The organism is Nonomuraea endophytica (assembly GCF_014203235.1).
Classification (GTDB): Bacteria; Actinomycetota; Actinomycetes; order Streptosporangiales; family Streptosporangiaceae; genus Nonomuraea; species Nonomuraea endophytica.
Genome location: NZ_JACHIN010000010.1, coordinates 330721 through 387589, shown reverse-complemented (window position 1 = coordinate 387589; position 56869 = coordinate 330721). Strand labels below are relative to the sequence as shown.

The following is a 56869-nucleotide window of genomic DNA, read 5'->3' as shown; positions in this document are numbered from 1 at the left end:
CAGGTGCATGAACGCGGCCAGTTCGCGATCCCCCTTGGTGCCGCCGATCCTGGCCGGGTTCGATTCCTCCTGCCGCCGCCAGTGCTCGAAGTCCTCCAGGTCCTGCTCCTGTGTCTCCGTCCAGGCGCGGCCGCGGCGCCATAGGAAGTCCAGCAGCAGGCCGATGTCTGTCGCATAGTTCCGCCTGGTCTCTGTCGTGAAGGATCGGAACCCCTTGTCTCGCGCATACGCGGCGAGGCGTGGATCCACCCGATAGTCGGGCGATAAGAAGATCAGATCACCGGCCCGGACACGCACCTCCCGTTCCCTCGCCGACAGGTCCTCCCACCCCTCCGAATCGACCGCCGAACACCGCTCCGCACGGCCTCTCGGGCACCCAGGCCTTGCGCCGGCCCGTCACATCAGCTCCTCTACTGAACAGGAACAACACGCCTATTCAATAGGGAAGTAGGGGCTGCCCGCCCAGCCGCCCGCCAGGGATGCTCAGCGCGGGCAGGGGTCAGCAAAGGGAGCGATCTCCGTTGCGGCCGGGCAGCAGCCCGCTCGGCCTCCCCGGACGGCCGACGTAGCCGCTGACGACAGCCTCCACAGAGGTGCGATACTTCAGCTTCTGCCAGCCCCGCGCGGAGCCTTCGTAGCGGGAGTCGGTCGCCTTGATCTCCAAGCCTTCCACCCCGGCCACATGCATCGTCGCGTACCAGGACCGAGCTTCGGCCTCATCGAGCGTCTGCATTCCCAGGGCCAGGACACCGGCCGCCAGAACGGGCGCGAACAGTTCCTGCAACAGCGCGCGCAGCGGCAAACCGGTCACGTCCCTGCCACGGTGACGCAGCACGTCGTAGACCACGTAGTGCGATCGGGGATGGGCCGCCACGACCGGAGTTCGGTGCGCGGAAGAGACGCAAGGTGTTCCCGCCGAGGGATTCGATGATGCCGGAGCAGCACGGCCCGGGAGGCCGATGCCGTCCATGACGTCCTCGCAGCAGGGAGGAGTGACCTCGGCGATGCGCCGCCTCGATCATCCGCAGGGTCTGACGCGGTGCCCCTCCGGCCCGTAGGCGGCATCGACGGGCACCGGCAGCACCTGCAGCCGATACCGAGGCCGCGGAGTCGCGGGAGCGCGCGCGGAAGTAGTCCGCCCTAATGGCCCGGCCGCCGGGCGGTCACCGACTTGTGCGTGCCGGCCACGACCGCTGAGGCGTGCAACGTACGTGCGGCGGTGTCATGGCTACGAACTGAACCCTGTACCGGGGCGGAAGGCCGACACAGCGGACGAATGCCGGGCTTGTACGGCTTCAGATCCGACGTCTGCCGGTCGCACTGCGGGAGGGCGGGCGCGGAGGCTGGGACAGGAGATCGATCCCGCTCGGCACCGTGGCCGGCGGAAGGCGGCGAGGAGACCCGGTTGAACCCAATGCATACGGCCTGGCGGGGACGACATCCCTGGATCGTGTTCGCGGCCAGGCGGTTCGCCAGGCTGGTGGTCTTGCTGTCGATCCTGGTCACGGCGTCCTTCGGACTCATGCATCTGGTCCCGGGCGATCCGGTGCGGGCCGCGCTGGGGCCGGAGGCCACGGCCGCGCAGGTCGCGCAGCGGACCAGCGAGCTGGGCCTGGACCGGCCGTTGCCCGACCAGTTTCTCGACTATCTCAGCGGTCTGCCCGCCGGGGATCTGGGGACGTCGCTGGTGAGCGGCCAGCGGGTGGGCGACATCGTGGTGGCGGGGCTGCCGAACACGCTGACCTTGGCGGGTCTGGCGTTCCTGGTGGTGGTCGCGGTCGCCGTCCCCGTGGGGCTGCTCGCCGCGATCCACACCCGTGGCGACCGGCATCGCCGAGGGGCGCTCGCCTTCACCTCCGGCACCGGGCTGCTCGCCGTGGTCCCCGAGTTCGTCCTCGCCGCGGGACTGGTCGCGACGTTCGCGGTGGGTTTGCGGCTGGTGCCGGTGGCGGGGGCCGGCGGGCCCGATTCGTACGTCCTGCCGGTGCTCTCCTTGGCCGCCGCGCCGGCCGCGATGCTGGCCCGCATCGTCCGGGCCGAAGCGCTCCGGGAACTGGGTCAGGACTACGTCCGTACGGCGCGGGCCAAACGGTTGCCCGCCCGGTTGCTGTACGTCAGGCACGTGCTGCCGAACGCCCTGACATCGGCGTTGACGATCTGCGGGATGCTCATCCCCGGCCTGGTGATGGGAACGGTCCTGGTCGAGAAGGTCTTCGCGTGGCCGGGGCTGGGGTCGGCGATCACCGAGTCGGTGCTGCAGAAGGACTATCCCGTCGCCCAGGCCATGGTGCTGTTGCTGGGCGCGCTGGTTCTGACCTCGAACCTGGTCGTCGATCTCGTACTGGCGCGGCTGGATCCCCGGCCGGCCCTGACGGAGGCATGATCCATGGCGATAGCGATCTGGCAGGCCGTACGGGAGTGGCGGCCTATGCGCGGCTCGGTCGGGGAACCGCGCGGCCGGGGCCAGGGCGGGATCCGGTGGCGCAGGGGCGTGGTCAAGACTCCGACCGGGGCGGCGGGCCTGGTGATGGTGACGGCGCTGCTGGTGCTGTCGGTGGCCGGGCCTGTGTTCTGGAGCGGGGCCGCTCGGGCGATGAACACCGAGGCCATCATGCTCGGCTCGTCCTCGGCTCATCCGCTGGGCACCGACGCGCTCGGCCGTGACATCCTGGCCCGGCTGCTGGTCGCGACCAGGCTGTCGGCACTCACCGCGGTGGGGTCGGTCGCCGTCGGGGCGCTCGCCGGGATCGCACTCGGCTCGCTCCCGGCGATGCTCGGCCGCAGGGCGGCCCGCGCGACGGCCGCGCTCATCGAGTTGCTGCTGGCGTTTCCCCCGCTGTTGCTGATGATCTTTCTGGGTTTGGTGACCGGCGGAGGCACGGGCGGTGCGGTGATCGCGTTCGCGGGGGCGATGGCGCCCTCCTTCGCCCGGCTCACCCAGACGCTCACCCTGTCGGTGACGCGCTCGGACTACGTGGCCTCGGCGCGGATGCTCGGTGTCAGCCGCCCGCGGCTGGTGGTCCGCCACGTCCTGCCCAACATCGCTGAGCCGCTGCTCGTGAACCTCTCCATCGCGGTCGGGATGGCCTTCATGGCCATCTCCGGGCTGAGCTTCCTGGGGATGGGGGTACGGTCCCCGGACTACGACTGGGGCCAGCTCCTCAACGAAGGGCTGACCCGGATCTACGACACGCCGGCGGCGGCCCTCGGCCCCGGCGTCGCGATCGTGTTCGCGGGGGTGGCGTTCCAATTGCTGGGCGAGGGCGCCATCGGCGCTCAGGCGGACCGGCGGCCCGCCCGGCCGGACGATCCCGCGCCCATCCTCGCGTCGAAGCCGTCGGTGGCCGGCGGCGACCGGGGTTCGGCGACCGTGCGCGCGGAGAACCTCCAGGTGTCGTTCCCCGCCGCGGAGGGGGTGCTGACACCGGTCCGGGGCGTGAATCTCACCGTGGCCCCGGGCGAGATCCTCGGCATCGTCGGCGAGTCGGGCTGCGGCAAGACGCTGACCGGGCTGGCGCTGACCGGGCTGGTCCCGGAGCCGGGCGTGGTGCGCGCCACCCGGCTGGAGGTACTCGGTCAGGACCCGCGCGGGCTGAGCCCGCGGCAGGCCCGGGCGCTGCTCGGGCGGCACACGGCGATGGTGTTCCAGAATCCGGGCACGGCCATGAACCCGGTGCTGCGGGTCGGATCTCAGCTCGCCGAGACCGCCGTGGTCCATCACGGGATGTCGCGCCGCGCGGCCGGGGCCCGGGCGGTCGACCGGCTGCGCGCGGCGGCGGTGCCCGCTCCGGAGCGCCGCGCCCGGCAGTTCCCGCATCAGCTCTCCGGCGGGACGCAGCAGCGTGCCGTCATCGCCATGGGACTGATGGGCGAGGCCAGGCTGCTCATCGCCGACGAGCCGACGACCGCGCTGGACGTTACCGTCCAGCGCCAGGTCCTCGCGCTGCTCCGGGACGTCAACTCCACGACGGGAGCGTCGATCGTGCTGGTCAGCCATGACATCGCGGTGGTGGCGGAAACCTGTCACCGGGTGGTCGTCATGTACGCGGGCCTGGTGGTCGAGGACCTGCCCGTCGACGTGCTGCGCTCGGGCCCCGCGCATCCCTACACCCGGGCGCTGCTCGCCTGTGCCCTCGACATGACCGGCGTGCGCGATCGGCGGCTGCCGACCATCCCCGGCCGGCCGCCCGGCCCCGGCGAGCGCTTCCCGGGCTGCCCGTTCGTCTCCCGCTGCGGCCATGCCGGCGAACGTTGCGCCACGGAGCCGCCCGCCATGGAGGAGCTCGGCCGAGGGCACCGGGTCGCGTGCTGGCATCCACGGACAGGAGCCCCATGAGAAGCCTCACGTTGCGTGAGATCACCGTCCGGCTCGATGCCGGGCGCCGTGCCTTCACGGCCCTTGACCGGGTCAGCTTGCACGTGGCGCGGGGTTCGGTCGTCGGCCTGGTGGGGGAGTCCGGCTCCGGTAAGTCCACCCTGGGCAGGGCCGTGGTCGGGCTGGCACCGCTCACCTCCGGCCGTGTGCTGCTGGACGGGCAGGATGTCACGCCCGGCCGCCGTCGCCGGCGGAGCGGGCCCGGGCTGGGGATTCAGATGGTGCTGCAGGATTCCTACAGCGCGCTCGATCCGCAGCTGACGATCGGCCGCACCCTCGACGAGGCGCGGCAGGCCGCCCTCCTGCGCCCCGCGACCCTGGCCGCCCAGTCGGCCGGTGAACTGCTTGAGCTGGTCGGCCTGGATCACGCGCTCGCCGCCGTCCGGCCCGGGACCCTGTCCGGCGGGCAACGTCAGCGAGTGGCGTTGGCCCGGGCGCTGGCCTCCCGGCCCGAGGTGCTCATCCTGGACGAGGTCACCTCGGCGCTGGACGCCTCGGTGCAGTCCGCGATCATCAACCTGCTCCGGGACCTGCGCGGGACGCTCGGCCTGACGATGCTGGTCATCGGCCACAACCTGGCCGCGGTCCGTCACTTGGCGGACAGTGTCGCGGTCATGTACGCGGGCCAGATCGTGGAAACGGCGCCCACCGAGCGGCTGATCGGCGATCCGCGGCATCCCTACACCAAGGCGCTGCTCGGCGCGGTGCCCCGGCTGAACGGATCGGTATCCCCGGGGGCGCCCGATCCGGATGGCGCGAATTCCCCGGGCAAGCTCCCGGGCGAGCCGCCCGACCCGCACGTGCCACTCCCCGGCTGCCGCTTTCACCCACAGTGCCCCGTCGGCCCGCTCGCCGTGCCGGACCGGACCATCTGCACGACCCACGACCCACGGACGGACGCCCGGCTGCGTCCCCACCAGACCGCCTGTCATTTCGCGGCATAACACGAATCCTGAGGTGAGACTCCGATCATGTCCGCCACCGAACTCAGCAACCTCGCCGATCGGCACTGGGCCTTCGTCCTGGACCGCGATCCGCTCGTACGGCTCCGCAGAGGACTCCCCGTCGAGCGGCTCCCGGACCTGGGACCCGGCGAGGCCGGCGCACGAGCCGGGCACGCCCGCGACCTGCTCGCCCACCTGGACGCGCTCTCGGCAGAGGGCGCCGATCCCGACACCGCCGGATTCCTGCGCGCGGAGGCGGAACGGGAGATCGCCGCAGAACGGCACTACTGGCTGGTCCACCCGGTGACTCCCTACCGATGCGAGTTCGCCCTCTACGAGGAGATGGTGTTCCGCCGGCATCCGTTCGGGACCGCCGGGGACGTCGAGCGCTATCTCACGTTGCTGTCCTCCTACGCCCGTCTGGTCTCGTCGGCCGCAGTCAAGGTGGCCGGACAGACGGCGCGCGGAATCCGCGTCGCCCGCCCAGCGCTCGCGGGGACCGTGGGCATGCTGACGGCCCTGCGTGACGGCGGTCCGGCGGCGTTGCGGCCGGGTCCTGGGCGGTCGGCGGCCTTGGGCGCCGCCGACCGGGGCAGGCTCGACGACGGAGCCGAGCGCCTGCTCCGTGATGAGCTGCTGCCCGCCTTCGACCGGCTGCTGGCCTTCTTCGACGCGGACTATCACCAGGCCGCTCCCCGGGAGGTCGGGTGGGTGCGATATGCGGGCGGCGAGGAGGCCTACCGGGAGTTCGTGCGGATCGAGACGACTCTCGACACCACGCCAGAGGCGCTGTACGACCAGGGCCTGGCCGAGATCGAGAAGCTGACGGAGCGCATGAACGACCTCCAGGCCGGGATGGACCTGCCGGGCGGGAACGGTGACCACCTCGCGCGGCTGCGCCGGGACAGGCGCCTGTACGCGAGGTCGGCGGCCGACTTGGAGGACCGCTTCCGCGCCTGCGTCCAGCGGCTGGACCCGGCGCTGGAGCCCAGCATGACCTACGGCTACTACGAAGAGCCGACCGCGGAGCGCCCCCGGGGCGTTTATCACTACAACGGGTCCCAGCTCGCCGACCGGCCGATCGTCAACGCCGCCGCGCTGATCTATCACGAGCTGATGCCGGGCCACCACCTGCAGGTCACCCGCCAGGCCGCCGAGACCGCGCTTCCCGAGGTACGCCGAGAGGCGCAGCTCACGGCCTATGTCGAGGGATGGGCGGAGTACGCCTCGGACCTGTGCTGGGAAATGGGGATGTACACCGATCCCTGGGACGCCTACGGATCGCTCTACCAGCAGCGGATGACGGCCCAGCGCCTCGTGCTCGACACCGCGCTGAACCTCGGCCGGTGGGGCCTGGAACGGGGCCGGGACCTCCTGCGCGCCGGCACCATCCTGTCGGAGGGGCAGATCGCCTCCGAGACGCTTCGCTACGCCACCGACATCCCCGCTCAGGCGCTGGCCTATCGGACCGGTCACCTGGCCATCGCCGAGATGCGACGGCACGCCGAAACCAGCCTTGGCTCCGGGTTCGACGTCAGCGACTTCCACGAGGTGGTGCTCGGGGCCGGCGCACTCCCCCTGACCGTGCTTCGCGCCCGCGTCGAGCGCTGGATCACGGCCTCGCGTCCAGCCTGAGTGTCGCGCCGGCACCCGTCCAGATCCCGACATTGGTCGGCTCAAAAGTCAGGACATCAGCACATATCGTGGCCCGGTCGGTCGAGAGTGTGGAGGACGCATGCGGAGTTTTGACGTCGGGATCGTAGGAGCCGGTGTGCACGGCGCGAGCGCGGCCTTCCACCTCGCGCGGCGCGGCGCACAGGTCGTGGTGTTCGAACGGTCGGTCCCGGCCGGCGGCCCTACCGGCCGCTCCAGCGCGGTCTGCAGAGCCAACTACACCAACCTCTTCCTGGCGGAGGTGGCCAGGGACAGCCTGGCCATGCTCGCCGACTTCACCGAGCTGACCGGCCGCTCATCGGGGCTGTGCCGTACCGGCCTGATGTACCTGCACCCGCCGGGCGACGAGATCCAGGTCAAGGCGGCCGGCCCGCGGCTGCGCGAGATCGGCGTGGACGTGGACGTCCTTGAGGGCGAGGCGCTGAGCGCCGCGCTTCCCGGCTTCGAGCTCGACGAGGTCGCGGTGGCGGTCTGGGAGCCCGGCGGCGGCTACGCCGACCCGGCGAGCACCACGGAGGGCCTGCTGGCCGCCGCCGTACGACAGGGCGCCGACCTTCGGCTGAACACCGCCGTCACAACCGTCCGGGACCGCGCCGCCGGCGTGCTGGTCGTTTCGGCGGACGGCGCGCGGACCGAGGTCGGCCGGCTGCTGGTGGCGGCGGGTCCGTGGACGCGCCCGCTCGCCCGACAGGTCGGTGTGGACCTCCCGCTGGCGGTCGAACGGCACGCCGTGGCGTCCTTCCGCCGGGCAGGAGCGCCACCGTTCCCCTTCGGCTTCGCCGACCTGCCGGGCGGCTATTACTTCAAGCCGGACGGCGCCGAGCAGTTCCAGATCGCCTCGCTGGCGTCCGCCGCGAACGCCGATCCCGACGACTTCGCCGAGGACGTCTTCGGCCACGAGGTGTCCGGCCTGGCGGCGGACCTGATCCGGCGAGTGCCCGCCCTGGCCGACGCGGAGCCGCGCGGCGGGTGGGCGAGCCTCTACGACGTCAGCCCGGACTGGCAACCGGTCATCGGGCAGATCAGTGAGCACGTGTACGTCGACGCCGGCACCAGCGGCCACGGCTTCAAGCTCGCCCCGGCCCTCGGCGCACACGTGGCCGCCCTGCTGGCCGATGATCCGGTGGACGACAGGCTGGACCAGTTCCGCCCGGGCCGGTTCGAGCGCGGCCGGCGCCTCGACTCCGGCTACGGCGAGACCAGGATCATGGGCTGAGCACCGCCGCGCCGTCCGCGCTCAGGGCGCCTCGTCGGGATGCAGCCCCGCCAGCCGGGCCAGTTTGAGACCCAGATGCAGGGCCAGCCGGTCACCGCCGTCGTTGAAGCGCAGGCCGGTGATGGACTCGATCTTCTCCAGCCGGCCGTACAGGCTGGCGCGGTGGATCTTCAGCTCGCCGGTGGTCCGCTTCGGGCTGCAGGCCAGATCCAGAAAGGCCTCCGCCGTGGTCACCAGCGTCCCGTTGCGGTCGCTCTCGAACAGGCGGGTCACCGCCGGGTCGAGCACCGCGGAGGCGGCGGCCCGGTCGAGCGGCAGCCGCGTGAGGGTCCGGTAGACACCCAGGTCCGCCCAGCGCACCACCGGGCCGCCGGTGCCCACGACGTCGGCGACCTTGGCTGCCAATCTGGCCTCCTCGTAGGAGGCGAGTGCCTCGGTGAGCTCACGCGGCCCCCCTACTCCGACGAAGACCCGGTCGACGTCGGCCTCCCGTACCGCCGTGCGGCGCAGCAGTTCGCCGAGCTCGAGTTGCCCCGCGCCGGCCGGGATGGCGCTCCGCGAGACCAGCAGCACACCGTGGTCGGGACGGGCCAGGTGCACCGCTCGCCGCGCCGCCAGGTGACGCCTGGTCTCCAGCAGTGCCATGTCGGCCGCGACCTGGCCCCTGTCGCCGGGCACGCCGGCGCCTGCGAGCCGGATCACCAGCGCGACGACCTGCCCGGTCACCAGCAGCTCGGTCTCGACGAGCTTGGCCGCGGCCTGGCTGCGTACCACCGGCTCGGCGGAAAACAGGTCGCGGAGCAGTTCCCGCTGGTGGGCCTGGTCGATCTGGTCGATGAGCCGGTCGCGGAAGAGCACCGAGGCGGCCAGATCCGCTGTCGCCGCGCACTGGCCGACCTCCTCCTCGGTCAGCGACTCGTCGGCGTCGATCAACACCAGGAAGCCCAGTAGAAACCCGCGGCAGCGGATCGGCACGGCCAAGCGCGGCAGCATCTTCAGCTCGGGGTCGGCCGCCACCTTGATCGGGCCGGTCGCCGCGGTGATCAGCGGCTCCACGCTGCGCAACACCGCCTCGGGCGCGACCCGGTCCAGGATGGAGCTGAGCCGAGGCTCGTCGACCGGGCCATAGTGCGGGCTGTAGGCCAGCAACCGCAGCTGAGCGTCGTCGATCGCCACCGAACGGCGTAGTTTGCTGCCCAGCGCCTCGACGAGCTGCTGAAGCTGGGAATCCGTCACCCTCTCATTGGATCACACACTCCGACCTGCGATTGTCGGGCGAGAACGAGCGCCGGCCAGACGTTCGACGGTCGTTCTGGAGACCCTGCCCGACCTACCGTCCAGCTATGGCAGAGAACGTCGTGAGCACCGCTCTGGTCGCCTGCAAATGGGTGCCGTCAGCGCAACGGCTGACCGCACCCAGGTACGCCACCCCGGCCGACCAACCGCATCGCCTGGACACGGTCAACGAAGTAGGGGCGGCCTGGGCGCTCCGGCTGCGTACGGAAGGACTCGTCGGGCGGGTCGTGGCCATCTCGATGGGACCTCCCGACGCCGCGGCGGCGCTGACCGAGGCGCTCGCGCACGGAGCCGACGAGGCATTCCTGATCACCGATCCCGCACTCGACGGAGCCGACGTGCGGCGTACCGCCCGCGTTCTGGCGCAGGCCACCGCGGACCTCGGCGCGCACCTGCTGGTCTGCGGGTATGAGAGCGCGGACGGCGCGTCGGGCATCGTCCCGGCCGCGATGGCCACGGCACTCGGCTGGCCCCTGGTCACCCGGGTCAGGGACGGCCGGGCGGCGGCGGACGGCTCACTGGACCTGCGGCGCAGCGGCCCGGACGGCATTGAGTCGTGGACGGCCCGCCTGCCGGCGGTGGTGTCGCTGGTCGAAGGGGGGATCGTTCCCGGCTATCCCCCGATTCGTTCCCTGCTCCGCGCCCGCAAGGCCCGGATTCCCCAGCTCGCGGTCGGCGATCGCTCGCAGCTCGACACGCCGGCGCACGCCGCGCGGATCGTCCGCATCGAGCCGGTTCCCCGGCCACCGCGGGAGCCCCGCGTGATGACGGAAGACGACGGCGTCGGCGAGGTCGTGGCGCTGCTGGCCGGCGTGAAGTCCTGGGGTGGGAGGTCATGACCGGCGAGGCGACCGTGGTCGCAAGGGACGTCCCGGAGGCCGCGGCCCTGCTCGGCATGCTGCCCCGCGACCGGCCGGCTGACGTGGTCCTGCTCGGCCCGGCCGAGGGCGCGCAGAGCCTGCCCGCACGGCGGGTGCTGGCCCTGCCGCGGTTCGCTGACTCCGTTGACGCGCTGGCGGCGGCGCCCGCCATCGCGGCGGCCCTGCCCCGAGACGGGCTCATCGTGCTCGCCTCCACACCGTCCGCCCGCGACCTCGCGGGCTGGCTGGCGATCCGCCGGGACGTGCCGATCGTCTGCGGAGTACGGACGCTGCGCGTCGCCGGCGACGACATCGAGACCGGCCAGATGGTCAACGACGAGTCCGCGCGCCTGGTCCACCATCTTGACGGGCGCCGCCAGGCCGTGGTGCTCACCAAACCCCCGCCGCCCGGGTCCGGGTTTCATGGACAGCCCACGGTCGAGGTGGACCACCGTGCCGTACCGGACGGCCTGGCCCGGATGGTCGCGGCTGGCGGGGCCTCTTCCGGAACCGACACGCTCGCGGCTGCGCGCACCGTGGTGTGCGTCGGCCGCGGGATCGGCCGCCCGGACCACCTGGAGGTGTTCCGGCGGCTGGCCGAGCGCCTGGGCGCGAGCCTGGGCGCCACCCGGGCGGTGGTCGACGCGGGCTGGCTGCCGCTGTCCTGCCAGATCGGCCAGACCGGGGTGAGCGTCGGCCCCGATCTCTATCTCGGTTTCGGGGTCTCGGGGGCGGCGCAGCATCTGGCGGGTATGCGGGCCAGCCGCACGGTCGTCGCCGTCAACACCGACCGGCACGCCGCGCTCTGCCGGGAGGCCGACCTCGTCGTCGTCGCGGACGCGGTGAGCTTCGCCCAAGCCCTGACCCGGGCGCTGCCTGACTGATTGGAGCTCGATGCAGCACATGGTGATCGAATCATCGCACTACGTGCGGACGAGCGACGCGACCCGCATCGCGGTGACCGTCCATCGCCCGCGCGGCCGGGAACCCGTGCCCGCCGTGATCAGGGCGACCCGCTACTGGCGGCTGCCGCGTGAAGGCGAGGTCGAGCGCTTCACCGCCGCCGGGCTGGCCCTCGTGCTCGTGGACGTCCGCGGGACCGGCGCCTCGTACGGCGCCTGGACGCCTGGCTGGCCGCGACGGGAGATCGCTGATCTGGCCGAGGTGGCCGACTGGGTCGTCGCGCGGCCCTGGTGCACCGGTGCCGTCGGCGCTTGGGGCAAGTCCTACGACGCCAACACCGCGCTGCTGCTCGCCGCCGAAGGTCATCCGGCGGTCCGGGCGGTGGTGGCCAGGTTCCCCGACTACGACACCTACTCCCAGCTCACGCACCCCGGCGGGGTGGTGCTGACCGGCTTCCTCGAAGGCTGGACGGCCGCGGCGGACGCGCTGGACCGGGGCGACTACGGCCCGCTGGCTCAGCTGGCGGGAGGGGAGCCGGTGCCGGTGGACGTCCTGCGGGTGGATGCGGATCGGGACGGCACGTTGCTGGCCGGGGCGCTCGCCGAGCACGCCGGCGCCCTGCCCGCCGTGAACGCGTTCGCCGGGTGGGAGCATCGCGACGACCGCGGTCCGGAGACCACGCCCCGGGCGCGGCGGGCCGAGCTGGAGCGCTCGCCCGCGGCGATCTCCCTGTGGGCAAGCTGGTACGACGCGGCCACGGCGGCGGGAGCACTCGAACACTTCCGCGGGACGAGCCGTGCCGATCAGGTCACCATCCTGTCGTCGAACCACGGTGTCCTGCATGTCAGCCCGTACGCCGGCGGGGGGCCGCCACCGGCCGGGATACCGGACCAGGAAGCCGAAACCGTGCGCTTCCTCAGCGAACAGCTGACCGGCGACGCTCCCCCTTCCGCGCCTACGCTGCGCTTCTGGACGATCGGCGCGGAGATCCTGGAGGAGACGCCGGAGTGGCCGCCGCCCGGCACCACGGCGAAACACCTGTACCCGCAGGCCGACGGGAGCCTGGGCGAAACGCCCGGAGCCGGTACGGCGCACTATCGGGTCGATCCCGTGACGACGACCGGCCCGGGCGGCAATCGGTGGGATCAGTTGAACGGCTCCGCCGGCCACCCCGTGCTGTTCCCCGACCGCAGCGAGGCCGGCGCCAGGCTGCTGTGCCACAGCGGCGCGCCGCTGCCCGCGCCGCTCACGCTGGCCGGTGCGCCGGTCGTCCGCCTGCGGCTCGCCTCCACCCACCTGGACGGCGCCGTCTTCGCCTACCTGGAGACGGTGGCGCCGGACGGGCGAGTGCGCTGCCTCACCGAAGGATGCCTTCGGCTCACCCATCGCCGGACGCACGACGAGCCCGCGCCCGGCGCTGCGGTGCCATACCACAGCCACCTCGCCCGGGACACCGAGCCGATGACCCCGGGCCGGTTCGCGGCGATCGAGTTCGCCCTCCTGCCGCTGTCGGTCGTGATCCCGCGAGGCGAGCGGGTCAGGCTCGCCCTGGCCGGCGCCGACCGGGGGACGTTCGCCCCCGTTCCCCGCTCCGGCCGGCCCGGGTGGAGTCTCGATCTGGCCGCGTGCAGCCTTCAGCTTCCGGTCCGCGGCCCGGTTGACGCGTCACCGGCAGATGTCTGATCGGCCGGGCCGTACGGCAGGCATCTGCCCGTCGCGTGGGCCGATCTCCGCGACCGACCATGACAAGACGATCAATTCACAGCAGAGGAGAAACGCGTGCCCGTCAACGACGATGCCGCCGAGCTCGACGGCTATTCCACATTTCTTGACGAGCTGGTCACCGACGTTCACATCCAGCCGGTGTGGTCACCGGACGGGGGGAGCGTGGCCTTTCTCTGCGGGCCGGCACCGCAGCGTGAGGCGTGGCGGGTGAACCTGTCGGACGGTGCCAGGACTCCGTTGTTCGACGTCGAGGCGGTCCGCAAGGCCATCGACGAGGCCGGTGGGGCGACGCCGCCGGGTACCGGCGTCCCGTTCGAGTTCTTTGAGTTCCTCGGACCCGACACGATCGGATTCCCGCTCGGCGGGGAAGGCTTCGTCCTTGAGCTGAGCACGTCGGAGGTGGGACGGCTACCCGGGCCCGGTCTCATCGACCAGCTCCTCGAGGTGGCCAATCTGGGCGAGCCCAGGATGTATCCCCGCTCCGCCGAGATGAGCGAGCCGATCCCCACCCCGGAAATGCTCTCCCCGGACGGCCGGTTCCTGTTGTCCACCCGAGACCACGACATCGCCATCCGGCCGGTGAACCACAACCGCTCCATCATGCTGACCCACGATGGGACGCCCGAGCACGAATGGTGCTTCGACCAGTCGGACCCGCGGTCCGAGGCGACGGGGCTGGGCGGCGGGTCGCAGGCCAGCTGGTCACCGGACGGCGCCCGGATCGCGGTGCGCAAGGTCGATCACCGCGGCGTCCCGGTCGACCGGCAGGTCTGGTATCGAGGCCGGGACGTGGAGGTCGTCGAGATTCCGCATTCGCGGGCCGGAGGGGCGCTGGAACGCATCACCCTGCACGTGCTGGACGTCTATGGCGGCGCACCGGTCGAGATCGCCCTGGACACCCCCGCGGACACCCACCCGATGTTCGCCGGATGGCTTCCCGACAGCTCGGCTGTCCTGATCTTCCAGATCCACCGGGACTGCCGCCGGATCGACCTGCTCGCCGCCGACCCTGCCACCGGCGCGGTCCGTCCCTTGTTCACCGAGGTCGGTGAGACCTTCCTGCGGATGTTCCACGACGTCTACTTCGAGCGGAAGCTGGGAGTGTGGCCGGCGCCCGACAGCAGGCACCTGGTCTGGGCCTCTGAGCGGTCGGGATGGAACCACCTCTACCTCTACGACCTCGACGGCCGGCTGGTCCGTCAGCTCACCGACGGCGCGTGGCGCGTCGACAAGTTCATCCGGATTCATGAGGACATGGCGTATTTCACCGCCCGGCACGATCCGGACCGTCCCTACGATGTGCACGTCTGCCGGGTTCCGCTCGAAGGTGGACCGGTCGAGCGGCTGACCGTCGCCAGCGGCGTCCACGATGCCCAGTTCGCGCCGTCCAACACGGCGTTTCTGGACAGCCACTCCCGCGTGGACCGGCCGCCGGTGCACGAGCTGCGCAGGATGGACGGCAGCCTGATCGCCGAGATCGGCCGTGCGGACATCGGCCGGCTCGAGGAGTTCGGCCACACCCCGGCCGAGGAGTTCACGGTCACCGCCGCAGACGGCGTCACCCAGCTGTGGGGCGTCATGTTCAAGCCCCACGACTTCGACCCCGACCGCAGCTACCCGATCGTTGAGCACATCTACGGCGGGCCGCAGGTCAATGTCGCCCCGCACCACTGGTTCACGCTGATGGACGACCCCCTGGCCGCCGAAGCGCGGCAGATGGCACGCAAGGGCTACATCACCGTCATCCTGGACGCCCGCGGCACCCCCGGGCGGTCCAAGGCCTTCCACGACGAGATCTACGGCCGCTGGGCCAACTGCCTGGCCGACGACCACGCCGGGGCGATCAAGCAGCTGGCCGAGCGGCACTCCTTCATCGACGGCGACCGGGCCGGCATCACCGGGCACAGCTGGGGCGGCTACTCAGCGTTCCGATGCCTGGCCGACCGGCCCGATGTCTACCGGGCCGCGGTGTCCAGCGCACCCGGCTTCGACCCGTACGTCTGCCTCCTCTACGAGTGCTACCTCGGTCTGCCGCAGCAAAACCCGGAGGGATACGCCTTCGCGTCCACCTATCCGCTCGCGTCCGCGGTCGAGGGAGCGTTCATGCTGGCGGTCGGGTCGGCCGATGCCGGTTGCGTGACGGAGGCGGTACGGATGTCCGAGGCCCTCATCCAGGCCGGGAAGGTCCACGACTTCGTCATCCTGCCGGAGCAGCGGCACATTTTCGACTCGCTGCACATGGCCTACTTCGAGCGGAAGATGGACACCTTCTTCCGTACCCATCTGGCGTAGCGGTGTCCGCATCAGTTCCGGCGCGCCTGCTCGCAGCCGGCACAACCGAGTTCTCCGAGCTGATCGCCGACGGCCACGACCTCTACTGGGTCGAAGACGCTCCCGGCCACGGGCGCCGCCTCATGAGAGCCGGCCGCACGGCCGAGTGCCTCACCCCGCCCCCGTACACGGTCGAGTCGCATGTGTACGGGGGCGGGGTGGCCGCCGCCACCATCGCCGACGGGACGGCGTACTTCGTCGACGGCGCGACCCAGCGAGTCTTCCGTCTCGCGCCGGGCGGCGCCCCCGAGCCGCTCACCTGCGACGACGGGCGGCGCTATGCGGACCTCACCGTAGACCGCACCCGAGATCGGCTCCTGGCCGTCTGCGAGGACACCGCCTCTTCGTCGATCTCGATCTCCGCCATCCCGCTGTACGGCGGGCCGCCGCGCACCCTGGTGACCGGCCACGACTTTCTCTCCGCGCCGCGCGTCAGCCCGGACGGATCCACACTGGCCTACATCGCCTGGGACCACCCGTCCATGCCGTGGGACAGCACCGGGCTGTACACCGTGTCCCTGGACCGCCCGCCCACGGAGCGGCAGGCGGCACGCCTGATCGCCGGTGGCGATGGCGTCGCCGTACGTCGGCCTCGGTGGTCACCGGACGGCGTCCTGCACTTCATGTCCGACCGCTCCGGCTGGTGGAACATCCACACCGAGTCGGGACCCGTCGCGGCCATGACCGTAGAGATGGGCGAACCGGGAGCCATCGGCGCCGCCCCCTATGACGCGAACGAGCGGCACGTCGTGACCGGAGCCTGGTCCGGCGGCACGGGCACGCTGCTGCGGATCGACCGCGCGAGCGGGACGGCCGAGGTGCTGCTGCGAACCTCGGGGCAGATCGACCAGCCCCGTTTCGCCGCGGGCTCCATCGCCTACCTCGGCGGCTCAGCAGGCGAACCGATCGGGGTCTGGGAACATCGGCCGGGAGGACGGCCGCCGCGGCGGCTGCGGCGAGCCACCGAGCAACTGCCCGACCGCGTCCTGCGCGCCGCACCGGAGAGCCTCTCCGTCCCGGCCCGCGACGGCGGAACCACGCACGGCTACCTCTACCGCCCGGTTCCGGCCCGGCGGCCGGCGCCACTGGTGGTGATGGCACGCGGCTGGCCGGCCGAGATGACGACGGGCACCTACCGCGCCGGCCTGACCGCGCCGCTCTTCTGGGCCAGCCGCGGCTATGCCGTGGCCGACCTCAATCCCCGCGGCAGCAACGGATACGGTCGCCACTACCGTGAGGCGCTCAACGGCCGACTGGGAGAGCTCGACGTGGCCGACGCGGTCGACGTCGTCAGATTCCTCCAGGCGCGCGGCGACGTGGACCCGGCCCGCGTGGTCATCAGGGGATGCGGCGCGGCGGGCTTCACCGTACTGAGGGCGCTGAACACCGACGAGGTCTTCGCCGCCGGCACCGCCTACCACCCGTGGCACGACCTGGACGCCCTGGTCAGCGAGCTACCCGGCTTCTACGCCCACCTCCTCGACCGGCTGACCGGGGCCGCTCCCCTCCCTCCGCTGACCGGGCTGCACGGATCTCTGCTGCTCGTCCAAGGGCTCGCCGACCAGATCACTCCCGCCCGGCGGACGGAGGCGCTGGCGGACGACCTCCGAAGCCGCGGCGCGGAAGTGGAGTTCATGACACTGACCGGCGAAGGACACGGGCTGGCCCGGCCCGAGGCGGTGGCGCGCTGCTTGGAGGCCGAGGCCGCGTTCTACGCCAAGGCGCTCTCCACCACTAGGTGAACAGACGGATGCTGGTCGGTACGACCCTGCCCTCGACGACGTCGAAGCGGGCCTTCCAGGAGAAGAACTGCATGCTCTCCTCGCCGACCGGCAGCACGTCGGCGTCGCGCATCAAGGCCGCCTCCGCTCGCTGCCACAGCGGGCACGCCTGCCCCTCGGGCCTGGTGAGCGCCTCGGCGGTGAGGCGGCCCTGCTCGGCGTTGCTGACCGCCCCGATGTTGCCGCCCGCCGGCGGCGGCTTCTCCATGAACCTTGCGATGACCGGGAGCTTCTGGTCGCCGGCCAGCCCGAAGACGAACACATCCCAGTCGGCACTCCGGGTGAGCGTGCTCTCCAGCCCGGCCTGCGGCTGCGCGTTGAGCCGGGCGTCCACCCCCAGCGACCGCCACTGGCGGATCATGAACTCGGCCAGCGGGGTCAGCGTCTCCCCGAAGTCGGCGGGCACCAGCACCGAGATGCTCAGCCGGCTTCCGTTCCTGGCCCGGACACCGTCGGCGCCGCGCCGCCACCCCGCCTGGTCGAGCAGCTGCCCGGCGGCCGTGATGTCATGGCTCGGCAGATTGCCGGTGACGGTGTCGGCCCGGCACATCGTGCCGCTCGGCATGATCGCCATGGCTCGGGTGCCCTTCCCGCCGGTGGCCACCTTGGCCGCCTGGTTGAGATCGACAGCGGCGATCAGGGCCCGGCGGACCTCCACCTCCCGGGTTGCCCGGCCGGTACGCTCGTTGAACTGGGTGAAGCCCACCGTGGCCGGCCTGTCGACCCGGCCGAACTGCCGCCCCCCGAGCCGGCCGGCCTGCGGGCCGCTGATTTCGGCCGCGTTGAGTCCCCCGGTGAGCAGGAGATTCGCCGCCGTGCCCACGTCGCTCAGCGGCTTGATCTCGATGGTGGCCGGTGTCCCCGGCGCGTCGGTGGTCGCGTCGCCCGGCCCCCACCGGTAGCCCCTGCGCACCGTGTAGGTGTACGGGCCGCCCACGCGATAGTCCTTGAGCACGTACGGGCCCGTCCCGGCTGACCTCTGGTCGAGTGCCTTGAGGTCGGCCAAGCCCTTCGGGCACACGATCGGCACGCTGCCGATGATGCGCACGATGAAGCTGTGGGGAGCGGACGTGCGCACGGTGACCGACCTGGCAGCGTCGTCGGCGCGGACCGTGAAGCTCGGGAGCCCGGCCAGCAGAGACGGATCGATCTGGCTCGCATACTTCGGATCCCGCAGGACGCGCAGGGTCGCGGCCACGTCCGCCGCCCGCAGCCGGGTCCCGTCGTCGCACGTCACATCGCCGCGCAGGGTGAAGGCCGCCTCGGTCGCCGTGGCAGTCCACTTCTCCGCAAGCCCGGGAAGAACCTGGGGGCCGGAGGTGAAGACCAGCGAGTCGTAGGCGAATCTCGCGTAGAGGTTGCCCGAGGTGGACAGCGGATTGAAGCTCGCGATCTTCCCGAACTCGGCCATCCGGAAGGTGCCGTCCCGGCTGGGTTCCTCGTTGCCTCCGGACCGGTCGCCACCGGCTGCTCCGCAGGCCGTCAGGGCCAGCCCACCGGCGCACATTCCCGCGATCAATCTCCGGCGACGGGACATGATGTACCTCCTGATGATGGATAGCGCAGGGAACCAAAAGTAGGGAGGTCATCATCTCCGGCTCGACCGCCATTTGCCGGATGTTCACCCTGTTCAGATGGACATTCGCCGGTCGACCTCGAGGAGACCACTGATCGGCGGAGATCGGCATCATCCTTCGACTACGGTGACCCGCTTCTTTGGTCTACGAACAATCGTTCACCAGGAGGACGACGCGCCGGGCGTGGGCTTGGAAGGGTTGGGATTCATGACATTCCCTTCTCCCTCTCGACGTCGCGCGCTGCTCGCGGCGTGCGCCCTAGCCGTGCTGAGCACGGCCCTCAACCCGGTCACCGCCAACGCCGCCGCGCCCGCGATCTCCTGGGGAAGATGTACGAGCCTGCCGGAGCCGGCGAAGGACCTGGAGTGCGGCAAGCTGGCCGTACCCCTCGATCATGGCGCGCCCGGGAAAGGCACGATCGACCTCGCGTTGATCCGCGCCAAGGCCACCGGGGAGCGCGTGGGCTCGATGGTGTTCAACTTCGGTGGTGGCGGCCACGACGTGCTCGACTTCGCCGCCCGCGTGCCCCAGTACGCGGCCCTGCGCACCCGTTACGACCTGGTCAGCTTCGACCGGCGCGGCTCCGGCGGGTCGGTGCCGCTGAGCTGTGGATCAGACCGGACGGCGGATCGCTTCCTCGCCCTTGACCCCGGCATCCAGGGCCCCGCCGCGCGCACGAGGTTCCTGCGCGCGAACGCGGCCTTCATCCGCGCCTGCGAGAAGGAGTCGGGCCGGATCATGCCGCACGCCGGGCTCGCCAACGTGGCCGGAGACCTGGACCGCGTGCGCGCGGCCCTCGGGCAGGACAAGCTCACCTACTACGGCCTGTCCTACGGGACCATCCTGGGCGGCCTGTACGCCACGAAGTTCCCGGCCAGGGTCGGCCGGATGGTGCTCGACGCCGGTGTCAGCCCCGACTTGTCGCTCCAGGACGTGGGGGCGCTGCTCAGTCGTATCAGCCAGGAACCCTACGAGCGCTTTCTGGCCGGATGCGTCAAGGACGGCTGCGAGCTGGGCCGCGACGCCGCCACCGCCGACCGCACCATCAGAGGGTGGATTCAGCGGCTCGTCCGGCAACCGCTCAAGGTGGGCAAGCGCACGCTCACCGCGGCCCAGGCGACGAACGTCCTCACTCTCGCGGCCGCGCCCACGCTGTGGGGGGAACTAGAGTCCGCGCTCGTCCAGGCCATCCGCGGTAAGGGATCCCCCGTGCTGGAGGCAGCGGACGCCGTCATCGGACGGGCCGCCGACGGCAGCTACCCTCCGGGCAGCCCGTTCAGGGCAGCGCTGGCAGACTACGCGACGCAGTGCGTCGACCTGCCGGGCCGATCGACGCCCGCTGAACTGGCGCGGCAAGAGGCCGGACTCACCCGCCGGTCGCCGCTGTTCGGGCCCATGCGATCCCCCTTCGCCTACAGCGCCGTCTGCTCACAATGGCCCGTCCCATACCAGCCCGCGGGACAGACGATCAACTACACCGGATCCGCTCCCATACTGGTGATCACGGCCACGAACGACGCCGCCGCACCGCCCGCCGGAGCCGCGCGGCTCGCCCGCAAGCTCAAGAACGCCGTCATCCTCACCTACGAAGGCGACAGCCACGGCTCCTACCCCACCGGCGGACCCTGCGTGACCAACCACGTCGAGGACTACCTTCTCCGCAGCAAGGTCCCTGCCCCCGACGCCAGCTGCCCGAAGTAAATCGACGGCCTCAAATAGAGATTTTGAGGTCTGGGTTCCCTCCACGCGAGGTGCCCCACGAAAGGCATGCTGATGAAGGCGATGGTTTTCGGAGCGACAGGCATGGTCGGTCAGGGCGTGCTGCGCGAGTGCCCGCGCGACAACAGGGTGACCGAGGTTCTGGTGATCGGCCGTGCGCCGACGGGCATCACGCATCCGAAGCTACGGGAGATCGTCCACGGGGACCTGGCAGAGCTGATGACCCGGGCCGGCGCCGACGATGAACTGTCCGGGTATGACGCCTGCTTCTTCTGCCTCGGCGTCTCCTCCGCGGGCATGGCCGAGGAAGCCTACACACGCATCACCCATGACCTGGCCCTCACCGTGGCCCGCGCCCTGTCCGCGGTGAACCCGGACCTCACCTTCGTGCACGTCTCCGGCCAGGGAGCCGACAGCTCCGAACAGGGCCGATCATGTGGGCCCGGGTCAGGGGCAGGACCGAGAACCACCTGCTCACGCTGCCGATGCGCACGTACATCTTCCGCCCCGAATACGTCCAGCCGCCGCACGGCATCACCTCCAGAACCCGCCGATACCCTGTCCTGTACGCGGTGACCACTCCCCTCTATCCCCTGCTGGGAAGATTGGCGCCCCACCACGTCACCACCACCGAACACCTCGGCCTCGCCATGATCAACGTTGCCCACGACGGTGCGCCCCACGCCGTACTCCGGAGCCGGGACATCAACGCATCCGCCCTCGGCCAAGGCCCTCACGCAGCCGGATAAGGAGCTGTCCCTGTTTTCCTACGGCAGGAGACCGAGGCGACGGGCGGCGACGACCGCTTCCAGGCGGGAGCGGGATCCGAGCTTGCGGGTGGCGCTGCGCAGGTAGCTCTTCACCGTCTCCACGCTGAGGCCGAGCTCGGCGGCGGCGTCGGTGTTGCTCTGCCCGACGGCGACGCAGGCCAGCACGTCCAGTTCCCGGGGCGACAGCGCCGGCCCGGCGATGGGGCCGTCGGCGGAATGGCGTGCGGCGGCGAGCTTGTCGCACGCGGCGTCGAACCGCTCACGCGTGTCCGGGTCGGTGATCTGCTGCGCCAGGACGCGCAGTTCCGCGTACGCCTGCCGGACCTTCTCCCACTGGTGCGTCATGGGCGCCGGCGCCTGTTCCGCCGTGGTCCTGCGCTCGCCGAGCCACGCCAGGTGGCGGGCGATCTCGTCACGCACCGCCAGCTCCTGCTCCAGGTCGCGGGCGGCGCTCACTACCGCCTGGACGGCGCGATCGCCGAGCGGCAGGGGCTGGTGCACCGCTCCGTACATCACCGCGCGCACCGTGCGGCGCACCACGACCGGTGCCGCCACCATGGCGCGCAGGCCTTCGGCGGTGATCACGCGGTCGTACTCGTGGCTGATCCGGTCGGTGGCGACGTAGTCGTTGACCGCCAGCGGGCGCCGCAGGGCGACCACCTTGCCGCCGAGACCGAGGCCGAAGTTGAGCACCACGCCGCGCAACGCGCCGTTGGTGATGCCGGCGAACTCTTCGAGCCGTACCTGCCCGCGTGCGGTGACCACGCCGCCAAAGGCGAGTGGCAACCCGGTGCTGTCGCGCAGGACGGCCAGGGCGCGGCCGATCAGCCGGCTGTCGTCGGCCGGCGACGTCGGGCCGGTGATCACGGCGCCTCCTCGGCATGAGGGGCGCCGCCGCGGGGCCTCCCCTCATCCGGGGGTAGTCCACCCCGGCTCGGCCCGGGAAACATGCGGTTAACCGTACGCGTCGATTCACGGTGTGTTCAAGGAGTGCGATGACCAGCCCGAAACAGCGCATGGAGCAGTTGCTCGCGAGCTTCGGCTCGGCGCGGGCCTGCGCGGCGCAGCTGCTGTGTGACAGGTACCCGGCCGACGCCGTGGCGTTCACCGTCGTCGAGCCGGACCTGTCCGGCCGGGATCTGACGTTCGGCGAACTGCGCGAGTCCTCGGCCCGCCTGGCCGGCGCCTTGGCGAAGCTGGGCGTGGGCCGGGGAGACCGGGTCGCCACGCTGATGGGCAAGTCCGCCGAACTGGTCGTCGCCCTGCTGGCCATCTGGCGGCTGGGCGCGGTCCACGTGCCCTTGTTCACCGCGTTCGCACCGTCGGCGATCGCGATCCGGATCACCGGCAACGCCACCAAGGTGGTGATCACCGACACCGACCAGCGCGCCAAACTCGACCCGTCCCCCGACCTTCCCGCGAACCCCCCGTGGCAGGTCATCAGCACCGGGCCGGCCGTCGGCGAGGATCTGGCCTTCGCCGAGTTGGTCGCCGGCCACCCGCCACTGGAACGCGATGTCGCCGCCGGAGGCGATGCGCCCCTGATCGAGTTGTTCACCTCCGGCACGACCGGATCGCCCAAGGGCGTGCCCGTCCCGCTGCGCGCCGTCGCGGCGCTGGCGATGTATCAGGAGTACGGCCTGGACCATCAGCCTTCGGACGTGTTCTGGAACGCCGCCGATCCCGGCTGGGCCTACGGCCTGTACTACGCCATCGTCGCTCCGCTCGCCCTCGGCCGGACCAGCCTCCTGCTGCACGCCGGGTTCTCCGCCGAGTTGACCTGGTCGGTGCTGTCGCGCTTCGCGGTCACCAACTTCGCGGCGGCGCCGACCGTGTACCGGGCCCTGCGACAGGCCGACACTCCGGTCCCGGGCGGCCTGCGGCTGCGACACTGCTCCTCCGCAGGCGAGCCGCTCACCCCCGAAGTCAGCCCCTGGGCCGAACAGACTCTGGGTGTGCCCGTCCTGGACCACTACGGACAGACCGAGCTCGGCATGGTGATCGCCAACGCCTGGCATCCGGCCCTGCGCAGCCCATCGCCACCCGGGTCCATGGGACGCGCCCTTCCCGGATGGACGGTCCAGACACTACGCCTCGACGACGACACCCCCGCCGAACCAGGCGAGATCGGCCGAGTCGCGGTCAACTGCGCCAACAGCCCCCTGATGTGGTTCTCCGGCTACCAGGACGCGCCCGACCATACGGCTCAACGGTTCAGCCGCGACCGCCGCTGGTACTACACCGGCGACACCGCGGCCACGGACCAGGACGGTCACCTGTTCTTCGCCGCCCGCGACGACGACGTCATCGTGATGGCCGGCTACCGCATCGGACCGTTCGACGTCGAAAGCGTGCTCGCCCGGCACGAGGCCGTCGCCGAGGTGGCGGTGGTCGGTGCACCCGACGACCTACGTGGCGAGGTGCTCGTCGCCTTCGTCGTGCTCCGGCCCACTGTCCAGCCCAGCGGAGAACTCGTCGCCGAACTCCAGCGATCGGTCAAGACGCGCTTCGCCGCCCACGCCTACCCGCGGGCCATCCACTTCCTGCCGGAACTGCCCAAACGCCCAGCGGCAAGATCCAGCGTTTCCTGCTGCGACGTTCAGCTTCAAGCCTCTAGCCGCCATCCCAAAACGGAGAAACCATGTTCCAAGACGCCCCGCAGCGAGCGGAGCCGTACCGCAAGTTCGAGCGAGAGACGCCACGCTGGTTCAGCGACGCCAAACTCGGCATCTTCGTTCATTGGGGACCCTTCTCGGTGCCCGCGTGGGCGGAGCCGATCGGCGCGTCCGGCACGATGGACCTGGCGCACTTCTTCAAGCACAACCCCTACGCCGAGTGGTACCACAACACCATCCGCGTGCCCGGCAGCCCCGCGGCCGAACACCACCGCGACGTGCACGGCGGCGCGCCCTACGACGACTTCCTCGACCAATGGACGGCCAAGAACTTCGACGCCGGGGAGTTCATGGCACTCATCGCCGCCACTGGCGCCGGCTACGTCGTGCCGACGGCCAAGCACCACGACGGCGTCACCCTGTGGGAGGCGCCCGGCACGGGCGAACGCAACACGGTGCATCGCGGTCCGCGCCGAGATCTCATCGGTGAGTTCGGTACGGCGGCGCGCGCGGCCGGCATGCGGTTCGGCGTGTACTACTCCGGCGGACTCGACTGGCACTTCAGCCACAGCCCGCCCATCACCGACGAGACCTCCTTCGCCGCGCGCCCGATCGACCGGGCCTACGCCGACTATGCCTACGATCATGTGTCCGCCCTGATCGCCCGCTACCGGCCGGACGTGCTCTGGGGCGACATCGAATGGCCGGACGCCGGCAAGCCCGAGGGACCCAAAAGCCTCGTGCGCCTGTTCGAAGCCTTCTACGCCGCTGCCCCGGACGGTGTCGTCAACGACCGGTGGGGCGAGACCCACTGGGACTTCCGTACGAGCGAGTATCAGCACGGGCGCGCCATCGAGGGCGCGGGCATGTGGGAGAACACGCGCGGCACCGGCTACTCCTTCGGCTACAACCAGCAGGAGGACGAGAGCCATTGCCTGAGCGGCCCCGAAGCGATCCGGCACTTCGTCGACGTCGTCTCGCGCGGCGGCAACCTGCTGCTCAACGTCGGGCTGACGCAGGACGGAACCGTACCCACCCTGCAACGCAGAACCCTCACCGAGCTCGCCACGTGGAACGCGGTCAACGGTCCATCGGTGTTCGGATCGACCCCCGTCACCGGCGACATCGCCAAACCCGCCGCCGAGCCCTGGGTGCGTTGGACGCGAACCGGCCGGCAGGTCCACGCCTTCATCTCGACCACCGCATCCGCCGTGACACTCGAGACAGATCCTGCCCGCATCGACGCGGGATCGGCCCGTTTCACCGGCGGTATGCCAGCATCGGCGCAGGTGGCCGACAAGGGTGTCATCCTCACCATGCCGGTCAACCCTGCCGCCACCCCGCTCCAGGTGACGTTCGACCTTCGTTCCGTATAAAGAGGGGGAGACAGCATGTCAGGCGCCAAGCCGCCGCTCATCGCCCGCATCATCTGGAAGATCCCGCTGCTGGCCGGGCCCCGGCTGGCCACGGCCACGGCCGAGCAGCTGACCAAGCAACAGCAGAAGACGCGCGCCAAGAGCGGCCGCATGACAGCCATGACCCACCAGCGCGTGATCGACGGGCCAGGCGGCCCGATCACTCTGCGCATCCACACACCCACCTCCGGGAACGGTGCCATGGTGGTGCACTTCCACGGCGGCGGCTGGGTGTCGGGCAGCCCGCGAGAGGCGGACTTCATCTGCTCGACCATCGCGGAAGGGACTGGGGCGATCGTGGTGTCGGTCGACTATCGCCTGGCACCCGCACATCCCTACCCCGCCGGCCTTGAGGACTGCTACGCCGCGCTCGTCTGGGTGAGCGAGAACGCGGCCGCGCTCGGCGGCGACGCCGCACGCATCGCCGTGGCCGGTGAGAGCGCGGGAGGCAACCTGGCCGCCGGCGTGACCCTGCTCGCGCGAGATCGTCGCGGCCCGGCGATCCGTCACCAAGCCCTGCTCTATCCCGCCACAGACGCCACCATGTCGGCGCCGTCGCATCGCGTCAACGCCAACGCCCCCTGGCTCACTGCGGCCGGTGTCCGCAACGCCTACCACCACTACCTGCCCCCCGGCATCAACCGCACGGACCCAGGGGTTTCGCCCCTTCACGCGACCGACCACAGAGGACTGCCGCTCGCGGCGATCGTCGTAGCCGGCCACGATCCGCTCCACGACGACGGCGTCTGGTACGCCGAGCGCCTGCGGCAAGCCGGAGTCCCGGTCGACCTGTTCGACTATCCCCGGATGGTGCACGGCTTCGCCAACGTGCCCGGCCTGTTCTCCGACACCGCCCTCGCCCTGGCAGAACTCACCAAGGCGCAGCGCCGTCATCTGCCAAGCGAGCAGGCGCCCTCCTCCCCGCACCGTCCCCCCGCCTCCACATAGCACGAACAACAACAGACGGGGCCGGGCAACGTCCCTCGGCTGATCGGGAGTTTCCCCATCCGGCCGCAGCCGTTCCAGCTGCTCACCACAGAGAACGGGTTCGCCAACCCCCACCAGCCGCCATGTAAGCGCCAGAACCGGCACGAACACTGGCGGCAGAGATCGTCGATCATCCTAGAGCTGGAATAGTCGCAGGTCAGAGGCAGGTTCGCTGGATTCTCGGCCCAAGCTACCGGCACCCCGAAGACGCCGCCGACGCCCTCGTCGACACGCGCGCTGGAAGGCGGCCCGACATGATCGCGATGGTGCGCCCCGGTCCCGGCTCCCGCACCCGCGCGCTGCTGCGCGACCTGTACGGCCCGGGCAAGAGCCGCTACGAGCGGCAAACCAAACCGCACCTCATCGCCGCCTGGGACTCCTTCGAGCCCGACCCCGCCACCGGCGTCTCCACCCTCGACATGCTGGCCGCCCACCTCGACCTGCCGGTGTACGTCACGCCGTACCCCGCTGCGCCGGCATGTGTGGCACTGCACCACGCTCACCGCCCGCACCGACCGGCCTCTGGCCGACGTCGAATGGGCCCACGTCGCCGTGCTCCTCCTGGACGCCGCCGGCATCGCGCCCCTCGGCGACGTCGAAGCCTGCCGATGGATCGCGCTCCGGCACGCCCGTGACCACATCCACCTCGTGGCCACCCTCGCCCGCCAAGACGGCCGACGCCCGAACCTGCGCGGCAACTACTACCGGATCCGCGACACCTGCGACCAGATCGAAAACGAACTCGGCCTCAGCCCTACTCAGCGAGTCCGGTAGTGGATCCGCAATCACCGACAGCGACGCTTCCACTGTCATCATCACCTGACGCGCGCACCGTCATCCGATGTCGTTTCCCACTGACATCTCGTGACGCCCAACACTCTGGTGGGGGCTCCTGTACCTACAGCGGACTGTCATCGGTGTCGTGTCCCACAGACATCTCGTGAGCTCCATGCTGAACTCCACCCGATCCTGATCATGAGCTGCCGAAGCCCAGTGGGTTCCGTCGTGAAGACGTTCATTCACGCTGAAGCCACTGGGGTCCGACAGGGACCGTAAGAACAACAAAAAACACCGGCTCTGGCCCGTAATCGGTGGTGGCGTTGAGTGATCTTTAATGCAGCAAGATGCGGTGGCGCAGAAGGTCGAAGCCGGCGCGGCCGTGCATCTCGCGCATGATCCTCTTCGTGCGGGTGTTGACGCCTTCGGTCCGGCCGTTGTGGTGCGGCAGGGTGAGAGCGGCGCTCACGGCGTCGCGGTCGAGCGCGAGGCCGTTGTCGAAGCCATGCAGATAGGGCAGGTCAGCGGCGCGGAGGGTGGTGATCCAGACGGTGAGCTTGGCGTCATTGCCGTCGGCCGGGGTGAGGAGTGCGGCGAAGTCGCGGACCAGGCGGGTGAGTGTGGTCGGTTCGGGACAGGCGGCGGTGAGTTCCTGCAGTAGTTGGGTGTCGCTGTCGCGTCGCCGGTCGGGGTGGGTGAGCAGGAGCCGGGCCAGGTGCCGCGGGGTGGTGACGGGTCGATCTCCTTCGGCTCGGCCTTGGGTGATGTAGCGGTAGAGCAGGTTTTGGCTGCCGGTGGAGCCGAGTTCCTTGATCTCGCGGAAGAGCTGCTGGACTGCCATGGCGGGGTCAGTGGCGCGCCGTGCTCGCAGGTGATCGCGGTAAGGATCGACGAGCGTGGGCCGGTAGCGCGGAGCGCGCCGTAAGGCGTCGGGTCGCGGGTGCGGGCGTAGCGCTTGACGGTGTTGAGGGACAGGTTCAGCCGGCGGGCGCACTCCAGCAGGCCGACGCCCTTGTCCAACAGGTCACCATAGGCGCCCGACTTGCCTCACCATAGGCGCCCGACCCATCGCGGCACACGATCTCGACCCCGGGATGGGAACGTAGCCAGGCCTCCAAGGCGTCGGCACCGCGGCTGGGCAGGACGTCGATGCGCTCGCCGGTCTCGGCGTCGGTCAGGACGGTGGCATAACGGTGGCGGCGCTTGAGCGCGAAGTCATCGACACCCAGCACACGCGGGGTCCGCAGCGATGGCAGTGGCAGCCGCATGAGCAGCCGCAATGCCCTGGATCTGGAGACCGTGACGCCAGGACCGCCGAAAGCCGAGCGCCCGCCCGCCCGCCCGCCCGCCCGGCCAGCTCGGTGACCACGGCGCCCAGCTGGCCGGTGAGCCTGCTGGTGCGACGATGGTAGCGCTCCAGCAGCCCGGGAACCTGTTCACGAAACGTCTGCCGAGCACATTCCCCTGCTGGGCAGAGCAGACACCGTCCTCGTACCGAAACCACCACCCGCCGACCGTCGACCGGGACGTCGGCCACGGTCCGGCTGTAGTAGCCGTGCACCCGGCCGGTCAGCGTCCCGCACACCGGGCACGGCACCGGCTTATCTCGAGTACGGGTCATGACCCGAATGAGATTGTTCTCGTCCTTCACACCCTCGATGACCAGGGCAGATAGGCCTGCAAACACCACATCCGTAAGATCGCTGATCTTCAGCACGGCTCACCCTGGCAGGTGATCACCCAACACCACCACCGATTACGGGCCAGAGCCGTTACCTAGACAGTCCCATATAAGATAACGATCTTCATCTCTGGCTGCTGTGGGATCTGAGCGCCAGGGGGATGATCTGTGCCCGTAGGGCATCCTGTTGCGGTGATGAACAGCGCTGCGACCACGCATGTGCGTGTGGTGTTCGAGCTTGAGCAGGACGAGAACGGATGGCCGCCAGCCGGGTCTGAGCGTTTGTGGGCTGTCCCCGCTGGTCCAGGTCTGGTAAGGCTGGACAACATCCCCTTCTTCGCCCGCGGAGTCGCTTGCGGCGATGTGGTGCGCGTCGAAGCGGACGCTGAGGGCACCGTTTGGGCGAAGGAAGTCGTGGAGTTCTCCGGTAACTGCACGATCCGGGTGGTCCCAGACCGTGACGGCGACCTCGAGGGTGACCTGAACACTGTCCTCAATCTGTTCGCGCCGCTGGGCGTTGAGGGGGAAGGGCTTGAGCGGTTCGGCCTGGTGGCGCTGAACATTCCTCCCGCAGCGGATCTTGCTGGAGCGAAGCGGCTCCTCGTGGAGGGGCAGGACGGTTGGTGGGATTATGAGGAGGGTTGTGTTACCGAGGTGTGGCGCGTTCTCGATCCCGGCTGAGTGTCGCTGGTCCTGCGCGATGGTTTTCATGATCCGCCTCCTGGGAGGGTGGCTCGCAGATCGGTGAGTGAAACAAAGGCGCTGTCGGCGCCGAGTTGGTTGGGGGTGGGACCGGCAGGTGTGGGCACGTCGGCGAGGCGGTCGACGAGTGCTGCGACCGCCGTCCGCGGTAAGACGCTGACCGGCCGCACCATGGTCATCCACGGCGGCCAGGTGCTGTCCACCTACACCCACGTCTCCGACCAGTGGTCGACGTACGGCGCGGGAGGCGCACTTCGTCCTGGACGACTTCCTCGGCAACGCCACCGATCTGCCGATCACCGAGCACGCGACCGACAACCACGGCGCCACCCTGATCAACTTCGCGTTGTTCGACCTGGCCGGCAAGGCGCTCACCCCGCGCGTGCGCGACCTGTCCCTGGTCACGCTGGTGCGCGACACCCCGACCGAGATCGCCAAACGCTATCCGCTCGCCGGGCCGCTGCTGGGCGCCCGCTGGAATGAGGACCTGGTGGCCGCCTGCTGGCCGGACCTGCTGCGCATGGCCGGCTCGCTGAAGTACGGCCAGGCCACCGCCTCCCTCATCGTCGGCACGTGGTCGGCTGCCTCCCGGCAGAACACCCTGACCGCTGCCCTGAAGGAGTGGGGCATGCTGCGCAGGACCGTCCACCTGGCCAAATACCTGTCGGACCCGGCGTTCAGGAGGAAGATCTCCCGGCAGCTGAACAAGGGCGAGAGCCTGCACGCACTGCGCCGCGACCTGCACTACGCCCAGCAGGGCACCATCACCCGGCCACACCTGGAACAACAGAGCGAGCAGGCCTGGTGCCTGACCCTGCTGACCAACTCCGTCGCGGCTTGGACCAACGAGTACTATCCGCTGGCGGTGGTGGAACTTCGAGCCCAGGGCCGGGACGTTCCTGATGAACTGCTATCGCACATCTCGCCCGGCCACAGCGACAACATCAACTTCTTCGGCGTCATCCACGTCGACGTCAAGGCGGAGCTCGACACCGGAGGGTGGCGCCCCTTGCGGCCGGCGCAGCTTCGTCAGCTTGGGCTGGTGCCCTGAGCCAGATGTCGAGTGAGGACCTCGCGGGAGCCCGCCCCGCGTAGGTGTGTCGATACGGCGACCGCTTGGCGATGACGGGTGGGCCTTTCCGGCTTGGGCCGTGCGCCGGATGCCAAGGCCCCGATTTTGTCTACGCAGTGCGTGCCCGTTCACGCGTCCATGACGTTCTTCAGCTGCCTGCGTGAGGTGACGTCGAGCTTTCTGAACACCTTGCGCAGGTGGTACTCCACGGTGCTCGCGCTGATGAACAACTCGGCGGCGATCTCCTGGTTGGTGGCGCCAGCGGCGGCCAGTTGCGCCACCCGCAGTTCCTGCGGGGTCAGGGTGCGGACGGTGCTGGGATCGCGGGTCCGGGCGTGCTCCCCGGTGGCGGCCAGCTCGATGCGGGCTCGCTCGGCGAAGGCGGCCGCTCCCATGCCGGCGAACAGCTCATGGGCTGCCCGCAGTTGCTGCCTGGCCTCGCTTCGACGGTGACGGCGGCGTAGCCACTCGCCGTAGAGCAGGTGAGTGCGGGCGCGCTCGGGAGCCAGCGGCGTGGCGGCCAGAAGCTCGTGCGCACGCAGATAGAGTTGTTCGTCGCCGGTGACCAGCGCCTGGCCGCGGGCAAGCAGGCCCAGCGCCCAGGGGGTGGCGCTCGCTTCGGCGCGCTCGCTCAGCCGTACCAGAGCGCGCTGCGCCGTGTCGAGGTCGTCGTTGCGCACCGCGGCCTCCACCAGGTCCGGCAGCACGCCGCCGCCGTAGTGGGGAGGGTCGCTGGCGTAGACGATCTCGGCGGCTGCCTGGGCTTGGGCGTAGCGGCGGTGGCCGAGTTCCAGCAGCACCAGCGCGGTCCGCGCGAATTGCACCTGCAGCCCGCCCGGCTGTTCGGACTCGGGCCCGGCCTGCACCGCCACGGCGGCCAGGGTCTTTTCGCGATCGCCGCGCCAGGCGTGCAGCATGACGTCGCTCGTGCCCGCGAAACGCAGGTCGGCGCCGATCGCTGCGGCGATGTCCATGAACTCCGCGAAGTGCGCCTCGGCGGCGGCGAACCGGCCGCACAGCAGGGCGTGCGTGGCTGAACCGTGAGCTCCCGCCTGGAGCATCCGCAGAGCTCCTTGCCGACGGGCCGCGGCGGAGAAGCGGAGGGAGCCGGCGCCGAGGGCGTCGACGTCCCACAGGTCCAGGGCCAGGACCGCGCCGAGCAGGAACCAGCGGGAGGCGTCGCTGTGCTCTCCAGCCGCCTGCATGGCGCCCAGCCCCTGCCTCATCAACGGCACCGCCTCGGCGTAGCCGACCGAGATCAGCGTGGCGTGCGCGGCCAGCAGCAGGCCGCCGACGCCGGGCTCATTGGGCTCATCCGGTACGGCGCGCGGGGCCGCCAGTGCCGCTTGCGCCACCTGTTTCGCGCTCATGCCCGGGCCGATCCTGGCCACCACGATCGCCGCATCCATGGCCTCCAGCAGGGTCTCCTGCCCGGCGCGGGGATCCAGTTCGCCGAGCGTCTGGGCAGCCTGGAGCAGCAGCGTCACAGCGCCCTGGCGGCCCAGCATGACGTTGAGGAAGCCGCGCAACCGCATCGCGAAAGCGTCCAGGAACGGCACACCCAGGTTCGGGGTGAGCAGGTCCAGAAGCTCTTCCGCCCGGTGCGGAGCACCGGCCGTCAGGGCCGCGCCGCAGGCCGCGAGCAGCCGTCCGTTGCGCTGCGGGCCGGGCGGGGTCAGCTCGGCGGCGCGCCGCAGGAAGGCTGCCTGGGCCAGGTGGCCGCCGCGTTCGCGGGCCCGATCGGCTCCGGCCTCCAGCCGGGTGGCGACCTCCTCGTCTGGGCCGTCGGCCGCGGCGGCCAGGTGCCAGGCGTGGCGGTCCGCGTCGCCTACCGGGTCGGTGGCCTCGGCCAGCACCGCGTGGACCTGCCTGCGTCTGGAGGAGGTGGCTCCGCCGTACACCGCCGAGCGGATCAGTGGATGCCGGAAACGGGCTCCGTCCGTCAGCAGATCGGCTTCTTCGGCGCGTTCGAGGGCGGTGCCGACCTCGGCCGGGGAGGCGGAGGCCAGGCGTGCCATGGCCCGCCGTAAAAGGGCCGGGTCGCTGGTGGCGTCCGCGGCGGCGACCAGCAGGACCTGCTGGGTCAGCGTGTCGAGGCCGACGACCTGGCGCAGGAAGCGTTCCTTCAACCTGCCATCCAGCGACGGCGGCTGGCCGAACGCCGGTTCGGCGGCCTCTCCTCTGGTCAGGCTGCGGCCCAGTTCGAGGATCGCCAGCGGGTTGCCGTCGGTTTCCGCCACGCGCTGAGCGGCGACCACGCGGTCGACCTCGGTGCTCAAGCTCGCCTGCAGCAGCGCGAGTGCCTCATCGCCGGGCAGGCCGGTCAGCCTCAGCTCCGCTAGCCCGGTCAGGCTGTCCAGGGCGGTGTCGTGGTCGCGGACGCCGAACAGCATGACGATGGAGTCGGCGTGCAGGCGGCGGGCGATGAAGGCGAGCACCTCCAGCGATTCGCGGTCCATCCACTGGGCGTCGTCGCAGACGGCCAGCACCGGCTTGGTCGCGGCGGCCTCCGCGAGCAGGGTCAATGCGGCGAGCCCGACCAGGAAGCGGTCGGGCGGGGCGGCGCGCAGCAGGCCGAACGCGGTCTCCAGCGCGTCGCGCTGCGGCCCGGGCAAACGCCCGCGCAGGCCGAGGAAGGGCAGCAGGAGGCGGTGCAGCCCGGCGAATCCGAGTTCCTGCTCGGCCTCGACGCCCGCCGTGCGGCCCACCTGCAGGTCGGTGGCGGTCGTGGTGGCGTAGTCGAGCAAGGCGCTCTTGCCGATGCCCGCCGGTCCGCTGATGACCACAGTCCCGCTCAAACCCGCCCTGGCCCTGGTCAGCAGGCCGTCGGGCTCAGCGGTTTCGGCCTTCCTGCCGTGCAGAACCATGGCTGAAGACTAAGGGATCACCCCGTCACTGGGGTTTTCCAAGGATTCGACCGATCCTGTCCACGGTGGATGGTTCTGGCATGAGCAAACCCGTACTGGAGAGCGCGGCGCAGGCCTTCGCCGACGCGACCGCGAACCCGCCCTACCTGTTCCAGCTCCCCGTCGAGGACGGCCGCAAGGCCGTCGACGAGGCCCAGACGCCGGAAATCGACGTTCCCGGCACCACCCGCGAGACGGCGGGCAATCTGACGATCTTCCGTCCGGCCGACGCCGCTGGACCGTTGCCGGTGATCCTCTACATCCACGGGGCCGGCTGGGTCTTCGGCAACGACCACACCCACGGCCGCCTGGCGCGGGAACTGGCGCTGGGGGTCGGCGCGGCCGTGGTGTTCGTCAACTACGACCGTGCGCCCGAGGCCCCCTACCCGGCCGCGATCCACCAGAACCTGGCCGCCGCCCGCTGGGTCGTCCAGCACGGCGCCACCTTCGGGCTCGACCCCTCGCGGATGGCGGTCGCCGGGGACTCGGTCGGCGGCAACATGAGCGCCGCCCTCACCCTGCAGGTCAAGGGCGAGATCCCGCTGAGGGCGCAGGTGCTGTTCTACCCCGTCACCGACGCGAGCTTCGACACCGACTCCTACCACCAGTTCACCACCGGCTACTTCCTGCGCCGCGACGGCATGCAGTGGTTCTGGGACCAATACACCACCGATCCCGCCCAGCGAGCCGAGATCACCGCCTCGCCGCTGCGCGCCACCACCGCGGACCTGGCCGGGCTGCCGCCCGCGCTGGTCATCACCGCCGAAGCCGACGTCCTGCGCGATGAGGGTGAGGCCTACGCCGACAAACTCCGCGAAGCGGGAGTCCCGGTCATCGCGGTCCGCTACCAGGGCATCATCCACGACTTCGTCATGCTCAACGCCCTGCGCGCCACCCACGCCGCCCAGGCCGCCATCACCCAGGCCATCACCTTCCTCAAGGGAGCCCTGTCATGAGCCACGATCTGCAGCTCATCCAGCACGCCAACACCACCGGCAAGATCCCCGTCGTCTTCGTGCACGGCCTGTGGCTGCTGCCCTCCAGCTGGGACCGGTGGGCTCAGGTCTTCGACGAGGCCGGCTTCGCACCCGTCACCCCCGGCTGGCCCGACGACCCGCACACCGTCGCCGAGGCCAAGCAGCACCCCGAAGTGTTCGCGGACAAGAGCGTCGGCCAGGTCGCCGACCACTTCGCCGACCTCATCGGCAAGCTGGAACGCAGGCCGGTCGTCATCGGTCACTCCTTCGGCGGACTGCTCACCCAGATCCTCGCTGGACGCGGCCTCGCCTGCGCGTCCGTGGCGATCGACCCGGCCCCCTTCCAGGGCGTGCTGCCGCTGCCGTTCTCCTCCCTGCGAGCCGCGGCCCCGGTCTTGACCAACCCGGTCAACATCCACCGCGCGGTACCGCTGACCTACGACCAGTTCCGCTACGCCTTCGCCAACGCCGTCAGCGAGGAAGAGGCCCGCGAGCTGTACGACACCTTCTCGGTCCCGGCACCGGGCGCGCCGCTGTTCCAAGCCGCCGTGGCCAACTTCAACCCGTGGAGTGAGACCAAGGTCGACAGCACCACCGCCGACCGGGGCCCGCTGCTGATCATTTCCGGGGAGAAGGACCACACCGTCCCCTGGGCCATCGCCAACGCCTCCTACGGCAAGCAGGCCCGCAACACCCACCACGTCACCGAGATCATCGAGATAAAGGGACGCGGCCACTCCCTGACCATCGACGGCGGCTGGCGTGAAGTCTGTGACACCGCGCTGTCGTTCGTCCGGCGCTTCATCTGATCAGGAGCCGTCTGCCATGATCCGCAAGGTCGTCGCCGCGCTCGCGGCCGCCTTACTGGCACAATTCAGCCCGTAATCGGTCGTGTCGATCATCTGACCTGGCCGTTGCTGATAGCCGAGAGCGCCCCGCCGAGCACGTGCAGGCCCTGCGGCTGCAGCGCGAGCTGGCCTCAGAACGGAAACAGCTGGCGCCCCCGAATGCCGGGGAACGGATCGTGCTGCATCCGCGTCTGGTCTTGTGCGGGGCCCGGGAGATGGCGGCCGAACAGGCCGAGGAGCGGTGTGTGCGGCAGCTGCTGGAGTTCGCCTCCTGGTGGGCCGACGTCGCCGCCCAGGCCGTCGTGTCCGCGCTGGCCGGCACGGCGCTGTCCTTGGGCAGGCTGGTGGCCAGCCCGCCGAGCGGGAACATGCCCGCCGACACGCAGGCCCGCCTGACGCCCTTGCCCCAGCGTGAGCGCGAGCTCGCCGAGATGGCCGTGAGCATGCACGCGTACCAGCCCCCGGATACGGCGAGAGTGGGCGGGGAGGCGTTCGCCGAGCGGCTGGGCCTGTCGGTCCACTTCGGCGATGACGGCGAGCCGGCCCTCATCGAGAGCTACTGGCCGGAGGCCCGCCGGCGTCGGCTGTGGCACGGCACCTGGCTCGCCTACGAGACGCCGCTGCTGCCGTCATGGTTCGGCTCGACGCCGAGGCCACCGCCCTGCTGAAGGTCGGCGATGAGATGCCCGCTCTGCTCATCGGCCACGCCCGCACCCTGACCCACCACCTGCCGCACCTGCGACAGGCCTGACAAGCCCGCTCGCCCCGGCATTTCCGTACTTTCCAGACACCCCTACGCGCGTGCGCGGCAGGACCCGGGTCGGCACGCTCAGTCGAAGAGCTGGCTGACCCAGACTTTGACCCGCCCGCCATAGCTGTCGACGACCAGGTATCAGTCGTCGTCGTAGGGCACCTCCAACTCGACGGGGCTGGCGTCGTAGAAGCCGCCGTAGTACTCGTAGGCGTCCTGGTCGAGGTATGCCTGGTACTCCTCGGCGTCCATCAGGCACACCCGGCAGGACGAGCCGCGCAGTTCCACCTCGAAGCGGGCGCCGAACGCGACCGATCCGAGGTCCCAGTACAGGTGCTGCATACCTCATTGGTAACCCGGACACGCCAGGGACCGAAAGCCGGCCGCAGGACGTTGACGCGCATCGACGGGCCAGAGGTCGACCCGGGCGGCTGGCCTGGTGACCGGTGGAGAGAACGAGCTCGCCGAGCTGACCGCCCGCACCACACGGCCGGCGACCCGGATCGCCGGAGCCGGGCCGTGAGCCTGACGTCGACGTCCTATCGCGCGGCGGTCGGCCAGGTCTGACGGATATCCCACTCCTCGATCACCGTGCGCAGGTCGCTGGCCACCTCAGGGTCGGCGCTCCGGGCCTGCGCCACGTGGCGCAGGTACTCCTGGGCCCCTTGCAGCATCCCCGACCAGGGGCTGATCAAGACTGCGGCGACATGCGTGGCGGGCGTGCCGATGTGGCTCCAGGCGTCGTGGTCGCGGCTCGTGGGTCTGGGCGTGCCGTCGTAGTCGCGGGCGGGGATGTGCCCCGGCATGAAGCGATCGCCCTGGCCTCGGCACTGCCAGGAGGTGTTCACGGCGCACCCGCAGGCCAGCGTGCCCTTCATCCGCGGGAAGCGGCGCTGCCACTCGGCGTTCAGAGGGTAGACGTCGGAGGCCAGCGGGATGAACTTGCCGCACAGGCAGCAGGTGAGACGGTATTTCGGGCGGGACACGGGCAACCTCCAGACGAAGGGGAAGGCCCCATGCTGTCAGCGAGGCGGCGCTGGCGACGGGTGACGCGCCCGCGATGAGTTCACCTCGCTGAAAGCCGCTGACCTGCAGTGACACACGTGGAAAGACGTGAAGCGGAAATGTGAGTATGTAGAGCCAGATGAACCCACCCCGGCCTACGCCGGCCCCCACCGCCGCACAACAGCCCGCCCCCGCCGACACCGTCGGTACCGACCGGGAGGCGGACCCGCCGGACCGGCTGCAGCGGCCGACGATGACCGTCCGGCAGGCGGCCGCCGTGCTCGGCATCGACCCCTCCGCCGCCTACGACGCCATCGCCCGCGGCGAGCTGCCCGCGCTGCGCGTCGGCCGCAAGATCCTCATCCCAACCGAGCCGATCCGGGCATGCTCGGCATCACCACGGCGGCCGCGGACGTGGAGACGTGATGCGCGACGTCGTCCAGCCCGGCCCGCAGCAGGCCCTGCCCAGCCCGCTGCCCGGCGGCTCCATCGTCCTTGCGGCGGCGGTGTCCGAGCACCACCAGATCCCGCGCGCCCTGCTCTACGACCCCGAGCTCAGCTGTTCCTCGGTCTCACTTGACACCGGATGTCGGTCTCGTTCGACACCGGCATCGATGGGCGTGCCGGGTGTCGATGTGCGTCAACACCTGGGGCAACGCGCCAATACCAGCTCTGGCTTATATAAGCCTAACCTGGTATATTTCGGGTCGTGCATGCGTTCGACATTCTCGGCGACCCCGTGCGCCGGCGCATTCTGGAGCTGCTCGCCGAGGGTGAGCAGACTTCTGGGGCGATCACGGACGTGATCCGGGCTGAGTTCGCACTGTCCCAGCCGGCTGTTTCCCAGCATCTTCGCGTTCTGCGTGAGAACGGGTTCGCGTGGGTCCGGGCACAGGGGGCTCGCCGGTTCTATGCCGTCGACCCGACGTCGCTCAGCGAGGTTGACGTGTGGTTGGACCGGTTTCGGGGGTTGTGGGATCAGCGGCTCGATGCCCTGGGCACTGAGTTGGCCCGAGGCAGGCGTGCATCCCGGTCCCGGGCCGGCCGGCAGCCCGATGCGCGCACCAACGTCGGCAAGGCCGATCCGCCAGTGAAAGGAACATGACATGAAGGACGTGCTGGACGAACTAACCGCTGCGCGCCGGACGATGGGAACAGCGGTTCTGCCCGCCGGCGACGCGTACACGATGCAGTTGCGGCGTCGCTACGACGCGCCGGTCGACGACGTGTGGAACGCCATCACCGACCCTGAGCGGCTGGGCCGTTGGTTGAAGTCGGTCACCGGAGACCTGCGGCTCGGCGGATCGTTCGAGTTGGACGGCGGTGAGCACGGGGAGATCCTCCGGTGCGAGCCGCCGCGTCTGCTGCGGGTGTCCTGGCTCTTCGGGCCGGAAGCCGACGAGTGGCCGGGCACGAGCGAGGTCGAGGTGCGCCTGTCCCCGGGCCCTGCCGGGGACACCGAGCTTGAACTGGTTCATGCGGCGGCCGTCGGGGAGCCCATGTTCCCGACCTACGGCCCCGGTGCCGGCGGTGTGGGCTGGGACCTGCATCTCCTCACCCTGGCCCGGTTCCTGGCAGACGGCGAGACCCTCGATCACGAGGAGTTCCAGACCTCACCCACGGGGCGCGAGTTCGTGCGGCGCAGCGCTGCGGCATGGGGCGAAGCTCACCTGGCAGCCGGTGGCGATCCGGATCAGGTGGCGGCCGCCGTCAAGGCCACCACCGCGTTCTACGCCCCCTAAGCCCGCCACGACGTCGAACGCGCCGCCTGGAGGCCCGTTACGGCCCCGAGCCCGAGGATCCTGACGGCGACGTCGAGGCTGCGAACCGGTGACCGCAGCACGCTCATTCCCGGGGCGACCCGGATGCGGAGCTGTCATCGTGGCGAGGACGGATCCGTCCTCGCCACGTGGACACCGCGTGGACACCTCCGGGAGTCGCTGCGCGGCCTGCCTACGACCTGACCCAGCCGGGTCAGGCCCTGGCCTTTCTGGGCGAGGCCCGGCACACCCGTTTCGTGCCTTCCGGGTCCGGGATGCACCAGCTGCAGCGGCTGATCAACATTCACGACCTGACCAACCCCCGGCGGAGCGCGGACTCCCACCAACCGAGCGGCGATCAGGCGCTGGCCGCGCTGACCCTGCTGGCCGTGCTGCGCGACTGGCTGGCCGAGGCCGAGCCGGACCTGATCGAGGCCGCCGGCGCGGCCGGCGTCACCTGGGCCCAGCTCGCGCCGGTGCTGCGAGTCGGCGACTGCCCGCGCGAAGAGACACCGAATCTCTCCGGCGCGCCGGCGGCACGCGAATGTTGAACGGACACTGTACGGCCCCGGGTCGGCGGTCAGAAGACCACCCCGAAGATCGCGCCCGTTTCGCCAAGGGAGTGGGAGCTGCAGCGGGCCGGGTGGGTGCGCAGAGGCCCGCAGCTCCTGCCCTTCCACCGTGGCACCATCGACCTGATCCCCGCACCCGTTCGGCCACATCGGCACAATTTCGCCGGACCTTCCGGTTTCCTTCCGCCTGCGGCGGCGGGCGCCTTCGCAGTCGGCGGCAGGCCGGGCTTCAGGGGTGCGGCGGGAGGTTACAGGTCGCGGGCCGCGATCAGCTGGGCGCGGGTGTAGCTCGGCTTCGAGTACGGCCTCATCAGCATGACCCCGCCCGCGCAACGGTAGGTCACTCGAGGTCGTCGATGTCCAGTCGCGGTGGACGGAGCAGTGCAGGTCGCGCCCGGTGAGCAGTGCCGCGCCCGGGTCAGGACCAGAGGTCGGTTTTCAGGGCGGCGGCGCGGAGGGCGGCGGCGAGGCGGGCGGCGGGTTCCGGGAGCGTGCGGGGGAGGTGGGCGAGCAGGATCCGTCGTTGTTCGGCCGGGCCGCCCCGGACGGGAAGGACGCGCACTCCTGGAGGCATCGCGGGGGCGAGGGCGGCGGGGACGGTGGTGATGCCGCACTCAGCGGCGACGAGGTGGAGTTTGGCGAGCCAGTCGCGGGCGGTGTGCGCGATGTGGGGGCGTTCGTCCAGGCCGGGCCAGATGCCCATCACGCGTTCCTGGCCGGTGCCGGCGATCCAGCGTTGGCCGTGCAGGTCGGCGATATCGATCGCCTCGCCGCGGGCGAGCGGGTGGGTTTCGGGCACGGCGATGCGCAGGCCGCGTTCGGTGAGCGTGCGCAGGACCAGGGCAGGGGTCTCGTTGTCGGGTGGGCGGAATGGCGGGGCGGAGGCCAGCAGCGCCAGATCGATGGTGCCGGCGCGCAGTGCGCGGACCAGGGCGGGGGTGCTGCCTTCGCGGGTGGTCACGGTGATGGCGGGGTGGGTGTGGCGTAGGGCGGTCAGTGCGGTGGGCAGTAGCCAGGCGCCGGCGCTGGTGAACCAGCCGAGCCGGACGGTGGCGTGTTCGTCGGGCAGCCCGGCCAGTTCGCGAGCGGTGGCGTCGAGCTGGTCGATGACGGTGGCGGCGCGGCGAAGGACGATCTGTCCGGCGGGGGTCAGCCGCACGCCGTCGTGGCGGCGGTGCAGCAGCGGTGTTCCGGCCGCGCGTTCCAGCGAGGCGATCTGGCGGGACACCGCGGACTGGGTGTAGCCGAGCGCGGTGGCCGCCGCGGTGAGCGTGCCGCGCTCGGCCACCTCGCGGAACACCCGCAGCGCGGTGAGTGAGGCATCGGTGAAGGCCATGACATTTACACATAGCAGACGTGACATATTTTCGTTGGTGGAATGGGTCCGGCGGCTCCTAGCCTGGGCGTATGAGCTTGATACGAACTCCTTACGGATTCGCCAGCACGGCGGCCGAGGTCGCCGCGGGCATCGATCTGGCGGGGCGTCGCGCCGTGGTGACCGGGGCGTCCTCGGGCATCGGCGTCGAGACGGGGCGGGCACTGGCCGCCGCCGGCGCCGAGGTCACACTGGCCGTACGCGACACGGGCGCGGGGCAGCGCGTCGCCGCCGGCATCACGGCCTCCACCGGGAATGCGGCCGTGCGGGTGGCGGCGCTGGATCTGGCCGACCCGGCGTCGGTCGCGGCGTTCACCACGTCCTGGGACGGGCCGTTGCACATTCTGGTCAACAACGCCGGCGTGATGGCCTGCCCCGGGCAGTACACCCCGCAGGGCTGGGAGCTGCAGTTCGCCACCAACCATCTGGGGCACTTCGCGCTGGCCACCGGCTTGCACGCGGCGCTGGCGGCCGACGGCGCGGCGCGCGTCGTGGTGGTCAGTTCCACCGGTCACCAGACGTCTCCGGTGGTGTTCGACGATGTGAACTTCGCCTTCCGCCCCTACGACCCGTGGCTGGCCTACGGGCAGTCCAAGACGGCCAACGTGTTGTTCGCGGTCGAGGCGACCCGCCGCTGGGCCGGTGACGGGATCACCGCGAACGCGTTGATGCCCGGCGCGATCTACACGGGCCTGCAGCGCCACACCGGCGGCCGTGGGAGCGGCCGCGTCCCACCGGAGCTGATCAAGACCGTGGAGCAGGGCGCGGCCACCTCCGTGCTGCTGGCGACCTCGCCGCTGCTGGAGGGCGTCGGCGGCCGGTACTTCGTCGACTGCAACCAGACCCCGACCATCGACCGCCGCGGCGAAGCGCCGCCCCTGCACGGCGTGGCCCGCTACGCCCTGGACCCCGGCGGCGCCCGGCGGCTGTGGGAGTTGTCGCAGGCCCTGCTCGCCAACACCGCGCTCGCTCAGGTCCTGGCGGCGTCATGACCGTCACACCGAAAGTCGCCCTGATCACGGGCGCCACCCAGGGACTCGGCCTGGCGTTGGCCGAAGGGCTGACGCAACACCTGTCCCCGCGAGACACGGTCTACCTGACCGGACGGGATCTGGACCGTGTCACCCGCGCCGTGGACGCGGCGCCGGGCGGCGGCGCACGGGTGCGCGGTGAGCTGCTCGACGTCGCCGACCCGAATGCGGCCGACCGGCTCGCCGACCGGCTGCGGGACCGGCACGGCGGCGTGGACGCGGTGTTCGGCAACGCCGTCATGCGGGTGGGGCCCGATGACGATCCGCGCAAGATCGTCACCGAGTACGCCGAGGTCAACAACTTCGGCACGACCCGGGTGCTGCGGGCGTTCGCGCCGCTGCTGCGCGACGGCGGGCGGCTCATCGTCGTGGCCAGTTCGCTGGGCACGCTGCACTACCTGGCGCCGGTGCTGCACGACCGCTTCGACGGCCTGGCATCGCTGGAGGAGGTGGACGAGCAGGTCGCAGCATGGCGGGACGCCGTCGCCGACGGGTCCGCCCGCGGCGGCGCCTGGCCGGGCTTCGTCAACATCCCCTCCAAGATCGGTCAGGTCGCCGCCGTCCGCGCCCTCGCCCATCAGCGCCGCGAGCAGGACGTCGTACGGGGCATCCTGCTGGCCGCTGTCTGCCCCGGCATGATGAACACCCCCACCTCCGGCATGTGGTGGGACGTGAGTGATGCCCCCAGCCCCGCCGACGCCGCCGTCCCCCTCCTCCACCTCGCCCTGGGCCCCGTCGATCCAGACCACTACGGGCAGCTCGTCCGCAACGGCGACGTCCTGCCCTGGAAGCCCGGTGAGTGACGCGGGCCGCGATTGGACTTGTCAGTCCATTTGTGTCGCGTGACATAGAGGCGACCACCGATCAGGAAGGCATGACGATGCAGGCGATAGTTGTGGAGCAGCTCGGCGGGCCGGAGGAACTGCGGATCGCCCAGCGGCCGGATCCGCGCCCAGGCCCGGGCGAGATCAGCGTCCAGGTCGGCGCGGCCGGGGTGAACTTCATGGACACCGGCGCACGGCGGCTCGGCCCCGCGGTGGGCCAGGTGCCGTTCGTGCCCGGCGTGGAGGGTGCCGGCCGCATCAGCGCGCTCGGCGACGGCGTGAGCGAATTCGCCGTCGGCGACCGGGTCGCCTGGGTGTACGCCTACGGCTCCTACGCCGAGCAGGTGCTGATGCCGGCTGCCAGCGCCGTGCCCATCCCGGACGATGTGACCGACGAGGTCGCGGCGGGCATCATGATGCAGGGCATCACCGCCCACCACTTCACCACGGAGGCCGCACCCGTGGAACCGGGGCAGACGACCCTGGTCCACGCGGCCGCCGGCGGACTCGGGCAAAAGCTGACCCAGCTCATCAAGGCACGCGGGGGCACGGTCATCGGCCTGGCCTCCACCCAGGCCAAGGCCGACATCGCCCGGCAGGCGGGAGCCGACCACGTGCTGGTCTCCACTGGCAGCGCCTTCGTGCAGCCGGTCCTGGACCTCACCGGAGGACAGGGCGTGCACACCGTGTTCGACGGCGGAGGCGAGACCACCTTCCGGGCCTCGATGCAGGTCCTGCGCAGACACGGCACCCTGCTCTACTACGGAGCCGTCATCGGCGACCCACCGGTGGTGAACATGCGCGAGCTGCCCAACAGCATCAAGATCTGCTATCCGGTGTTCCGCGACCACATTCCCACCCGCGACAAGCTTCTGGCCCACAGTGCCGAGCTCTTCGAACTGGTCAGCCAGGGCCGGCTCCGCGTCGAGATCGGCGGACGCTACCCGCTCAAGGATGCCGCCCAGGCCCACCGCGACATCGAATCGCGCGCGACCACCGGCAAACTCCTGCTCCTGCCTTGAGCCGCCCTCCTCGGCGCCGCATGCCCCTGCCGGCCACAACCACCACTATCGAGTGTTCAGGAAGAGTGTCGAAGCCATGACCACGCAGACGACGTCCACCGGAGGCGACCGCTCCGTCGAGGAGCGACTGCGCCACCTCACCGACCGGATCGAGATCCAGGACCTGGTGACCCGCTACGGGCTGGGCCAGGACCTGCACCAGAACGGTGACAATGACGTGCTGGCCGAATGGGACCAGGTGTTCGCGCCCGAGGCCACCGTGGACTACTCGGTCACCGGCGCGCCCCTTCGCGGCGTGACCTACAAAGAACTCGCCCAGGCCATGCGCGGACCGGGCGGATCCATGAGCGGCATCGACCACTGGCAGCACTTCGAAGGTGTGCCCACCGTGCACATCGACGGCGACACCGCGACAGCCCGCACCCCGCACATCCACACCCACCAAGGCCGCAGCGGTCAGGCAGGCTGGAACCTCATCCAGACCGGCTTCTTCCTCGACCGGCTCGAACGCCGCCCCGAAGGCTGGCGCATCGTCCACCGCCGGCTCGAGATCCTCTGGATGGACACCTTCCCCACCATCGACCACACGATCGACCCCGGTTGACCGGGCCTCACCCGAACGTTTCAGGAGAGCGCGTGATGTTCACCATGCTGACGGTGATCCGTAAGCGGGCCGAGGTGTCGACCGAGGAGTTCCGGCGTTTCATGGAACTGGAGTACGGCCCGACCTATGTGGCGCTGCCGCAGACCCGGGAGTACATCCAGTACTTCCTCGCCGACGCGGCCACCGACGGCGCCGACGAGCCGATCGACGCCATCGTCAAAATCAGCTTCGATTCGCAGGACGACATGCGCCAGGCCCTGCAATCCCCGAGCTACCACAGAGCCTGCGAACTCCGTAAGGCCTACCTGCGCGAGACGTCCGCCGGCATCCATCCGGCCATCGTCGAACACACGGCAACCCTGCTCTGACCGGCCCGACCGAAATCACCCGAAAACGACTTCCGCGCCGATACCTGGACCACCGTACTCACCGCGCGGGCGGCTGGATCAACTCGATGAGGTTGTCCTCCGGGTCCTTGACGTAGGCGAATCGAGAGCCCGGCCGCACGGCGTCGGCCGGCGGCCACACCTCGCGGCCGCCGGCCGCCACGATGGCCGCGAACGCGGTGTCCAGGTCGCGGACCGAGACCGCCCAGTGGCCGAACCCCAGCGTGCTCGCGGCGTCCAACGGGTCGGTGTGGGCGCGGCTACGAGTGGCGCCGGCCCGTTCGATCAGCTCCAGCCGCACGCCGGAACGCGATTGCAGCACCACGGTGCGCACGGCCGGCTCGTCGAGCTGGTACTCCTCGACGATCTCGTGCAGGCCGAGCGCGTGCTGATACCAGGCGAGCTGCGCGTCGAGATCCGCCACGGACAGGCTGGTGTGATGCACGTCCAGCCCCAGGTCGACATCGGACATGATGACCTCCACTCCAAAGGTTAATGACACTAACCAGGTAAGTGGCACTAACCTTAGCTCCATGTCAGCGGACATCAAGAGGTCGAGCGGCCGCCACCACGGCGACCTGCGCCACGCACTGGAGAAGGCCGCCCTGGAACTCCTGAACACCAAGGGAATCGGCGGATTCACCATGGCCGAGGCCAGCCGCCGCGCCGGGGTCAGCGTGGCCGCGCCGTACAAGCACTACCCCGACCGCGACGCGCTGCTGGCCGCACTGGCGGTGCGCGCATACACCCAACAACGCGAGCGCTACCGCATCGCCATGGCCGAGCACACCGACCCCGGCGCCCAACTGGCAGCGTTCGCCACCGCCTACGTCCAGTTCGCCGCCGACCATCCAGCTCTGTTTGAACTCATGTTCGCCGCCGGATTGGACAAGGCCCGCTTCCCCGAACTCGCTGCGGCCGGCCAGGCACTGTTCACCGAACTGTCTGCGCCGGCCCGAGCCCTGTGCGGCGATGAGCACCGGGCGCGTCGACTGATTCTGGCCATCGCGGCCAGCGCCCACGGCCACGCGGTGTTCCTCGCCCAAGGCGTGCTGGACGACCTGCCGGACCCGCTCGATGCAGCCAGACGAGAGGCGGCCATTACCGCCTCGGCGCTGATCGCACGGCATACCGACTGATCAAACGCTCAAGGCGCAGCCGACCCGATCGTCACGCTCCACACCGCCGGTTCGGGACGGCCCGGGCGACTTCGAATTCGATCCGATCCTGGTCGGCCCACTTGGACACGCCTGCCGCTGCCGCTGTTTCATGAGTGGTCGCCCGGTGAACGTCCGCCGTGGCCAGGGCTGACCTGCGGGCTCGGCTGCTTCATTTGTCGGTGCACGCGGCTGAGCTGCTGAAACGGACCCATGAAACGCCTCTGGGCAGGACGAGCCTGAACTGTCGGCGCCGCCGACCTGGCGGAAGGCGGCGGCGATGCCGCGCTGGGCGCTCCGCCGCCCACGGGCGCCAGGCCCGCCACGCGGCCACGTCAGGGCGTCCCGATGGGCTTGGACGATGAAAGGTTCACCTGGCTGAAGTGGCCCGGGCCTGGCTGGCCCGGGCCACTTTACGGTTTCGACGCGAAGCGCTGCCCGGTCAGGTGATGGTCCGCCAGTTGTTCAGGAACGGCCACTTGACGTCGAGATTCACCAGCTCGATGATCCGGCCGCCGGAGCCGAAGATGAGGCGCTCGTTGTCCTTGTAGTAGCTGAACTTGGTGGGCTCGCTGTTCTCGATCTCCAGCGAGACGTCATCGAGGTCGCTCTTGAACCGTTCGGGCAGGAACGCCTGATCGGCCAGGCGAGCGGTGGGAATGGTGAAGTTGAGGCCGTCGAAGAAGGTGAACAGGCCGCCGCGCACCGCGAAGTGCCGGACCCTGGCGGTCGGGCCGCTTCCGATGTTGAGGTCGCTGATGCCGTCGTACGGGGTGGGGATCGCGAAGGGCCCCGAGATGATGCCGGAGTCCTCGAAGACGATCGCCTGGTTGCCCTTGGTCCAGGTGTGACGCCAGCGGAAACCGGGACCGCTGAAGGAGATCCCCGCCGAGTCCACGTCGTGGGTGAACTGCTCGGGCAGGAACGGCCACTTCTGCCTGATCGAGGCCGGCCCCTGGATGAGCCCGAAGTCGTTGAAGATCGCGTACTGGTCGCCGATCAACGCCATGTGCTTCCACACGTTGCGCTCGTTCACGGTGGTGACCGCGTCAAAGTCGCGCAACGCCGACGCGGACCCGGCCGCCCGATTCACCTCGGCTGAGTCGGCCGCCAGCGCGGACGCGGGTACGGCTCCCCCACCCAGCACGGCTACGACCGCCAGCAGAGATATCAGCCACCATCGTCGGGGCCGCGAACCTACGTGATTGTGGTGCACTCTGCGCTCCATTCATCCGGCCGGGCTTTTGCCCGGCGGTCGGGAGCTATTCGCATGAAATCCCCGAAGCGGATGAGTGCAAGCCTGGGGAAGATCTGCCCCTTGGTACCAGCAGACCCGCCCCCGCCGTTCGCCGCCGTGATGGTGGCGGTGTTGGCCGAGCCGGGCTGGTATCTCGGCGGATAATGGCGGTCTGGCGGGTGTGGAAGCCGGGCCGAACCTCAGCGGATATCAAGGGGGCCTTCGTGGGTGAGCAGACGCCGGCAGGGCGGACCGGCCAGCCGGAGGTCGACAGCGCCGCCCGGCTGGAACACACCACCGCCGTGCTCGGCCAGACCACCACCGCCTGGGCCGCCGAGGCCAAAGCCCGCGACGCCCTGACCGGTTCCAGCCACGACGGGCCGGAGCGCGATCGGTGAGCGCACCCGTCATCCCGCTCCGGCACGCCGGCGGCCTCGCCACGGCCGCCGCGCAGCGTTATCTTGCCCGAGCGGGGTGGGGCGGCCGTTGCGGGCGAACATGCGCAGTAGGTCGTAGGCGCGCACCTGGTTGGTCACCAGCGACCCGGCGACCCGGGTCATATCCGCCCACTGGGTAGCGATCTTCTATCGGTTGATCTTGCTGCGGACGATCGCCTCCAGCGGCCCGTACGCCGGCGTCGTGCCGTCGGGCAGGTCGGCGCGCCAGAAGCGCTGCTCGCCCAGGTCGGCGAAGCAGGGCGACCGCAACGTGATCCGGCTAGCGTGGCCGCTTGGAGTCCAGAAGGGCATGCCACACGGCGCCAGCGGGAACGGTGACGAAGGCGAGCCACGGACTCCAGACCAGGAGCAGGGTCAGCACCGCATCCACCAGGATGTTCCTGCCGTACCCGAAAGATTCGCGCAGGTAGGAAGCCGCCCCGCGCGGCCTGGCATCCTCCTGAGTCGGTAATGAAGATCCCAGGAACGCCACCATGCCGAACGTCCCGACGGCGATCACCATGATGGGGATGTGGGCGCCGAGCCCCAGCCAGGCGGCGTCGCGAAGCTGGGCGTTCAGGAACAGCACAACGCCCAGCCGGGCCAGCTCGATGAGAGCTGCGGAGGTCAGGTTCAGAACCGCGTTCGCGGGTCGGGCCGTGTCGGGATGTGCCAGGTATTTCGCCAGAGGCGAGGGCGGTACAAGCAGCAGGGGCGCGATCACCAGACTGAGGACGGCCAGCACCACGCCGCCCAGCAGCGCGACCCATGAGATCCCGAACAAGAAGACGGCCACAACGCCGAGGACGAGGAACGGCAGCGCCGTGGTGACCACGCTCACTCGCGACCGGGTGAGTGCCAGGCCGAATACGCCTAAGTCTCTTGGCGGCTCATGTTCCATTCGTAGACCTCTCTTGGAGCATTCATCGATCTCCGGCCAGCCCTTTCCACTGTGGGCTGGCCGTGTCCCCGCCATGTCCGCGCCGCGTCACGTGTGTGTCACAGCCGCGCCGCGTTCCCACCCCCGCCCGGCAGCCGCCGTTTGACACGCCAACGTCCTCGGATCTCCGCCTCCCTCCCCCACACCAGCGCGTACGGCAGCGGCTCCAGATCGGTGACCTGCTGTGGCGCTGGAGCTGGGCGGTCGCCGTGCTCGCTCTCGCGGGCAGCGCGCTGATGATGATCGGCGGGCTCACCGGCATGCTGGCCGCGGTGGGCTGGCCAGGCCGCGGACCGGCGCATACGCCACCGAGGCGCTCGGGTGGCCGGCGATCGGGGGTGGGCGCTGGCCGTCGCCGGGCTGGCGGTGGGGCAGGCCGTACAGGCTAGGCGGCGATCTTCGGCGGGGATCCCTTGAACGCCCGCACCACGAGCACGACACAGGTGACCGCGATCCAGGCGGCGAGCACCACCCGGGCGGCAGCCGACACCACGGGCAGCGAATGGTAGACGGAGTGGGGCAGCGTTTCGGACAGTGTCACGGCGAAGAGGGCGAGGGCTTCGAGCGCCACCAGCGCGCCGCCGATGGCGCCGATCACCCCGGCCGCGGCGCTGAGCCGCCACAGCGCGAGCGCGGCCACGCAGACCATCACGCCCATCAGCACGCCCGGAACGACCGCCACGAGCAGCGCGGGAAGGCCGTCCCCGGAATCCAGGGCGGTGGCCCAGAACAGCAACACCAGCGCCAACGGCACCAGCATGGCCATGCAGATTGCCGAGGCCACGCTGTGGCGCCACAGCGCGAGGGAGAACGCCGGGACGAACAGGAGCGCCGCCCCGAGGGTGATGATGGTCAGCACGGGCATCCGGGTGACGGCATGGCCGAGCAGGGTGAGCGAGATGAGGCCACCGAGGGCCAGCGCCAGCACCGAGGCGATCAGGTGGACGACGTCGGCGGGCGAGCGCTGGACCTTGGCCGGCGGCTGCCACGGCGGAACCTGCGGCCCCGGCGCGGGCGGCAGCCGCAGCGTCCCCGCGACCGGCTGAGGCTGAGGCGGCACGTCCTGAGGCCGCACCGCTGGGGTCGGCTCGGCCTGAGTCGGCACTCCCTGAGGCGGCGCGGCCTGCGTGGGCACGATCTGAGGACCGGACGGCGCTCCGGTGAGCTGAGCCAGCAGACCGTCGGCCGTGGGGCGCTGCGCGGGGTTCTTGGCCAGGCAGGCATGCAGCAGCGGCCGGATCTCGGCCGGCACACCGGACAGATCCGGCTCAGTGGTCAGGATCGCGTGCATGAGGGACGGCATCGTGTCCCCTCGGAACGCCTGCTCCCCCGTGGCCGCGAACACCATGGTGCTGACCCAGCTGAACAGGTCGGCGGCGCCGGTGAGGGCGCGGCCTTCGAACTGCTCGGGCGCCATGAAGGCCGGGGTGCCCATGATGCTGCTGGTGGCGGTCTGGTCGTGTGCGCGGGCGATGCCGAAGTCGATGACGACCGGGCCTTCCGCACCCATGATCACGTTGCTGGGCTTGAAGTCGCGGTGCACCACCCCGGCCCGGTGGATCGCCGCCAGCGCGGTGAGCGTCGCCACGGCCAGGCGTTCCAGCCCGCTGCCGAACCGCACGCCCTCGCCCTTGACCAGCCGCTCCAGCGACGGCCCCGCGATGTACTCGCTCACCATGTACGGCCGGCCGTCCTCAACCCCCACATCCAGCACCCGGGCGGTGCAGAACGGCGCCACCCGGCGCGCCGCCTCGGCCTCACGCAGGAACCTGCGGTGCATCTCCTCGTCCACCACCTGGGCGTGCAGCACCTTCACCGCCACCTGGGCACCGGCGGCGTTCTTCCCCATATAGACCGATCCCTGCCCGCCTCTGCCGAGCACGCCGCTCAGCTCGTAGACGGCTATCTGACCGGGATCGGAGGACGCGAGGGGCAGCACGCAGACGACCTTAGTGCTCCTTCCTCCGCTGCGGCCATCGTGCCCCGGCTTGCCTCCCCGACCGAAGCGCCCTCGTTTGTGCCAGTCGTCCGTTCACCAGGAGGAACCCACGTGCTGGACGCCGCCGTTCACGCTTATCTCAGGTCGGCCGCCGGAGAGGGTGCATCCAGTAGCACGGTGCGTACGCTGCCGCCCTTGCCATGAACCCGGGCGTGCTCGCCAGCGCTGCCGGCCACCGTCCGCCGTCTCCACCGCGCCTGCAGAAAAGCCCATCGTCCCAACGCCCTGGCTCTGTGCCTGCTCGTCCCAACGACCCACGGGTCATCTGCAAGAAGGGGCGCCGCACCCTGCCCTGGAGCGGCAGGCGCCGCCCACAGGGGACGGGGTGGCGCCACCGAGGGTGGAGAAACGCGGTCGAAGCCTGATCAGCGCCTCTTGGGAAAGGCGGCGCGCAGTGCGGAGCCGCGGGTGATGATCGCGACCCGGATGACGGGCAGCATGCAGACGACCTGCGTCACGGCGTACCACAGCGGGCAAATCCCCGGGATCAGATCGACGCCGATGATCGCGATCGGCATGATGACGGTGAGGGCATTCACGCGCTCGAAGGCCCGTCGAGATCCCCGGGAAGCGGAGACGGTCATCCGGTAGATCAGCACGGCGACCGCAGGCAGCAGGGCTGCCCGGACCCACATGAACGTGTTCACTATGTGACCGCTGCTCGACACCACAATGACCGCCAGCAGGGCGATGGCGCTGAGTGCGCCGTAAACCTTGATGCTGTTCTTCGCCGTGTCGAAGGCCCCTTGGGTACGGGGATTGTTGGATTCCATGCTCAGCGACGCTACGAAGCGCTTGGCCGAGGCGGTATCGGTCCAGGCACACGGGTGGGTGGGGCCAGACCCACTCCTTGGCCGGTCAGGGCAGTGGCGCGCTCCGCGCGGTGCACAGTGGAAGCATCGAATGGAGAGGCGAAGGAAGAGGCATGCGGCAGTTGGGTATCTGGGCGGGGCGCGTTGGCGTGGGGTTCGTGCGGTCGTGCGTGGTGGCGGTCGTCACCATGCTGGTCCCGGCCGTGTGGGCCGTGGCCGTGGCGTGGGCCATCTGGTGGGGTGCGGGGAACCCATGGTCGTGGCTGGGGCCGTTCGTGCTGGTGTGCGTGGGCACCCTCGGACTGTCCCGGCCGGTCTGCCGGATGGTCCGTTCGCTGGTGGCGAGGTGGACGGGCACCTTCATCCCCGCCGGGTACCGGGAGGCTGGGCCGGTGGTGCGGATGTCCACCGGGTACTGGTGGAACGGCTTCTCCTACGAGCGCAGCCGCCGCGATGCCGTCCTGGATCAGAAATGGCGGGTGCGGTGGAAGGATCCCGCCGTCTGGCGTGACGTGCGGTTCACTGGGATCGTGCCGTTCGCCGCGGGCGTGGTGGCGTCCGTTCCGCCGGTCGGCGTGGTCGCGGCGGTCCTTGGGCTTGGCCAGGGGATACTCGGCTTGGTCGTGGCCATCGCCACAGCCCCCTACGCCTGGCGGCTGCTCGTGCCGGTGGCTGTCCGCTTCCTGCGCCCGTCGCGCGCGATGACGATGACCGAGCGGGTGGAGGAGTTGACCGCCCAGCGCGCGGACACGACGGTGGCCCAGGCCGCCGAGATCCGCCGGATCGAACGGGACCTGCACGACGGGGCGCAGGCCCGCCTGGTCACGCTCGGACTCGCGTTGGCGACCGCGGAGAAACTGATGGAGACCGACCCCGACCAGGCGAAGGCGCTGATGCGCGAAGCGCGAGGCGGTGCCGCCGCCTCGCTGGCCGAGCTTCGCGAACTGGTCAAAGGGATCAGCCCGCCGGTGCTGAACGAGCGGGGGCTCGTCGACGCCGTCCGCGCCCTGGCTCTGGACGTTCCCCTCGACGTGGCCGTCAGCGCCGACGCCGGACTACGCCTGGACCCGCCGATCGAGGCCGCCGTCTACTTCGGCGTCGCCGAGCTGCTGACCAACGCGGTCAGACACGCCCAGCCGTCCCGGGCGCGTATCTCCCTCTCCCGGGACGACGGCGATCTCATCGTCGAGGTCGAGGACGATGGGCCGGGCGGGGCCAATGTGCGCGCCGACGGCGGACTCGCCGGTCTGCGTCGCCGCCTGGCGGTCTTCGACGGCGCCCTGGAGGTCAGCAGCCCGCCGGGCGGCCCGACCCGTGTGAGAATGGCACTGCCATGCGACTCGTTGTAGCCGAAGACCTCTATCTCCTGCGCGAGGGGATGGTCCGCCTGATCCAGGCGTACGGGCACCAGGTGGTGGCCACGGCGGCCACTGGCCCCGATACGCTGGAAGCGCTACGGAGATGGCGCCCGGACGTGTCCGTCATCGACGTACGCATGCCGCCGAACCAGTCTGACGAGGGCCTGCGCGCGGCCCTCGCCGCCCGTGCCGAGATGCCCGGGCTGCCGGTCCTCATCCTCTCCCAGCACGTAGAGCAGCTGTACGCCCGGGAGCTCCTGGCCGACGGCTCCGGCGGCGTCGGCTACCTGCTGAAGGAGAGCGTGTTCGACGCCGACCAGTTCATCGGCGCGCTGGAACGCGTCGCGGACGGCGGGACCGCCATGGACCCGGCGGTCATCGCCAAGCTGCTGTCCGGCAGTTCCCCGAGCCGCGGACTCGAGCGGCTCACCGAACGCGAGCACGACGTGCTGACTCTCATGGCCGAGGGACTGTCCAACCAGGCCATCGGCCGCCGCCTTTTCCTCAGCGACAGCGCCATCAGCAAGTACACCACCTCCATGTTCGGCAAGCTCGGCATCGTCGACGACGAAGACACCAACCGTCGCGTCCGCGCCGTGTTGGCCTATCTGAACAAGCCCTAGCTTGATCGGGCGGCTGGCACGTTCACCGGACCCACTCATACCCGTCGAACACGCCCTCCGCCCTGCCCCGGTGCATTTGCCACACCCGGCAGGCGGCAGGAGCTACAGCGTGGCGTGTTCCCGGCGGCCGCGACCCGCTGAGCGGGTGTCAAGGTCGTCCACCTCCGGGCTGATGTCGACCTCGTCGCGCCTCTCCTCCATGCGCAGGGCGAGTCCGAGGGCGAAGAAGGTCGGGGCCCATTGCCCGATGAAGATGCCCCAGCGGTCGGCCCGGTCGATGCCGGCGGCCTCGGCGTTCTTGGACACCAGCCACGACGCCATCGAGGCCCCGATGGAGGCGAAGCCCGCCGTGTACATGAGCGATGACTTGATGCCCATCTTGTGCAGTGTGCCGATCATGTGTCCCCCTGTGCGTGTGCACGGGGGTACTACCCGCACCGAGGGACGCGGATCCGCCGATGCGGGGCATTTGGGCATGTCTTGGCCGTCTGCGAGGCGCCCGCACGGAACACTGCCGGGGCCCGGCGCTCATCCGCCGTGTTCATCTAACGACCGAATGCCGAACGCTGCCGGACAACCTCCCCAGGGAGGCCGATTCAGCCTGCATGTCCGTGTCTCGCGTTCATCTGGCCGTTCATTTTCCGCCAGGTGCGATGGTGGGTCGTGAAGTGGATCAGGATCCCGGAGCGGCGGCTCAGGTTGAGCAGACGTTCCCAGTCCTTCCTCGGCCTGGTGGTTGTCGGGGTAGGGCCGCCTGAGGCGGGTTCGCGCCGGTTCGGGACCTGAAGGTTTCCTGGACGGCCGGGGAAGTCCGATGAGCTGCGAATTCTCCGCCGGCACCGGCCAGAACGTGACCAGCACTTGGCACCGCTTGGAATACAGGGTGCCGGAAGTCGGTTAGAGTCGAGTGGCCGCTGTGGTTAGTGTCCCCCGGGCCGCAAATTACCGCCTTCACGGAATACCGTTCGGCTGGAGCCGTGTTGTGCCTCTCGCCGAGGAGGCGACCGCCACAGCGGCCTTAACGTCCTAGCAGGCGCCCCACCTTGAGTGGGGCGCCTGTTTTCGTGGGGTCCGGGGCGAAGAGGCCTTAGGACGCTGATGGCTGCAGCGCGGCGGCGATGTCGGTCTCGATGGCTTCGACGGCGCTGATCACGCCATAGGCCAGCAGGTGGGTGGTGCAGTGGTCGCTGAGGCGGCGCTCACTGGCCCGCCATTCCGCGACGTCCGCGTCGGTGAGGGCGTCGGGGGCCAGACCGGCCAGGATGGCGACCTTCGCGCCCGCCCGGCCACCGCCCTCCAGCGGGCCCAGGGCCTCATCCAGCCACGCACCGGCAGGTACGCGCCGGCCGCGGTGGGCGGTGATTGTCGCGGTCACGATGTCCGACGCCGCCGGGGAGAGCAGCGCGGCGCCCTGGCCCGCGACCGCCGTCAGCGCGGCGTACGCGGCGCCGATCGGGGTGCCCTCGGCCCAGGCGGGTTCCTCCAGAGAAGGAAGGCCGTCGAGCAGCGCCAGGGTGGCGCCTGGCTTGAGGTCCCCGGTGTGGTCGCGCAGCACGGGCGCGTCCTCGAACGCCGGCGGGTCCTCGGGGTCCAGCGTGCCTGGGGTCAGGCCCGGGGGCAGCATCGCCGCGGCCACCCGGTTGATGAAATGGGTGAAAAGGACCGTGCCGACTAGTTCGGCGGCTGTCTGGCCGGTGAACGGGGGCTCGCCCGGCTCGCGTACGCCGGTGGACGAAGCCCAGGTGAGCAGCGCGCCGAGCCGTTCATCGGCCGGATCCTCACCACGCTCGACGGCGTCGGCGAGCGCGCCCGCCCCCAGCCGCCGCACCACGACCACAAGCGTCTCGATCTCGTACGGCAGGCCGTTGGCCAGCGCCGTGCCCAGGGCGGCCACGGCCTTGTCGAGCATCGGGGCCGCCCCGGCCAGCTGTGCCTCCCGCATCAGCGACCAGCCGGCCGCCATCAGTTCCTCCGAGCGTGACAACATCATCACCGCGGGGCCGATGCTGCTGAACTCCCTGTTCACCTGCGCGTACACCTCGGCGACCAGGCCGCGGGCCCGCTCCGGACGGACAGGACTGATATGGCGGACAAGGGAAGACATCCCTGAAGCTCCTCACGATCGTGCGAGTGGAGCCTCGATCCTCGCCGCCGGCCCCCGGCGCGTCGTCGCACCGGGGAAGGCATCCGGCGGTGGTAGTGCGGCTACGACGAGGGGCGTACCTACCGCATCAGAGGAAAACGCGGGCGATGTCGAGCCATTTCTGGGCGTCCTCGCCGACTGCGGTGAGGTCGGTCTCGGCTCGGGACCCCGGTCAGTTCGACGCGGAACGGCTCCGCCGGAGGAGGCAGCTGGGCGGCGTAGAAGGACAGGTCTCGTCCTACCACTCCCCGTGAGGCCACATGCCGGAGCCGGGCCGTCGGGCGGTGCGGGACACCCAAGGCGTCGAGAACGTCCTGGCCGTGGGCCCAGGTCTCCATCAGCCGAAGAGGCACCATGAGCTCCGCGGTCAACTGCGCGCCGTACCAGGGAAATCCATGATCGAACGGCACGTCACGGAGCCCTGCGGCGGCCTCAAGGTCGGCGTGTTGGCTGCCTGCCGCTTCCACCTGCTTCAGCACGGCGTCGAACGCCTCCGGTGTCCGCAGGGCGATGAGAACGTTCGCATCGGCCGCGGCGAGATGAGCGATCTGGTGGGCGATCGTCCAGCCCGCCGCGGGTGTGGGCTGGGACCAGTCGGTTTCCGCAGATCCAGGGCGTCCAGCTCATCTCCTTCGGCCACCAGGTCGGGCAGAGCCTGTTCGCGCTTCACGGCGGACAGGTCAAGGCCGTAGTTCAACATCGGTGTCACCTAAGGTTGCCGGTCACACCTTTGCCCGCGGTTCGGGGGTCTCCAGTTCGCGCCGGGTGAGCACCAAGGGGCCGTCGTCGGTGATGGCGATCGTGTGCTCGGAGTGGGCCGTGCGGGAGCCGTCGGCCGAGCGGATGGTCCAGCCGTCGGCGTCGTAGACGATCCGATCCGTCGTACGCGCGAACCAGGGTTCGAGCGCGAGCGTCAGCCCCGGCCGGAGTATCAGGCCGCGGCCCGCCCGGCCCTTGTTGGGAACGTGGATCTCCTCGTGCATGGTACGGCCGATGCCGTGGCCGCCGAACTCGGTGTTGACCGGATAGCCGTGCTCGCGGGCCACCGCCCAGACGGCCGCCGAGATGTCACCCAGGCGGTTGCCCGGCCGTGCCGCCTCGATCGCCGCCTCCAACGCCGCCTCGGTGGCGCGGATGATCCGCAGGTCCTCCTCAGCAGGGGTGCCGACGACGAACGTACGCGCCGAATCGGCCACCCAGCCATCGATGCCGACCGCGAGGTCGGCGCTGAGCACGTCCCCGTCGCGCAGCGTGTAGTCGTGGGGCAGGCCGTGCAGGACGGCGTCGTTGACCGACAGGCAGATGACGTTGCGGAACGGGCCGCGCCCGAAGGACGGCGCGTAGTCCCAGTAGCACGAATCCGCCCCGCGCCGTTTGATCATGCCGCGCACGTGGCGTTCCAGGTCCAGCAGGTTGACGCCCACCTCAGCACGGCGGCCGACCTCGGAGAGCACCTCGGCGACGAAACGCCCGGCCACATGCATGCGCTGGATCTCCGCAGGCGTCTTCAGTTCGATCACGAAAACCTCGCGTCACAGGGGTTGGTATAGTTATACCGCAACCCTAACACTTGCCGGTATAGTAATACCAACCCTATGCTGGGGGCATGGTCCGCCAACCGCTCACACCCGAGCAGATCGAAGCCGGCAGACGTCTCGGCACCCTGTTGCGTCGCGCGCGAG

At 70.4% G+C, this 56869-nt stretch carries 52 protein-coding genes and 5 pseudogenes (2 of these 57 running past the window's edge); 35 read left to right on the top strand and 22 right to left on the bottom strand.

Going from position 1 to position 56869, the window contains the following annotated elements; all coding sequences use genetic code 11:
• A protein-coding gene (locus HNR40_RS34560) for a site-specific integrase (RefSeq protein WP_184968877.1) crosses the window boundary here: on the bottom strand, positions 1–297 show its 5' portion. 333 nt of this gene lie to the left of the window's left edge; the window shows 297 of its 630 coding nt (coding positions 1–297); it begins with the start codon at positions 295–297; the stop codon falls past the left edge of the window.
• Between the two features lie 202 nt (positions 298–499).
• Positions 500–970 (bottom strand): ATP-dependent DNA ligase, encoded by a 471-nt coding sequence (locus HNR40_RS34555; RefSeq protein WP_246509738.1) that lies wholly within the window; start codon positions 968–970, stop codon positions 500–502.
• Positions 971–1414: 444 nt separating this feature from the next.
• Between HNR40_RS34555 and HNR40_RS34550 the strand changes: the two genes are divergently transcribed.
• From HNR40_RS34550 to HNR40_RS34530, 5 genes are all read left to right on the top strand, one after another.
• Complete coding sequence (locus tag HNR40_RS34550) at positions 1415–2383, top strand: ABC transporter permease (RefSeq protein ID WP_184968989.1); 969 nt, start codon at positions 1415–1417, stop codon at positions 2381–2383.
• Between the two features lie 3 nt (positions 2384–2386).
• Positions 2387–4336, top strand: coding sequence for a dipeptide/oligopeptide/nickel ABC transporter permease/ATP-binding protein (locus HNR40_RS34545; RefSeq protein WP_246509737.1), 1950 nt, complete (start codon positions 2387–2389; stop codon positions 4334–4336).
• On the top strand, positions 4333–5319 hold the full coding sequence (locus tag HNR40_RS34540; RefSeq protein ID WP_184968873.1) for an ABC transporter ATP-binding protein: 987 nt from the start codon (positions 4333–4335) through the stop codon (positions 5317–5319). Before HNR40_RS34545 ends, HNR40_RS34540 begins: the two co-directional genes overlap by 4 nt.
• A 27-nt stretch (positions 5320–5346) precedes the next feature.
• Positions 5347–6954, top strand: coding sequence for a DUF885 domain-containing protein (locus HNR40_RS34535; protein ID WP_184968872.1), 1608 nt, complete (start codon positions 5347–5349; stop codon positions 6952–6954).
• Between the two features lie 100 nt (positions 6955–7054).
• On the top strand, positions 7055–8209 hold the full coding sequence (locus tag HNR40_RS34530; RefSeq protein ID WP_184968870.1) for an NAD(P)/FAD-dependent oxidoreductase: 1155 nt from the start codon (positions 7055–7057) through the stop codon (positions 8207–8209).
• 21 nt (positions 8210–8230) lie between these two features.
• On the opposite strand, the gene HNR40_RS57470 is transcribed toward HNR40_RS34530, so the two are convergent.
• Positions 8231–9445 carry a PucR family transcriptional regulator gene (locus HNR40_RS57470; protein ID WP_184968868.1) on the bottom strand — a complete coding sequence of 405 codons (1215 nt, stop codon included), beginning with the start codon at positions 9443–9445 and terminating at the stop codon, positions 8231–8233.
• A 107-nt stretch (positions 9446–9552) separates the two neighbouring features.
• Between HNR40_RS57470 and HNR40_RS34520 the strand changes: the two genes are divergently transcribed.
• The 5 genes from HNR40_RS34520 (at position 9553) to HNR40_RS57465 (ending at position 17066) form a co-directional block, all read left to right on the top strand.
• Positions 9553–10344 (top strand): electron transfer flavoprotein subunit beta/FixA family protein, encoded by a 792-nt coding sequence (locus tag HNR40_RS34520; protein WP_184968866.1) that lies wholly within the window; start codon positions 9553–9555, stop codon positions 10342–10344.
• Positions 10341–11249: an electron transfer flavoprotein subunit alpha/FixB family protein gene (locus HNR40_RS34515; RefSeq protein WP_184968864.1), complete on the top strand. Its 909-nt coding sequence runs from the start codon at positions 10341–10343 to the stop codon at positions 11247–11249. Before HNR40_RS34520 ends, HNR40_RS34515 begins: the two co-directional genes overlap by 4 nt.
• Before the next feature lie 19 nt (positions 11250–11268).
• The gene (locus HNR40_RS34510; RefSeq protein WP_184968861.1) at positions 11269–12951 is read left to right on the top strand and encodes a CocE/NonD family hydrolase; all 1683 of its coding nucleotides are present in this window, start codon (positions 11269–11271) and stop codon (positions 12949–12951) included.
• A gap of 96 nt (positions 12952–13047) precedes the next feature.
• A complete protein-coding gene (locus tag HNR40_RS34505) occupies positions 13048–15285 on the top strand; it encodes a S9 family peptidase (RefSeq protein WP_184968859.1) in 2238 nt (745 codons plus the stop codon).
• A 2-nt stretch (positions 15286–15287) separates the two neighbouring features.
• Complete coding sequence (locus tag HNR40_RS57465) at positions 15288–17066, top strand: S9 family peptidase (RefSeq protein WP_184968857.1); 1779 nt, start codon at positions 15288–15290, stop codon at positions 17064–17066.
• On the opposite strand, the gene HNR40_RS34495 is transcribed toward HNR40_RS57465, so the two are convergent.
• Positions 17059–18642, bottom strand: a complete 1584-nt coding sequence (locus tag HNR40_RS34495; protein ID WP_184968855.1) for an ABC transporter substrate-binding protein — start codon at positions 18640–18642, stop codon at positions 17059–17061. The two genes, HNR40_RS57465 and HNR40_RS34495, sit on opposite strands and share 8 nt — an antisense overlap.
• A gap of 247 nt (positions 18643–18889) precedes the next feature.
• On the opposite strand from HNR40_RS34495, the gene HNR40_RS34490 reads away from it, so the two are divergent.
• Together HNR40_RS34490 and HNR40_RS34485 are read left to right on the top strand one after the other, a co-directional pair.
• The gene (locus HNR40_RS34490) at positions 18890–20383 is read left to right on the top strand and encodes an alpha/beta hydrolase (RefSeq protein ID WP_184968854.1); all 1494 of its coding nucleotides are present in this window, start codon (positions 18890–18892) and stop codon (positions 20381–20383) included.
• Positions 20384–20449: 66 nt separating this feature from the next.
• On the top strand, positions 20450–20977 hold the full coding sequence (locus HNR40_RS34485; protein ID WP_221341176.1) for an NAD-dependent epimerase/dehydratase family protein: 528 nt from the start codon (positions 20450–20452) through the stop codon (positions 20975–20977).
• 191 nt (positions 20978–21168) lie between these two features.
• On the opposite strand, the gene HNR40_RS34480 is transcribed toward HNR40_RS34485, so the two are convergent.
• A complete protein-coding gene (locus HNR40_RS34480; RefSeq protein ID WP_312896624.1) occupies positions 21169–22038 on the bottom strand; it encodes a helix-turn-helix transcriptional regulator in 870 nt (289 codons plus the stop codon).
• Between the two features lie 128 nt (positions 22039–22166).
• Between HNR40_RS34480 and HNR40_RS34475 the strand changes: the two are divergent.
• The 4 genes and pseudogenes from HNR40_RS34475 to HNR40_RS34460 form a co-directional block, all read left to right on the top strand.
• A pseudogene (locus tag HNR40_RS34475) lies at positions 22167–23675 on the top strand (AMP-binding protein); the annotation flags it as partial.
• A gap of 137 nt (positions 23676–23812) precedes the next feature.
• Positions 23813–25162: an alpha-L-fucosidase gene (locus HNR40_RS34470; RefSeq protein WP_184968853.1), complete on the top strand. Its 1350-nt coding sequence runs from the start codon at positions 23813–23815 to the stop codon at positions 25160–25162.
• 15 nt (positions 25163–25177) lie between these two features.
• The gene (locus tag HNR40_RS34465; protein WP_184968852.1) at positions 25178–26149 is read left to right on the top strand and encodes an alpha/beta hydrolase; all 972 of its coding nucleotides are present in this window, start codon (positions 25178–25180) and stop codon (positions 26147–26149) included.
• A gap of 519 nt (positions 26150–26668) precedes the next feature.
• Positions 26669–26962, top strand: a complete 294-nt coding sequence (locus tag HNR40_RS34460) for a hypothetical protein (protein ID WP_184968851.1) — start codon at positions 26669–26671, stop codon at positions 26960–26962.
• 337 nt (positions 26963–27299) lie between these two features.
• On the opposite strand, the pseudogene HNR40_RS34455 reads toward HNR40_RS34460, so the two are convergent.
• A pseudogene (locus HNR40_RS34455) lies at positions 27300–28682 on the bottom strand (ISL3 family transposase).
• Between the two features lie 159 nt (positions 28683–28841).
• Between HNR40_RS34455 and HNR40_RS34450 the strand changes: the two are divergent.
• Both HNR40_RS34450 and HNR40_RS34445 read left to right on the top strand, forming a co-directional pair.
• On the top strand, positions 28842–29327 hold the full coding sequence (locus HNR40_RS34450) for a DUF4265 domain-containing protein (protein ID WP_184968983.1): 486 nt from the start codon (positions 28842–28844) through the stop codon (positions 29325–29327).
• A gap of 268 nt (positions 29328–29595) precedes the next feature.
• Positions 29596–30399: pseudogene (locus HNR40_RS34445) on the top strand (Tn3 family transposase); the annotation flags it as partial.
• 149 nt (positions 30400–30548) lie between these two features.
• On the opposite strand, the gene HNR40_RS34440 reads toward HNR40_RS34445, so the two are convergent.
• Positions 30549–33287: a helix-turn-helix transcriptional regulator gene (locus HNR40_RS34440; RefSeq protein ID WP_184968850.1), complete on the bottom strand. Its 2739-nt coding sequence runs from the start codon at positions 33285–33287 to the stop codon at positions 30549–30551.
• Between the two features lie 80 nt (positions 33288–33367).
• On the opposite strand from HNR40_RS34440, the gene HNR40_RS34435 reads away from it, so the two are divergent.
• The 3 genes from HNR40_RS34435 to HNR40_RS34425 all read left to right on the top strand — a co-directional run bounded on the left by HNR40_RS34435 (position 33368) and on the right by HNR40_RS34425 (position 35819).
• On the top strand, positions 33368–34282 hold the full coding sequence (locus tag HNR40_RS34435; RefSeq protein WP_184968849.1) for an alpha/beta hydrolase: 915 nt from the start codon (positions 33368–33370) through the stop codon (positions 34280–34282).
• On the top strand, positions 34279–35112 hold the full coding sequence (locus tag HNR40_RS34430) for an alpha/beta hydrolase (RefSeq protein ID WP_184968847.1): 834 nt from the start codon (positions 34279–34281) through the stop codon (positions 35110–35112). The genes HNR40_RS34435 and HNR40_RS34430 overlap by 4 nt, the downstream gene beginning before the upstream one ends.
• 215 nt (positions 35113–35327) lie before the next feature.
• Positions 35328–35819, top strand: coding sequence for a hypothetical protein (locus HNR40_RS34425; protein WP_184968845.1), 492 nt, complete (start codon positions 35328–35330; stop codon positions 35817–35819).
• A gap of 224 nt (positions 35820–36043) precedes the next feature.
• On the opposite strand, the gene HNR40_RS34420 is transcribed toward HNR40_RS34425, so the two are convergent.
• Together HNR40_RS34420 and HNR40_RS34415 are read right to left on the bottom strand one after the other, a co-directional pair.
• The gene (locus HNR40_RS34420; protein ID WP_184968843.1) at positions 36044–36244 is read right to left on the bottom strand and encodes a DUF1883 domain-containing protein; all 201 of its coding nucleotides are present in this window, start codon (positions 36242–36244) and stop codon (positions 36044–36046) included.
• Between the two features lie 197 nt (positions 36245–36441).
• Positions 36442–36888 carry a hypothetical protein gene (locus HNR40_RS34415; protein WP_184968841.1) on the bottom strand — a complete coding sequence of 149 codons (447 nt, stop codon included), beginning with the start codon at positions 36886–36888 and terminating at the stop codon, positions 36442–36444.
• A 158-nt stretch (positions 36889–37046) separates the two neighbouring features.
• Between HNR40_RS34415 and HNR40_RS57915 the strand changes: the two are divergent.
• Positions 37047–37223: pseudogene (locus tag HNR40_RS57915) on the top strand (hypothetical protein); the annotation flags it as partial.
• 43 nt (positions 37224–37266) lie between these two features.
• Here HNR40_RS57915 and HNR40_RS55230 read toward each other — a convergent pair.
• Entirely contained in the window at positions 37267–37425 is a 159-nt protein-coding gene (locus tag HNR40_RS55230) for a hypothetical protein (protein WP_184968997.1), read from the bottom strand.
• Between the two features lie 191 nt (positions 37426–37616).
• Here HNR40_RS55230 and HNR40_RS34400 point away from each other — a divergent pair, with 191 nt between their 5' ends.
• From HNR40_RS34400 to HNR40_RS34390, 3 genes are all read left to right on the top strand, one after another.
• Positions 37617–38012, top strand: a complete 396-nt coding sequence (locus HNR40_RS34400; protein WP_184968839.1) for an ArsR/SmtB family transcription factor — start codon at positions 37617–37619, stop codon at positions 38010–38012.
• A gap of 1 nt (position 38013) precedes the next feature.
• Positions 38014–38649, top strand: coding sequence for an SRPBCC family protein (locus HNR40_RS34395; RefSeq protein ID WP_184968837.1), 636 nt, complete (start codon positions 38014–38016; stop codon positions 38647–38649).
• 167 nt (positions 38650–38816) lie between these two features.
• Positions 38817–39218 carry a hypothetical protein gene (locus HNR40_RS34390; protein WP_184968835.1) on the top strand — a complete coding sequence of 134 codons (402 nt, stop codon included), beginning with the start codon at positions 38817–38819 and terminating at the stop codon, positions 39216–39218.
• Positions 39219–39657: 439 nt separating this feature from the next.
• On the opposite strand, the gene HNR40_RS34385 is transcribed toward HNR40_RS34390, so the two are convergent.
• Complete coding sequence (locus tag HNR40_RS34385) at positions 39658–40575, bottom strand: LysR family transcriptional regulator (protein WP_184968833.1); 918 nt, start codon at positions 40573–40575, stop codon at positions 39658–39660.
• Positions 40576–40646: 71 nt separating this feature from the next.
• Between HNR40_RS34385 and HNR40_RS34380 the strand changes: the two genes are divergently transcribed.
• From HNR40_RS34380 to HNR40_RS34360, 5 genes are all read left to right on the top strand, one after another.
• Positions 40647–41606 carry an SDR family NAD(P)-dependent oxidoreductase gene (locus HNR40_RS34380; RefSeq protein WP_184968831.1) on the top strand — a complete coding sequence of 320 codons (960 nt, stop codon included), beginning with the start codon at positions 40647–40649 and terminating at the stop codon, positions 41604–41606.
• Complete coding sequence (locus HNR40_RS34375) at positions 41603–42448, top strand: SDR family NAD(P)-dependent oxidoreductase (RefSeq protein ID WP_184968828.1); 846 nt, start codon at positions 41603–41605, stop codon at positions 42446–42448. The genes HNR40_RS34380 and HNR40_RS34375 overlap by 4 nt, the downstream gene beginning before the upstream one ends.
• Before the next feature lie 77 nt (positions 42449–42525).
• Positions 42526–43491: a quinone oxidoreductase family protein gene (locus HNR40_RS34370; RefSeq protein WP_184968826.1), complete on the top strand. Its 966-nt coding sequence runs from the start codon at positions 42526–42528 to the stop codon at positions 43489–43491.
• 76 nt (positions 43492–43567) lie between these two features.
• Positions 43568–44095 (top strand): nuclear transport factor 2 family protein, encoded by a 528-nt coding sequence (locus tag HNR40_RS34365; protein WP_184968824.1) that lies wholly within the window; start codon positions 43568–43570, stop codon positions 44093–44095.
• Positions 44096–44130: 35 nt separating this feature from the next.
• A complete protein-coding gene (locus tag HNR40_RS34360; protein WP_184968979.1) occupies positions 44131–44463 on the top strand; it encodes an EthD domain-containing protein in 333 nt (110 codons plus the stop codon).
• Between the two features lie 58 nt (positions 44464–44521).
• On the opposite strand, the gene HNR40_RS34355 is transcribed toward HNR40_RS34360, so the two are convergent.
• The gene (locus tag HNR40_RS34355; RefSeq protein WP_184968822.1) at positions 44522–44953 is read right to left on the bottom strand and encodes a VOC family protein; all 432 of its coding nucleotides are present in this window, start codon (positions 44951–44953) and stop codon (positions 44522–44524) included.
• Positions 44954–45014: 61 nt separating this feature from the next.
• Here HNR40_RS34355 and HNR40_RS34350 point away from each other — a divergent pair, with 61 nt between their 5' ends.
• Positions 45015–45620: a TetR/AcrR family transcriptional regulator gene (locus tag HNR40_RS34350; RefSeq protein ID WP_184968820.1), complete on the top strand. Its 606-nt coding sequence runs from the start codon at positions 45015–45017 to the stop codon at positions 45618–45620.
• A 460-nt stretch (positions 45621–46080) separates the two neighbouring features.
• Here the strand turns inward: HNR40_RS34350 and HNR40_RS34345 are convergent, their stop codons facing one another.
• Positions 46081–46785: a hypothetical protein gene (locus tag HNR40_RS34345; RefSeq protein ID WP_184968818.1), complete on the bottom strand. Its 705-nt coding sequence runs from the start codon at positions 46783–46785 to the stop codon at positions 46081–46083.
• Positions 46786–47099: 314 nt separating this feature from the next.
• On the opposite strand from HNR40_RS34345, the gene HNR40_RS34340 reads away from it, so the two are divergent.
• Positions 47100–47273, top strand: a complete 174-nt coding sequence (locus HNR40_RS34340) for a hypothetical protein (protein WP_184968816.1) — start codon at positions 47100–47102, stop codon at positions 47271–47273.
• 9 nt (positions 47274–47282) lie between these two features.
• Here HNR40_RS34340 and HNR40_RS53780 read toward each other — a convergent pair whose 3' ends face one another.
• The 5 genes from HNR40_RS53780 to HNR40_RS34320 all read right to left on the bottom strand — a co-directional run bounded on the left by HNR40_RS53780 (position 47283) and on the right by HNR40_RS34320 (position 51024).
• Positions 47283–47456 carry a Tn3 family transposase gene (locus HNR40_RS53780; RefSeq protein WP_312896627.1) on the bottom strand — a complete coding sequence of 58 codons (174 nt, stop codon included), beginning with the start codon at positions 47454–47456 and terminating at the stop codon, positions 47283–47285.
• A gap of 3 nt (positions 47457–47459) precedes the next feature.
• Positions 47460–47582, bottom strand: a complete 123-nt coding sequence (locus HNR40_RS56645) for a hypothetical protein (protein WP_281395610.1) — start codon at positions 47580–47582, stop codon at positions 47460–47462.
• A 10-nt stretch (positions 47583–47592) separates the two neighbouring features.
• Positions 47593–48153: a hypothetical protein gene (locus HNR40_RS34330; RefSeq protein WP_184968814.1), complete on the bottom strand. Its 561-nt coding sequence runs from the start codon at positions 48151–48153 to the stop codon at positions 47593–47595.
• 484 nt (positions 48154–48637) lie between these two features.
• Positions 48638–50191, bottom strand: coding sequence for a serine/threonine-protein kinase (locus HNR40_RS34325; RefSeq protein WP_184968812.1), 1554 nt, complete (start codon positions 50189–50191; stop codon positions 48638–48640).
• A 425-nt stretch (positions 50192–50616) separates the two neighbouring features.
• Positions 50617–51024 (bottom strand): hypothetical protein, encoded by a 408-nt coding sequence (locus HNR40_RS34320; protein ID WP_184968810.1) that lies wholly within the window; start codon positions 51022–51024, stop codon positions 50617–50619.
• A gap of 152 nt (positions 51025–51176) precedes the next feature.
• Here HNR40_RS34320 and HNR40_RS34315 point away from each other — a divergent pair, with 152 nt between their 5' ends.
• Both HNR40_RS34315 and HNR40_RS34310 read left to right on the top strand, forming a co-directional pair.
• Complete coding sequence (locus tag HNR40_RS34315; RefSeq protein ID WP_184968808.1) at positions 51177–52412, top strand: sensor histidine kinase; 1236 nt, start codon at positions 51177–51179, stop codon at positions 52410–52412.
• On the top strand, positions 52397–53044 hold the full coding sequence (locus HNR40_RS34310) for a response regulator transcription factor (RefSeq protein WP_184968805.1): 648 nt from the start codon (positions 52397–52399) through the stop codon (positions 53042–53044). Before HNR40_RS34315 ends, HNR40_RS34310 begins: the two co-directional genes overlap by 16 nt.
• Before the next feature lie 102 nt (positions 53045–53146).
• Here the strand turns inward: HNR40_RS34310 and HNR40_RS34305 are convergent, their stop codons facing one another.
• The 4 genes and pseudogenes from HNR40_RS34305 to map all read right to left on the bottom strand — a co-directional run bounded on the left by HNR40_RS34305 (position 53147) and on the right by map (position 56707).
• Entirely contained in the window at positions 53147–53443 is a 297-nt protein-coding gene (locus HNR40_RS34305; protein WP_246509736.1) for a hypothetical protein, read from the bottom strand.
• A gap of 688 nt (positions 53444–54131) precedes the next feature.
• Positions 54132–55148: a hypothetical protein gene (locus HNR40_RS34300; protein ID WP_184968802.1), complete on the bottom strand. Its 1017-nt coding sequence runs from the start codon at positions 55146–55148 to the stop codon at positions 54132–54134.
• 119 nt (positions 55149–55267) lie between these two features.
• Positions 55268–55780 (bottom strand): annotated as a pseudogene (locus HNR40_RS57460) (maleylpyruvate isomerase family mycothiol-dependent enzyme); the annotation flags it as partial.
• Between the two features lie 129 nt (positions 55781–55909).
• On the bottom strand, positions 55910–56707 hold the full coding sequence (gene map / locus HNR40_RS34290) for a type I methionyl aminopeptidase (protein WP_184968800.1): 798 nt from the start codon (positions 56705–56707) through the stop codon (positions 55910–55912).
• Positions 56708–56793: 86 nt separating this feature from the next.
• Here map and HNR40_RS34285 point away from each other — a divergent pair, with 86 nt between their 5' ends.
• Positions 56794–56869 carry the beginning of a helix-turn-helix transcriptional regulator gene (locus tag HNR40_RS34285; RefSeq protein ID WP_184968797.1) on the top strand. It continues 194 nt past the right edge of the window, so 76 of the gene's 270 nt are visible here — the first part of the coding sequence; its start codon is at positions 56794–56796; its stop codon lies off the right edge, out of view.

Coding starts and splice junctions, on each gene's coding strand:
- HNR40_RS34360 (WP_184968979.1), top strand. CDS start 44,131: ATGTTCACCATGCTGACGGTGATCCGTAAGCGGGCCGAGGTGTCGACC.
- HNR40_RS34420 (WP_184968843.1), bottom strand. CDS start 36,244: ATGCAGCACCTGTACTGGGACCTCGGATCGGTCGCGTTCGGCGCCCGC.
- HNR40_RS34370 (WP_184968826.1), top strand. CDS start 42,526: ATGCAGGCGATAGTTGTGGAGCAGCTCGGCGGGCCGGAGGAACTGCGG.
- HNR40_RS34365 (WP_184968824.1), top strand. CDS start 43,568: ATGACCACGCAGACGACGTCCACCGGAGGCGACCGCTCCGTCGAGGAG.
- HNR40_RS34465 (WP_184968852.1), top strand. CDS start 25,178: ATGTCAGGCGCCAAGCCGCCGCTCATCGCCCGCATCATCTGGAAGATC.
- HNR40_RS34355 (WP_184968822.1), bottom strand. CDS start 44,953: ATGTCCGATGTCGACCTGGGGCTGGACGTGCATCACACCAGCCTGTCC.
- HNR40_RS34515 (WP_184968864.1), top strand. CDS start 10,341: ATGACCGGCGAGGCGACCGTGGTCGCAAGGGACGTCCCGGAGGCCGCG.
- HNR40_RS34375 (WP_184968828.1), top strand. CDS start 41,603: ATGACCGTCACACCGAAAGTCGCCCTGATCACGGGCGCCACCCAGGGA.
- HNR40_RS34485 (WP_221341176.1), top strand. CDS start 20,450: ATGCTGATGAAGGCGATGGTTTTCGGAGCGACAGGCATGGTCGGTCAG.
- HNR40_RS34435 (WP_184968849.1), top strand. CDS start 33,368: ATGAGCAAACCCGTACTGGAGAGCGCGGCGCAGGCCTTCGCCGACGCG.
- HNR40_RS34495 (WP_184968855.1), bottom strand. CDS start 18,642: ATGTCCCGTCGCCGGAGATTGATCGCGGGAATGTGCGCCGGTGGGCTG.
- HNR40_RS34530 (WP_184968870.1), top strand. CDS start 7,055: ATGCGGAGTTTTGACGTCGGGATCGTAGGAGCCGGTGTGCACGGCGCG.
- HNR40_RS34380 (WP_184968831.1), top strand. CDS start 40,647: ATGAGCTTGATACGAACTCCTTACGGATTCGCCAGCACGGCGGCCGAG.
- HNR40_RS34490 (WP_184968854.1), top strand. CDS start 18,890: ATGACATTCCCTTCTCCCTCTCGACGTCGCGCGCTGCTCGCGGCGTGC.
- HNR40_RS34320 (WP_184968810.1), bottom strand. CDS start 51,024: ATGGAATCCAACAATCCCCGTACCCAAGGGGCCTTCGACACGGCGAAG.
- HNR40_RS34395 (WP_184968837.1), top strand. CDS start 38,014: ATGAAGGACGTGCTGGACGAACTAACCGCTGCGCGCCGGACGATGGGA.
- HNR40_RS34450 (WP_184968983.1), top strand. CDS start 28,842: ATGAACAGCGCTGCGACCACGCATGTGCGTGTGGTGTTCGAGCTTGAG.
- HNR40_RS34545 (WP_246509737.1), top strand. CDS start 2,387: ATGGCGATAGCGATCTGGCAGGCCGTACGGGAGTGGCGGCCTATGCGC.
- HNR40_RS34470 (WP_184968853.1), top strand. CDS start 23,813: ATGTTCCAAGACGCCCCGCAGCGAGCGGAGCCGTACCGCAAGTTCGAG.
- HNR40_RS34555 (WP_246509738.1), bottom strand. CDS start 970: ATGGACGGCATCGGCCTCCCGGGCCGTGCTGCTCCGGCATCATCGAAT.
- HNR40_RS34535 (WP_184968872.1), top strand. CDS start 5,347: ATGTCCGCCACCGAACTCAGCAACCTCGCCGATCGGCACTGGGCCTTC.
- HNR40_RS34350 (WP_184968820.1), top strand. CDS start 45,015: ATGTCAGCGGACATCAAGAGGTCGAGCGGCCGCCACCACGGCGACCTG.
- HNR40_RS34385 (WP_184968833.1), bottom strand. CDS start 40,575: ATGGCCTTCACCGATGCCTCACTCACCGCGCTGCGGGTGTTCCGCGAG.
- HNR40_RS34300 (WP_184968802.1), bottom strand. CDS start 55,148: ATGTCTTCCCTTGTCCGCCATATCAGTCCTGTCCGTCCGGAGCGGGCC.
- HNR40_RS34520 (WP_184968866.1), top strand. CDS start 9,553: ATGGCAGAGAACGTCGTGAGCACCGCTCTGGTCGCCTGCAAATGGGTG.
- HNR40_RS34315 (WP_184968808.1), top strand. CDS start 51,177: ATGCGGCAGTTGGGTATCTGGGCGGGGCGCGTTGGCGTGGGGTTCGTG.
- HNR40_RS34305 (WP_246509736.1), bottom strand. CDS start 53,443: ATGATCGGCACACTGCACAAGATGGGCATCAAGTCATCGCTCATGTAC.
- HNR40_RS34550 (WP_184968989.1), top strand. CDS start 1,415: ATGCATACGGCCTGGCGGGGACGACATCCCTGGATCGTGTTCGCGGCC.
- HNR40_RS34540 (WP_184968873.1), top strand. CDS start 4,333: ATGAGAAGCCTCACGTTGCGTGAGATCACCGTCCGGCTCGATGCCGGG.
- HNR40_RS34440 (WP_184968850.1), bottom strand. CDS start 33,287: ATGGTTCTGCACGGCAGGAAGGCCGAAACCGCTGAGCCCGACGGCCTG.
- HNR40_RS34510 (WP_184968861.1), top strand. CDS start 11,269: ATGGTGATCGAATCATCGCACTACGTGCGGACGAGCGACGCGACCCGC.
- HNR40_RS34430 (WP_184968847.1), top strand. CDS start 34,279: ATGAGCCACGATCTGCAGCTCATCCAGCACGCCAACACCACCGGCAAG.
- HNR40_RS34310 (WP_184968805.1), top strand. CDS start 52,397: ATGCGACTCGTTGTAGCCGAAGACCTCTATCTCCTGCGCGAGGGGATG.